This window comes from Flavobacterium alkalisoli (assembly GCF_008000935.1).
GTDB classification, from domain to species: Bacteria; Bacteroidota; Bacteroidia; order Flavobacteriales; family Flavobacteriaceae; genus Flavobacterium; species Flavobacterium alkalisoli.
In genome coordinates this window covers 1,211,103-1,267,923 of the sequence record NZ_CP042831.1, presented here as the reverse complement: position 1 = coordinate 1,267,923, position 56,821 = coordinate 1,211,103, and the positions used below count along the sequence as shown (strand labels likewise).

At 39.4% G+C, this 56,821-nt stretch carries 60 protein-coding genes and 1 tRNA gene (2 of these 61 only partly in view); 28 read left to right on the top strand and 33 right to left on the bottom strand.

Features of this window, described 5'->3' with window-relative positions:
• Both FUA48_RS05540 and FUA48_RS05535 read left to right on the top strand, forming a co-directional pair.
• Positions 1–288, top strand: the 3' end of a protein-coding gene (locus tag FUA48_RS05540) for a DUF4271 domain-containing protein (RefSeq protein ID WP_147582623.1). It extends 378 nt beyond the left edge of the window; only the last 288 of its 666 coding nucleotides appear in the window; its start codon lies off the left edge, out of view; its stop codon occupies positions 286–288.
• Positions 289–308: 20 nt separating this feature from the next.
• Positions 309–1,058 carry a uroporphyrinogen-III synthase gene (locus FUA48_RS05535; RefSeq protein ID WP_147582622.1) on the top strand — a complete coding sequence of 250 codons (750 nt, stop codon included), beginning with the start codon at positions 309–311 and terminating at the stop codon, positions 1,056–1,058.
• A gap of 175 nt (positions 1,059–1,233) precedes the next feature.
• On the opposite strand, the gene pckA is transcribed toward FUA48_RS05535, so the two are convergent.
• Entirely contained in the window at positions 1,234–2,835 is a 1,602-nt protein-coding gene (gene pckA, locus FUA48_RS05530) for a phosphoenolpyruvate carboxykinase (ATP) (protein WP_147582621.1), read from the bottom strand.
• Positions 2,836–2,915: 80 nt separating this feature from the next.
• Positions 2,916–3,302, bottom strand: coding sequence for a DUF423 domain-containing protein (locus FUA48_RS05525; protein WP_147582620.1), 387 nt, complete (start codon positions 3,300–3,302; stop codon positions 2,916–2,918).
• A 114-nt stretch (positions 3,303–3,416) separates the two neighbouring features.
• Here FUA48_RS05525 and FUA48_RS05520 point away from each other — a divergent pair, with 114 nt between their 5' ends.
• Together FUA48_RS05520 and FUA48_RS05515 are read left to right on the top strand one after the other, a co-directional pair.
• Positions 3,417–4,787, top strand: a complete 1,371-nt coding sequence (locus FUA48_RS05520; RefSeq protein WP_147582619.1) for a saccharopine dehydrogenase family protein — start codon at positions 3,417–3,419, stop codon at positions 4,785–4,787.
• A 104-nt stretch (positions 4,788–4,891) separates the two neighbouring features.
• On the top strand, positions 4,892–5,362 hold the full coding sequence (locus FUA48_RS05515) for an Lrp/AsnC family transcriptional regulator (protein ID WP_129750702.1): 471 nt from the start codon (positions 4,892–4,894) through the stop codon (positions 5,360–5,362).
• A 144-nt stretch (positions 5,363–5,506) separates the two neighbouring features.
• Here the strand turns inward: FUA48_RS05515 and FUA48_RS05510 are convergent, their stop codons facing one another.
• Together FUA48_RS05510 and leuS are read right to left on the bottom strand one after the other, a co-directional pair.
• Positions 5,507–6,208, bottom strand: coding sequence for a zinc metallopeptidase (locus tag FUA48_RS05510; RefSeq protein ID WP_147582618.1), 702 nt, complete (start codon positions 6,206–6,208; stop codon positions 5,507–5,509).
• A gap of 524 nt (positions 6,209–6,732) precedes the next feature.
• Complete coding sequence (gene leuS / locus FUA48_RS05505) at positions 6,733–9,630, bottom strand: leucine--tRNA ligase (protein ID WP_147582617.1); 2,898 nt, start codon at positions 9,628–9,630, stop codon at positions 6,733–6,735.
• A gap of 142 nt (positions 9,631–9,772) precedes the next feature.
• On the opposite strand from leuS, the gene FUA48_RS05500 reads away from it, so the two are divergent.
• Genes FUA48_RS05500 through FUA48_RS05475 form a run of 6 tightly spaced genes read left to right on the top strand, consistent with a single transcriptional unit; the run spans position 9,773 to position 14,169 of the window.
• Positions 9,773–10,642: a cell division protein FtsX gene (locus FUA48_RS05500; protein ID WP_147582616.1), complete on the top strand. Its 870-nt coding sequence runs from the start codon at positions 9,773–9,775 to the stop codon at positions 10,640–10,642.
• A 25-nt stretch (positions 10,643–10,667) separates the two neighbouring features.
• Positions 10,668–10,961, top strand: coding sequence for a DUF3098 domain-containing protein (locus FUA48_RS05495; protein ID WP_147582615.1), 294 nt, complete (start codon positions 10,668–10,670; stop codon positions 10,959–10,961).
• A 7-nt stretch (positions 10,962–10,968) separates the two neighbouring features.
• Positions 10,969–11,754, top strand: a complete 786-nt coding sequence (locus FUA48_RS05490) for an undecaprenyl-diphosphate phosphatase (protein ID WP_147582614.1) — start codon at positions 10,969–10,971, stop codon at positions 11,752–11,754.
• Complete coding sequence (gene truB / locus FUA48_RS05485; protein ID WP_147582613.1) at positions 11,754–12,455, top strand: tRNA pseudouridine(55) synthase TruB; 702 nt, start codon at positions 11,754–11,756, stop codon at positions 12,453–12,455. The genes FUA48_RS05490 and truB overlap by 1 nt, the downstream gene beginning before the upstream one ends.
• Before the next feature lie 21 nt (positions 12,456–12,476).
• The gene (locus tag FUA48_RS05480; RefSeq protein WP_147582612.1) at positions 12,477–13,091 is read left to right on the top strand and encodes a YiiX/YebB-like N1pC/P60 family cysteine hydrolase; all 615 of its coding nucleotides are present in this window, start codon (positions 12,477–12,479) and stop codon (positions 13,089–13,091) included.
• Positions 13,092–13,116: 25 nt separating this feature from the next.
• Positions 13,117–14,169: a TlpA disulfide reductase family protein gene (locus FUA48_RS05475; protein WP_168196943.1), complete on the top strand. Its 1,053-nt coding sequence runs from the start codon at positions 13,117–13,119 to the stop codon at positions 14,167–14,169.
• Positions 14,170–14,231: 62 nt separating this feature from the next.
• On the opposite strand, the gene FUA48_RS05470 is transcribed toward FUA48_RS05475, so the two are convergent.
• Positions 14,232–14,840 carry a thioredoxin family protein gene (locus FUA48_RS05470; RefSeq protein ID WP_147582610.1) on the bottom strand — a complete coding sequence of 203 codons (609 nt, stop codon included), beginning with the start codon at positions 14,838–14,840 and terminating at the stop codon, positions 14,232–14,234.
• Between the two features lie 96 nt (positions 14,841–14,936).
• On the opposite strand from FUA48_RS05470, the gene FUA48_RS05465 reads away from it, so the two are divergent.
• The 4 genes from FUA48_RS05465 to FUA48_RS05450 all read left to right on the top strand — a co-directional run bounded on the left by FUA48_RS05465 (position 14,937) and on the right by FUA48_RS05450 (position 19,705).
• The gene (locus FUA48_RS05465; protein WP_147582609.1) at positions 14,937–15,716 is read left to right on the top strand and encodes a patatin-like phospholipase family protein; all 780 of its coding nucleotides are present in this window, start codon (positions 14,937–14,939) and stop codon (positions 15,714–15,716) included.
• A gap of 91 nt (positions 15,717–15,807) precedes the next feature.
• Positions 15,808–16,515 carry a UMP kinase gene (pyrH, locus tag FUA48_RS05460; RefSeq protein WP_129750692.1) on the top strand — a complete coding sequence of 236 codons (708 nt, stop codon included), beginning with the start codon at positions 15,808–15,810 and terminating at the stop codon, positions 16,513–16,515.
• Between the two features lie 24 nt (positions 16,516–16,539).
• Entirely contained in the window at positions 16,540–17,103 is a 564-nt protein-coding gene (gene frr / locus FUA48_RS05455; RefSeq protein WP_129750691.1) for a ribosome recycling factor, read from the top strand.
• 106 nt (positions 17,104–17,209) lie between these two features.
• Entirely contained in the window at positions 17,210–19,705 is a 2,496-nt protein-coding gene (locus FUA48_RS05450; protein WP_147582608.1) for a DUF5686 family protein, read from the top strand.
• On the opposite strand, the gene FUA48_RS05445 is transcribed toward FUA48_RS05450, so the two are convergent.
• Complete coding sequence (locus FUA48_RS05445; RefSeq protein ID WP_147582607.1) at positions 19,702–20,028, bottom strand: DMT family transporter; 327 nt, start codon at positions 20,026–20,028, stop codon at positions 19,702–19,704. The two genes, FUA48_RS05450 and FUA48_RS05445, sit on opposite strands and share 4 nt — an antisense overlap.
• Positions 20,029–20,207: 179 nt before the next feature.
• On the opposite strand from FUA48_RS05445, the gene asnS reads away from it, so the two are divergent.
• From asnS to FUA48_RS05425, 4 genes are all read left to right on the top strand, one after another.
• Complete coding sequence (asnS, locus tag FUA48_RS05440) at positions 20,208–21,641, top strand: asparagine--tRNA ligase (protein ID WP_129750687.1); 1,434 nt, start codon at positions 20,208–20,210, stop codon at positions 21,639–21,641.
• 102 nt (positions 21,642–21,743) lie between these two features.
• Positions 21,744–22,346, top strand: a complete 603-nt coding sequence (locus tag FUA48_RS05435) for a hypothetical protein (RefSeq protein WP_147582606.1) — start codon at positions 21,744–21,746, stop codon at positions 22,344–22,346.
• Between the two features lie 118 nt (positions 22,347–22,464).
• Positions 22,465–23,928: an RNA polymerase factor sigma-54 gene (rpoN, locus tag FUA48_RS05430; RefSeq protein WP_147582605.1), complete on the top strand. Its 1,464-nt coding sequence runs from the start codon at positions 22,465–22,467 to the stop codon at positions 23,926–23,928.
• Between the two features lies 1 nt (position 23,929).
• On the top strand, positions 23,930–24,547 hold the full coding sequence (locus FUA48_RS05425) for a hypothetical protein (protein WP_147582604.1): 618 nt from the start codon (positions 23,930–23,932) through the stop codon (positions 24,545–24,547).
• Between the two features lies 1 nt (position 24,548).
• On the opposite strand, the gene FUA48_RS05420 is transcribed toward FUA48_RS05425, so the two are convergent.
• From FUA48_RS05420 to FUA48_RS05405, 4 genes are all read right to left on the bottom strand, one after another.
• Entirely contained in the window at positions 24,549–25,271 is a 723-nt protein-coding gene (locus FUA48_RS05420) for a porin family protein (protein WP_147582603.1), read from the bottom strand.
• A gap of 44 nt (positions 25,272–25,315) precedes the next feature.
• Entirely contained in the window at positions 25,316–26,386 is a 1,071-nt protein-coding gene (locus FUA48_RS05415) for an AI-2E family transporter (protein ID WP_147582602.1), read from the bottom strand.
• Between the two features lie 71 nt (positions 26,387–26,457).
• A complete protein-coding gene (locus FUA48_RS05410; RefSeq protein WP_147582601.1) occupies positions 26,458–27,174 on the bottom strand; it encodes a hypothetical protein in 717 nt (238 codons plus the stop codon).
• An 83-nt stretch (positions 27,175–27,257) separates the two neighbouring features.
• Positions 27,258–27,848: a hypothetical protein gene (locus FUA48_RS05405; protein WP_147582600.1), complete on the bottom strand. Its 591-nt coding sequence runs from the start codon at positions 27,846–27,848 to the stop codon at positions 27,258–27,260.
• Between the two features lie 114 nt (positions 27,849–27,962).
• Here FUA48_RS05405 and FUA48_RS05400 point away from each other — a divergent pair, with 114 nt between their 5' ends.
• Positions 27,963–31,382: a hypothetical protein gene (locus FUA48_RS05400; protein ID WP_147582599.1), complete on the top strand. Its 3,420-nt coding sequence runs from the start codon at positions 27,963–27,965 to the stop codon at positions 31,380–31,382.
• Here FUA48_RS05400 and FUA48_RS05395 read toward each other — a convergent pair.
• From FUA48_RS05395 to FUA48_RS05360, 8 genes are all read right to left on the bottom strand, one after another.
• The gene (locus FUA48_RS05395; RefSeq protein ID WP_147582598.1) at positions 31,379–31,867 is read right to left on the bottom strand and encodes a hypothetical protein; all 489 of its coding nucleotides are present in this window, start codon (positions 31,865–31,867) and stop codon (positions 31,379–31,381) included. The genes FUA48_RS05400 and FUA48_RS05395 overlap by 4 nt on opposite strands.
• A gap of 81 nt (positions 31,868–31,948) precedes the next feature.
• Positions 31,949–32,497, bottom strand: a complete 549-nt coding sequence (locus FUA48_RS05390; protein WP_147582597.1) for a YceI family protein — start codon at positions 32,495–32,497, stop codon at positions 31,949–31,951.
• Positions 32,498–32,512: 15 nt separating this feature from the next.
• Positions 32,513–32,872, bottom strand: coding sequence for a cytochrome c (locus FUA48_RS05385; protein ID WP_147582596.1), 360 nt, complete (start codon positions 32,870–32,872; stop codon positions 32,513–32,515).
• A 1-nt stretch (position 32,873) separates the two neighbouring features.
• Complete coding sequence (locus FUA48_RS05380; protein WP_205729434.1) at positions 32,874–33,716, bottom strand: DUF5777 family beta-barrel protein; 843 nt, start codon at positions 33,714–33,716, stop codon at positions 32,874–32,876.
• Between the two features lie 5 nt (positions 33,717–33,721).
• On the bottom strand, positions 33,722–34,114 hold the full coding sequence (locus FUA48_RS05375) for an OB-fold protein (RefSeq protein ID WP_147582595.1): 393 nt from the start codon (positions 34,112–34,114) through the stop codon (positions 33,722–33,724).
• 219 nt (positions 34,115–34,333) lie between these two features.
• Complete coding sequence (locus tag FUA48_RS05370) at positions 34,334–35,392, bottom strand: phytase (RefSeq protein ID WP_147582594.1); 1,059 nt, start codon at positions 35,390–35,392, stop codon at positions 34,334–34,336.
• A gap of 2 nt (positions 35,393–35,394) precedes the next feature.
• Entirely contained in the window at positions 35,395–36,369 is a 975-nt protein-coding gene (locus FUA48_RS05365) for a metallophosphoesterase (RefSeq protein ID WP_147582593.1), read from the bottom strand.
• Positions 36,370–36,436: 67 nt separating this feature from the next.
• Entirely contained in the window at positions 36,437–39,244 is a 2,808-nt protein-coding gene (locus FUA48_RS05360; RefSeq protein ID WP_147582592.1) for a TonB-dependent receptor, read from the bottom strand.
• A gap of 231 nt (positions 39,245–39,475) precedes the next feature.
• Between FUA48_RS05360 and FUA48_RS05355 the strand changes: the two genes are divergently transcribed.
• Genes FUA48_RS05355 through FUA48_RS05345 form a run of 3 tightly spaced genes read left to right on the top strand, consistent with a single transcriptional unit; the run spans position 39,476 to position 42,341 of the window.
• On the top strand, positions 39,476–40,198 hold the full coding sequence (locus FUA48_RS05355; protein WP_147582591.1) for an outer membrane beta-barrel protein: 723 nt from the start codon (positions 39,476–39,478) through the stop codon (positions 40,196–40,198).
• Positions 40,199–40,201: 3 nt separating this feature from the next.
• Positions 40,202–41,194 carry a hypothetical protein gene (locus FUA48_RS05350; RefSeq protein ID WP_147582590.1) on the top strand — a complete coding sequence of 331 codons (993 nt, stop codon included), beginning with the start codon at positions 40,202–40,204 and terminating at the stop codon, positions 41,192–41,194.
• A 1-nt stretch (position 41,195) separates the two neighbouring features.
• Positions 41,196–42,341 (top strand): BamA/TamA family outer membrane protein, encoded by a 1,146-nt coding sequence (locus tag FUA48_RS05345; RefSeq protein ID WP_147582589.1) that lies wholly within the window; start codon positions 41,196–41,198, stop codon positions 42,339–42,341.
• A gap of 1 nt (position 42,342) precedes the next feature.
• Here FUA48_RS05345 and alr read toward each other — a convergent pair whose 3' ends face one another.
• From alr to FUA48_RS05330, 3 genes are all read right to left on the bottom strand, one after another.
• Positions 42,343–43,488 (bottom strand): alanine racemase, encoded by a 1,146-nt coding sequence (gene alr, locus FUA48_RS05340; RefSeq protein WP_147582588.1) that lies wholly within the window; start codon positions 43,486–43,488, stop codon positions 42,343–42,345.
• A 2-nt stretch (positions 43,489–43,490) separates the two neighbouring features.
• Positions 43,491–44,609 carry an amidohydrolase gene (locus tag FUA48_RS05335; protein ID WP_240732548.1) on the bottom strand — a complete coding sequence of 373 codons (1,119 nt, stop codon included), beginning with the start codon at positions 44,607–44,609 and terminating at the stop codon, positions 43,491–43,493.
• A gap of 64 nt (positions 44,610–44,673) precedes the next feature.
• Entirely contained in the window at positions 44,674–45,255 is a 582-nt protein-coding gene (locus FUA48_RS05330; RefSeq protein WP_147582586.1) for a hypothetical protein, read from the bottom strand.
• Positions 45,256–45,504: 249 nt separating this feature from the next.
• Here FUA48_RS05330 and FUA48_RS05325 point away from each other — a divergent pair, with 249 nt between their 5' ends.
• The 3 genes from FUA48_RS05325 (at position 45,505) to FUA48_RS05315 (ending at position 46,809) form a co-directional block, all read left to right on the top strand.
• Complete coding sequence (locus FUA48_RS05325) at positions 45,505–45,783, top strand: hypothetical protein (protein ID WP_147582585.1); 279 nt, start codon at positions 45,505–45,507, stop codon at positions 45,781–45,783.
• 193 nt (positions 45,784–45,976) lie between these two features.
• Positions 45,977–46,258, top strand: a complete 282-nt coding sequence (locus FUA48_RS05320; protein ID WP_205729433.1) for a hypothetical protein — start codon at positions 45,977–45,979, stop codon at positions 46,256–46,258.
• 167 nt (positions 46,259–46,425) lie between these two features.
• Positions 46,426–46,809: a YegP family protein gene (locus FUA48_RS05315; protein ID WP_147582584.1), complete on the top strand. Its 384-nt coding sequence runs from the start codon at positions 46,426–46,428 to the stop codon at positions 46,807–46,809.
• A gap of 2 nt (positions 46,810–46,811) precedes the next feature.
• Here FUA48_RS05315 and FUA48_RS05310 read toward each other — a convergent pair whose 3' ends face one another.
• From FUA48_RS05310 to FUA48_RS05295, 4 genes are read right to left on the bottom strand one after another with little or no spacing between them, the layout of a single operon-like run.
• Complete coding sequence (locus FUA48_RS05310) at positions 46,812–47,372, bottom strand: DUF4256 domain-containing protein (protein WP_147582583.1); 561 nt, start codon at positions 47,370–47,372, stop codon at positions 46,812–46,814.
• 4 nt (positions 47,373–47,376) lie between these two features.
• Positions 47,377–47,760 carry a DoxX family protein gene (locus FUA48_RS05305; RefSeq protein ID WP_147582582.1) on the bottom strand — a complete coding sequence of 128 codons (384 nt, stop codon included), beginning with the start codon at positions 47,758–47,760 and terminating at the stop codon, positions 47,377–47,379.
• 2 nt (positions 47,761–47,762) lie between these two features.
• Positions 47,763–48,233 carry an SRPBCC domain-containing protein gene (locus tag FUA48_RS05300; protein ID WP_147582581.1) on the bottom strand — a complete coding sequence of 157 codons (471 nt, stop codon included), beginning with the start codon at positions 48,231–48,233 and terminating at the stop codon, positions 47,763–47,765.
• The gene (locus FUA48_RS05295) at positions 48,233–48,562 is read right to left on the bottom strand and encodes an ArsR/SmtB family transcription factor (protein ID WP_129750658.1); all 330 of its coding nucleotides are present in this window, start codon (positions 48,560–48,562) and stop codon (positions 48,233–48,235) included. Before FUA48_RS05295 ends, FUA48_RS05300 begins: the two co-directional genes overlap by 1 nt.
• A 148-nt stretch (positions 48,563–48,710) precedes the next feature.
• Between FUA48_RS05295 and FUA48_RS05290 the strand changes: the two genes are divergently transcribed.
• Complete coding sequence (locus FUA48_RS05290) at positions 48,711–49,358, top strand: DNA alkylation repair protein (RefSeq protein ID WP_205729432.1); 648 nt, start codon at positions 48,711–48,713, stop codon at positions 49,356–49,358.
• Between the two features lie 7 nt (positions 49,359–49,365).
• On the opposite strand, the gene rlmF is transcribed toward FUA48_RS05290, so the two are convergent.
• The 6 genes from rlmF to FUA48_RS05260 form a co-directional block, all read right to left on the bottom strand.
• Positions 49,366–50,328: a 23S rRNA (adenine(1618)-N(6))-methyltransferase RlmF gene (gene rlmF, locus FUA48_RS05285; RefSeq protein ID WP_147582579.1), complete on the bottom strand. Its 963-nt coding sequence runs from the start codon at positions 50,326–50,328 to the stop codon at positions 49,366–49,368.
• Between the two features lie 93 nt (positions 50,329–50,421).
• A complete protein-coding gene (locus FUA48_RS05280; protein ID WP_147582578.1) occupies positions 50,422–50,937 on the bottom strand; it encodes a hypothetical protein in 516 nt (171 codons plus the stop codon).
• A gap of 20 nt (positions 50,938–50,957) precedes the next feature.
• Positions 50,958–51,365, bottom strand: a complete 408-nt coding sequence (locus tag FUA48_RS05275) for a hypothetical protein (protein WP_147582577.1) — start codon at positions 51,363–51,365, stop codon at positions 50,958–50,960.
• A gap of 85 nt (positions 51,366–51,450) precedes the next feature.
• Positions 51,451–51,777: a hypothetical protein gene (locus FUA48_RS05270; RefSeq protein WP_147582576.1), complete on the bottom strand. Its 327-nt coding sequence runs from the start codon at positions 51,775–51,777 to the stop codon at positions 51,451–51,453.
• A 375-nt stretch (positions 51,778–52,152) separates the two neighbouring features.
• On the bottom strand, positions 52,153–52,662 hold the full coding sequence (locus tag FUA48_RS05265) for a hypothetical protein (RefSeq protein ID WP_147582575.1): 510 nt from the start codon (positions 52,660–52,662) through the stop codon (positions 52,153–52,155).
• Between the two features lie 120 nt (positions 52,663–52,782).
• Positions 52,783–52,856: transfer RNA gene (locus tag FUA48_RS05260), tRNA-Ala, on the bottom strand.
• A gap of 109 nt (positions 52,857–52,965) precedes the next feature.
• Between FUA48_RS05260 and FUA48_RS05255 the strand changes: the two genes are divergently transcribed.
• Positions 52,966–53,736: an enoyl-CoA hydratase/isomerase family protein gene (locus FUA48_RS05255; RefSeq protein WP_147582574.1), complete on the top strand. Its 771-nt coding sequence runs from the start codon at positions 52,966–52,968 to the stop codon at positions 53,734–53,736.
• Here FUA48_RS05255 and FUA48_RS05250 read toward each other — a convergent pair.
• Positions 53,726–54,364: a 2OG-Fe(II) oxygenase gene (locus FUA48_RS05250; protein WP_147582573.1), complete on the bottom strand. Its 639-nt coding sequence runs from the start codon at positions 54,362–54,364 to the stop codon at positions 53,726–53,728. The genes FUA48_RS05255 and FUA48_RS05250 overlap by 11 nt on opposite strands.
• A 111-nt stretch (positions 54,365–54,475) precedes the next feature.
• Here FUA48_RS05250 and FUA48_RS05245 point away from each other — a divergent pair, with 111 nt between their 5' ends.
• Positions 54,476–54,928 (top strand): 6-pyruvoyl trahydropterin synthase family protein, encoded by a 453-nt coding sequence (locus FUA48_RS05245; protein WP_147582572.1) that lies wholly within the window; start codon positions 54,476–54,478, stop codon positions 54,926–54,928.
• A 75-nt stretch (positions 54,929–55,003) separates the two neighbouring features.
• Here the strand turns inward: FUA48_RS05245 and FUA48_RS05240 are convergent, their stop codons facing one another.
• Positions 55,004–56,821 carry the 3' portion of an OmpA family protein gene (locus tag FUA48_RS05240; protein WP_147582571.1) on the bottom strand. 54 nt of this gene lie beyond the right edge of the window, so the window shows 1,818 of its 1,872 coding nt (coding positions 55–1,872); its start codon lies off the right edge, out of view — the gene reads right to left on this strand; the stop codon is at positions 55,004–55,006.

Genomic DNA, 56,821 nt, shown 5'->3' with positions numbered 1-56,821 from the left:
GAAGAATTTAACGAGCAGTTTAACCTTCAAAAGGTTAATTACCGCACATATATTGGGATGCTTTTGCTACCCGTTAACGCCGTACTGTTTTACAACAGTACTCCCCACCCCATTGTAGTATATTCAATTTTAGGCCTTATTATTTCAGGAAGTGTTTATTCATACCTCATTACACTGAAGGCATATCAAAATTTGATAGTGGGCAAATTATTCTATTTTATTTTGTATCTTTGCACTCTTGAAATAGCACCCTATTATTTCATGTATTATTGGTTTACAAAAAGTTAGATATAACAACTATGTCAAATATGAAAGTGAAAACAATTTTGGTTTCGCAACCGGAACCTAAAGTAGAAAATTCACCATACTTCGAAATTCAACACAAACTAAAAGTAAAAGTAGACTTTAGGCCATTTATTCACGTAGAGGGTGTAAGCGCAAAAGATGTTAGGGCGCAAAAAATTGACCTTAACAACTACACAGCCATAATCCTTACCAGCAAAAACTCTGTTGACCACTTTTTTAGAGTAGCCGAAGAAATGCGCTACAAAGTGCCGGAGACTATGAAATATTTTTGCCAGAGTGAAGCTGTTGCTTTTTACCTGCAGAAGTATGTGGTGTACAGAAAAAGAAAAATTTATGTTGGCCAGAAAGATTTTGTCGATCTGTCTCCGTTAATTAAAAAGTATAAGGAAGAGAAATTCCTTTTACCTTCATCAGATCAGCTTAACGACGATGTTCCTCAAACACTGGACAACCTAAAAGTAAACTGGACTCCAGGCACTTTTTACAAAACAGTAATGAGCGACCTTTCCGATCTTAAAGATGTTTATTATGATGTGCTTGCATTTTTTAGCCCAACAGGTATAAAATCTTTATTTAAGAATTTCCCTGACTTCCAGCAAAACAATACACGTATTGCGGTATTTGGAAGCACAACACAAAAAGAAGCCTTAGACAGAGGCTTAAGAGTAGACATTATGGCTCCCGCACCGGGAACACCATCTATGACAATGGCTCTGGAAAAGTATATTATCGAGGCCAACAAAGCCAAATAATAAAATAAAACCAATACCAAACATACTTACAATATCAAAAAGCCGCTTAAAGAAGCGGCTTTTTTAATTGATAAATACTTTTGTCATTTCAACACACAAAACAATAAAATATCTCTCATAAATAAAAAAAGAGCCGTAAAAACGGCTCTTTTTCATTATTCTAAAATTTCCTGATTTATGCCACTGGTGCACCTGCCATGATTTCGTCATTGGCAAACTCTTCAAATTTGGCAAAGTTTTTCCTGAATGATTCAGCAAGCTCATGCGCTTTAGCATCATAAGCATCCTTATCATCCCATGTCGTTCTTGGGTTCAATACCTCATCCGGAACGTTAGGGCATGTTTGCGGTATAGCTAAGCCAAATACTTTATGTGTTTTGTATTCCACGTTATCAAGCTCACCGTTAAGGGCAGCTGTAATCATGGCTCTTGTATATTTTAATTTCATTCTGTGACCTGTACCATAAGCACCGCCTGTCCAGCCTGTGTTTATAAGCCATACATTAACGCCGGCATCCTTCATTTTAGCACTTAGCATCTCTGCATACTTTGTTGGGTGAAGCGGCATGAAAGGCGCTCCAAAACAAGCTGAGAAGTTAGGCTGAGGCTCGTTAACACCAGCTTCCGTACCGGCTACCTTAGCAGTATAACCCGAAATGAAATGGTAAGCTGCCTGACCCGGAGTTAATTTAGAAACCGGAGGCAGTACTCCAAACGCATCGGCAGTAAGGAAGAATATGTTTTTAGGGTTGTGACCTATAGATCCCGGCTGTATATTATCTATATGATAGATTGGGTAGCTTACACGGGTATTAGGCGTAATAGATATGTCTTCAAAATCAACTTCGTTAGTACCTTCCTTAAAGATAACGTTCTCAAGGATTGCGCCTCTTTTGATAGACCTGAAGATATCCGGTTCGTTTTCTTCTGTAAGGTTAATAACCTTAGCATAACAACCGCCTTCAAAGTTAAAGATAGTGTTCTCTTTAGTCCAGCCGTGCTCATCGTCACCAATAAGCTTACGCGCAGGATCTGCAGAAAGAGTTGTTTTACCGGTACCCGAAAGACCAAAGAAGATAGCAGTATCTCCATCGGCACCTACGTTAGCACTACAGTGCATTGGTAAAGTATCTTTAAACACAGGAAGTATAAAGTTAAGTGCAGAGAAAATACCTTTTTTCATTTCTCCCGTATAACCTGTACCGCCTATAAGGGCAATTTTTCTTGTAAAGTCAAGGATAGCAAAGTTATGCTGACGTGTACCGTCTACAGCAGGATCTGCCATAAAGCCCGGTGCACATACCACATGCCACTCTGGCGCAAAGTTTTCCAGTTCCGATTCTTCAGGACGAAGGAACATATTGTAACAGAAAAGGTTTGACATAGGAAGCTCTGTAACCACCCTTACATTCATTCTGTAATTAGGATCGGCACACACATAGCTGTCTCTTACAAAAATCTCTTTTCCGCTAAGGTATTCCGTTACTTTGTTGTAAAGTTTTTCAAACTTATCGCTGTCAAAAGGAAGGTTTACATTACCCCACCAAACTCTATCTTCAGTTATACTGTCCCTTACAATAAAACGGTCCTGTGGCGATCTTCCGGTAAACTCACCGGTGTTAACTGCCAGCGCACCTGTAGAACTTTCGACACCCTGGCCTTTTTCTATCGTAATATCATGTAACTCATCCGGAGTTAACTGATATTTTACATTAGCATTTTTAATTCCCATTTTCTCTAACGAAATCGTTTTCGTAAAAAGGCCAAAATTACTCATAAGTTTTGTTATTAAGTTGCATTGTTTCAGGGGACAAAAGTATAAAATTAAATTTTACAAAATAAAAATTTAGGATAAAATTATTCCTTTTGCTTCATTATCTGTAAAAATAATACTACCCACACGCTAATTAATAACAATCCTCCAACAGGAGTGATAAATCCTATCGTTTTGAAATCGAATGCAAAAAGTGAATTACAGGCCAAAAAATAGATCGATCCGGAGAAGAAAAGCACCCCTAAAACGGTAAGTATCAAAATGGTCTTTTTTGCCTTGTCTGAAATGCGTGTTACAATACCGATAAAAAGAAGAAATAAGGCATGATACATTTGATATTTTACCCCCGTTTCAAATACGGCTATAGAATCGGGCTCTATAAGTTTTTTTAATCCGTGTGCACCAAATGCCCCAAGTATTATACCTGTAGCTCCCAGTATTGCAGCAATAGCTATAGTTTTTTTGTCCATGTGTGTTGTTTATAATGGGTAAAATTAAAAAGTTTAACGCATTTATTTTGCTAAAAAATTTTTATAAATATAACAAATTACTACTTTCGTGTTATAATTAAACTCCTAAACTCAATGAGGCATATATTAATTATTGGCGCAGGACGCTCTGCATCATCATTAATTAAGTACCTTTTAAACAAATCGGAAGCAGAGAACCTGCACCTTACCATTGCAGACCTGTCTTTAGAGCTTGCGCAAAAGAAAGTGGGCGCTCATCCGCGTGCTACAGCAATAGCTTTTGATATTTTTAATGCTGAACAACGACATACTCAGATAAGTAAAGCCAACATAGTAATATCTATGCTGCCGGCACATCTTCACTATGAAGTAGCGAAAGACTGTATAACCCACAAAAAGCACCTTGTAACCGCATCATATATTAGCCCTGCCATGCAGGAGCTGGATGAGCAGGTTAAGGCAAACAATCTTGTTTTCATGAACGAGATTGGGCTTGATCCGGGCATTGACCATATGAGTGCCATGAAGGTACTGGATGAAATTCGTGATAAAGGCGGAAAGGTTATCTTGTTTGAATCATTTTGCGGAGGACTTGTAGCTCCGGAAAGCGATAATAACCTTTGGAATTATAAATTTACATGGAACCCCCGCAATGTGGTTTTAGCAGGACAGGGCGGTACTGCAAAGTTTATTCAGGAAGGTACTTACAAATACATCCCTTACAACAAACTGTTTCGCAGGACAGAGTTTATGGACGTGGAAGGTTACGGCCGTTTTGAAGGGTATGCTAACCGCGATTCATTAAAATACCGCAGCGTTTACGGACTTGATGATGTTAAAACATTATACAGGGGAACCCTGCGCAGGGTAGGCTTCTCTAAAGCCTGGAACATGTTTGTACAGCTTGGAATGACCGACGATTCTTATATCATGGAAAACTCAGAAACCATGAGTTACCGCGATTTTGTGAATGCATTCCTCCCCTATCACCCTACCGATTCGGTTGAACTTAAACTGAGACATAGCCTTAAGCTGGATCAGGATGATATACAATGGGACAAACTGGTGGAGCTTGATATTTTTAATCCTAACAAGATTGTTGGACTTATAAATGCTACTCCTGCCCAAATACTGGAAAAGATTTTAAGTGATAAATGGACGCTTAGCCCGGAAGACAAAGACATGATTGTGATGTACCATAAATTTGGTTACGAACTTAACGGCGAGCGCAAACAGATAGATGCTACCATGGTATGTATAGGTGAAGACCAAACCTATACCGCAATGGCAAAAACAGTAGGTTTACCGGTAGCTATGGCTACACTGCAAATACTTAACGGAAATATTATCACGCCGGGTGTACAACTTCCTCTAAACAAAGAAGTATACCTGCCAATATTAAAAGAACTGGAAGAATTTGGGGTTGTTTTTCACGAAAAGCAAGTTCACTACACCGGCTATAATGCCAATAACGTAGTGAGCTAAAACCTCCATTACTAACTCAACTTTATTCTTAAACCCCTCCAAGCCCCTCGGAGGGGTTTTATTTTTTAATCTATTCACTATATTTGATTTTAAACTGAAAGGTTATGAAGATAAATTCGCTACAGATAGAAATAGATGGGATTGACAAAGAGATTTTACGCTACCTGATGGAAGATGCCCGCAAACCCATTTTACAGATTGCCGCAAAAATAGGCATATCGGGGGCTGCCATACACCAACGCCTTCGTAAACTGGAACAGGCAGGCGTTATATCCGGATCTAAATTTATAGTAAATACAAAGGTCTTGGGTTACAGCACCATGGCTTTTGTGGGTATTTATCTTGAAAAGGCATCCAGTAACTTTGAGGCAGTTAAGGAATTGCGCAAAATACCCGAAGTACTGGAATGCCATTACACCACCGGTAACTGGTCTATTCTTATAAAAATGATTTGCCGCGATAACGAACATCTCATGCAGTTGCTCAACAAAAAGATCCAACCCATAAATGGTGTGTCGCGCACAGAAACCTTTATATCGCTGGAACAGCAAATTGAAAGACAGATACAGCTTTAATTTAGTGTTCAGTACTCAGTTTTCAGTTAGCAGAAACTCTTCACATAACTAAGCTTCTTCAGAATCAAAGTGCACTACAATAAAATAAAAAAACCGCTGGGTTATAAGCCCGGCGGTTTATCAAGATATATATATAGACAGGGATTAATCCCTGGAACCTCCAAATAACTGAAGCGCCCAATACAATAACATTGCCAGCGAACCCAATGCAGCAACTACATATGTACGTGCAGCCCATTTAAGCGAATCCTCAGCCCCTGCATATTCCTGCTGCGAAAGCATATTTTTGCTTTTAAGCCACGCTAAAGCACGGTTACTGGCATCATACTCCACCGGAAGCGTAATAAAACTGAATAATGTAGCTATTGCCATAAGCACCAGACCTAAAACAGCTACATAAAAGCCAATACCCATATTTGCGGCAGCACCCAGCACAATACCAATTATAATAAGTATAGGCGCGAGGTTAGACGACACACTAACAACCGGAACCATTTTAGACCTAAACTGCAGCATACTGTATGCCTGTGCATGCTGTACAGCATGGCCTACCTCGTGTGCAGCCACTGCAGCCGCAGCAGCATTACGTTGGTTATATACGGATTCACTTAGGTTTACGGTTTTATTCGCCGGGTTATAATGGTCGGTCAGGCTACCTGATGTAGACATAACTTTAACATCATAAATACCGTTATCGGCTAACATTTTTTGAGCAATTTCGGCTCCGCTCATGCCGTTACGTAAATGCACTTTAGAGTAGTATGCAAACTTACTCTTTAACTTAGCACTTACTGCATAGCTTGCTAAAGCTATAATACCAATTAATATATAATATCCTAATGCCATCTTTTCTTGTTTTTATTACAATAGCTATATCAAAATCAAAGCCAATCTGTTGAAATATTGGCTTAAACTGTTATTTTGACACTTATTTATAACTTTTTGAGCAGGTAAACTGAAAGAGTGGCATTTTTTCATGTTCAGTCACAGTACCTCACTCCATTACATTACGTATCGAAATGAGCAAGACAACACCTAACAAAGTACATTTGAGTGTAACTTTGCCATTTGGCTCTGTGGCGTAAGAAAATTACAAGTGAGGCGTAACAAAACATTCGCTGTCTGAGCCGAAGGCGAGTTCGAATGTTTTAGCCAAATGAAGTAATTTTTAGCCTAAGGAGCCTGAGGCTTGAATTTTTGATTCTTTTGTTTCAAGACAAAAGAATAGAATAACATGAGATTCTTTACTCCATTACATTACATATCGAAATGACAAACCCCAACCCTCTCAAGAGGAAAATAAAAAAACCGCAGCGTAAACTGCGGTTTTATATATACTTTGCAACTCTGTTACTTTGTAACTTAGAAGCTTACCCAACAATATTAATAATCTTACCCGGTACAACAATTACCTTTTTAGGTTGCTGTCCGTTAAGCTGTTGTACAGTACGCTCATCTGCAAGAATAGCTTTTTCAATATCAGGCACTGCCATATCCATAGGCAGTTCTATTTTAAAGCGCATCTTACCGTTAAACGACACCGGATACTCCTTGCTGCTTTCTACCAGATGCTCAGGGTTAAACACAGGGAACTTCACTTTAGAAATACTTCCCTGATGCCCCAGCCTGTGCCAAAGCTCCTCGGCAATGTGCGGTGCATAAGGCGAAATAAGCACTGCAAGCGGCTCGAGTATGGTACGTTCGTGGCATTTTATAGCCGTAAGCTCGTTAACGGCAATCATAAACGAACTTACCGATGTATTGAACGAGAAGTTCTCTATATCTTCCTGTACTTTTTTGATGGTTCTATGCAGCACTTTGTAAGCCTCCTTACTTGCAGGGTTAGAAGTAACAATTAGCCCATTATCATCAAAATACAGTTTCCATAATTTTTTAAGGAAGCCCGACACCCCTGTAATACCGGCCGTATTCCAAGGCTTGGCCTGCTCCAGCGGACCAAGGAACATTTCATATAGCCTTAAGGTATCTGCACCATATTGTTCACAGATATCATCAGGATTTACAACATTATATTTTGATTTGGACATTTTTTCTACCTCACGACCAACGATATATTTACCGTTATCATTCAATATAAATTCAGCTCCTTTGAAATCCTGACTTAACGGATGATTTTTAAAACCTTCAACATCCAGTTCATCCGAAGCATTTACAAGAGACACATCCACGTGAAGAGCCTGATAAGTAACACCATTAAGACCTTCGGCATCAACATTTTTATTATACTCCTCTTTACTTACAAAAGTTTGCTTACCAGCTTCTCTTTTTAGGAAGGCAAAAGCCGAAGTTCCCAAAATCATACCCTGGTTTATCAACTTTTTAAACGGTTCTTCCTGAACTATAAAACCACGGTCTTTTAAAAACTTGTTCCAAAAACGGCTGTATAATAAATGACCTGTAGCATGCTCACTACCGCCTATGTATAAATCTACATTTTCCCAGTACTGTTGTGCCTGTTTAGACACAAACTCATCGTCGTTATGCGGATCCATATAACGTAACCAGTACCATGAACTACCTGCCCAACCCGGCATGGTATTAAGCTCTAACGGGAATACCGATACATTATCGATATGGTCGTTGCTAACCACTTTATGTTCGGCAACACTCCACGCCCATTCTTTAGAGTTTCCAAGAGGTGGCTGCCCGTCTTCGGTAGGAAGGTATTTCTCCACATCCGGAAGACGTATTGGCAAATGCTTGCCTTCTATCATTTGCGGTAACCCGTTTACATAATAAACCGGGAACGGCTCACCCCAGTAACGCTGGCGCGAGAAAACCGCATCACGAAGGCGGTAATTGGTTTTACCCCTTCCCTGTTCTATATCTTCAAGAGCCTCAATGGCTTTTTTAGTTGCTTTTTTATAGTCAAGTCCGTTAAGGAAATCAGAATCCTTAAGCTTAACGTTATCTTTAGAAGCATATGCCTCTTCAGAAATATCAACTCCGTCAAAAATATTTTTGATAGGGATATTGAAATGCTTCGCAAAATCATAATCACGCTGGTCACCGCTTGGCACTGCCATAACAGCTCCCGTACCATAACCTGCCAGTACATAATCGCCTATCCAGATTGGCACCGGCTCTTTTGTAAACGGATGCTCGGCATAAGCTCCTGTAAACACCCCTGATATGGTTTTTACATCGGCCATACGCTCGCGCTCGCTACGTTTTGACGTAGCTTCTATGTAAGCCTCAACAGCTTCTTTTTGTTCCGGCGTGGTAATTTTAGCCACAAGTTCATGCTCCGGTGCAAGCGTCATAAAGCTCACCCCAAAAATAGTATCGGGACGGGTGGTAAACACCTCAATGCTGTATTCACCTGTATCATCACCCGTTAACAGGTGAAGGAATTTATTATGATTGTCTTTTACTTTAAATGTAACTGATGCACCTACCGATTTACCTATCCAGTTACGCTGGCTTTCCTTTAACGATTCTGTCCAGTCTATAGTTTCAAGGCCCTGTAAAAGTCTTTCTGCATAAGCAGAAATCCTCATACTCCATTGCGTCATTTTTTTACGGATAACCGGATGTCCTCCCCTTTCGGAAACACCGTTTACAATTTCGTCGTTAGCCAGTACCGTACCTAAAGCCGGACACCAGTTAACCTCGGTCTCCGCAAGGTAGGTAAGGCGGTATTTTAACAACATTCTCTGTTGCTCCTCTCCGCTATAACCTTTCCATTGTGCAGCAGTAAACTGCGGAATGTTGTCATCACAAACAGCATTTACTTTAGCATTACCGTTTGCTTCAAACTCGGCAACAAGGGCTTTAATATCTTCTGCCTTTTCGGCATCTTTATTATACCATGAATTAAACAGCTGGATAAATATCCACTGTGTCCATTTGTAATACTCCGGGTTAGAAGTACGTACTTCCCTGTCCCAGTCAAACGAAAAGCCTATTTTATCAAGCTGCTCCCTGTAGCGCGCAATATTGGTTTCGGTAGTAATTGCAGGGTGCTGCCCGGTTTGTATAGCATACTGTTCTGCCGGAAGGCCAAAGCTGTCGTATCCCTGCGGGTGCAGTACATTAAATCCCTGATGGCGCTTGTAGCGCGCATAAATATCAGATGCAATGTATCCCAGCGGGTGACCTACGTGAAGTCCCGCCCCAGATGGGTAAGGAAACATGTCCAGCACATAATATTTAGGTTTATCAGAAACGTCTTCTGCCCTAAAGGTTCCGTTTTCAGCCCAGTATTTTTGCCACCTGGCCTCTATTTCGTTAGGATTGTATTTCATTGTATAAGTCTAAAGTCAAATGTTTGAAAGTCTTAAAGGAACGCAAATTTACGCTTATTGTACGAAAGTCAAAACTTTGCCCGTTATAAACTATGTATAAACAAATACTTTATTTATTTTTACACCTAAAATTAATGTGTGTATGGCATCATCTTTTGATCAGTTTCAAAAAAGAAGACTCATTTCCTCTTATTTCTCGGTTATTCTAATCATTTTCATAGTACTTACATTGCTTGGGGCTTTAGGTCTTTTTGTAATAAATACAGAAAAGATATCGGGCTATGTAAAGGAAAACATACCGCTTACCGTTTACTTTAAAAGGGAAGCAAATGACAGTGTGGTTACCGCTTTTGGCAAACAGCTTAAAGATGCGCCTTATATTAAAGACTACAATTTTGTAACAAAAGAGGATGCCGCCGAAAAGAACAAAGACATTTTAGGTGACTTTGAAACCCTTATAGACAATCCGCTTTTTGATTCTTACGACATACACTTAAAAAGCGCATACGTTCAGTCAGACAGTATTAAGAACATAGATGTTGAGTTCAGGTCTAACCCTATGGTGGCCGATGTTAGCTATGATGCTGTAGTAGTAGAAATGGCGAACGAAAATATAAAGAAAATAAGCTACTGGATACTTATTATTACAGGAGGGCTTACCTTTGTAGCCATGCTGCTTATAAACAGCTCGCTTAGGCTTTCTATCTATTCACACCGTTTTACCATTAAGACCATGCAGATGGTAGGAGCTACAAAATCATTCATAAGAAGGCCATTTATATGGAGAGGTATTAAGCTTGGGCTTATAGGCGCACTGCTTGCCATTGCTGCATTATTATGGCTGGTAAACTATGTAGACGAAAAACTTCCGTTCCTTAACATCTGGAAAGACTGGGTACCTACAGCCATAGTTATGGGAGGAGTACTGGGCTTTGGTATAATAATCGCTGCCATAAGTACGTTCTTTGCTACGCAGCGTTTCCTTAACCTAAGGACAGACGATTTATATTAAACGATTAAACCTGAAACAAACAATTATGGGTAACGAGATAAAAACCAAATTCCTTTTTGAAAAGGAAAATTATAAAATACTACTTATAGGAATTGCAGTTATAACCATTGGCTTTATTTTAATGTCCGGAGGTGGCAGTGATGACCCAACCAAATGGAGCGATGCCATTTTTAATTTCAGAAGGATAAGACTGGCTCCTACTGTGGTGCTTATAGGTTTTGGTATTACTATCTATGCCATACTTAAAGACCCGGAAGCAAAAGCAAAAAAAGGAGAAAGATTCCCTGAAGATTCTGAAATTAAAAACTTCAAGAAATAATTACTGAATGGATTTACTGCAGGCTATTATTATTGCCATTATTGAGGGCTTAACCGAATATTTACCCGTTTCATCTACCGGACACATGATTATCGCTTCTTCCTTTTTCGGGATTGCAGGCGACGACTTTACCAAACTTTTTACCATTGTCATACAGCTGGGTGCCATACTTGCGGTTATCGCACTGTATTTTAAGCGTTTTTTCCAGAGTGTAGACTTTTACCTTAAACTGCTGGTAGCTTTTATGCCTGCCGTAGTATTAGGTCTTCTTTTAAGTGATTTTATAGACTCATTACTTGAAAGCCCGCTAACGGTAGCCATATCTCTGGTTATTGGCGGAGTTATACTTTTAAAGGTAGACGAATGGTTTGGTGATTCGGAAAATACTGAGATAAGCTATGGCACTGCATTAAAAATAGGATTCTTTCAATGTATCGCCATGATACCGGGGGTATCGCGAAGCGGTGCCAGTATTGTAGGCGGTATGTCGCAAAAACTATCGCGCAAGGCAGCGGCAGAGTTTTCTTTCTTCCTGGCTGTACCAACCATGTTTGGCGCAACAGCAAAAAAATCATACGACTATTATAAAGCCGGATTCGAGCTTTCTCAGGATCAGGTAAACATGCTTATTGTAGGTAATGTGGTTGCGTTTGTGGTAGCCATGCTGGCAATAAACACTTTTATCAACTACCTGAGCAGACACGGCTTTAAGATGTTTGGCTACTACAGGATTATTGCCGGACTGGCAGTTATACTGATACATTACTTTATTCACCCGCTTACAATTATTTAATGACGCCGGAAAGTTTTCAGGAAGGAAAAGTATTATTGATAGACAAACCACTGCAATGGAGCTCTTTTCAGGCAGTAAACAAAATCAAGTGGGCACTTAAAAAGCATATGGGGCTTAAAAAGATTAAGGTAGGCCATGCCGGAACCCTTGACCCCTTAGCTACCGGACTCCTTATTGTATGTACCGGAAAATTTACCAAACGTATACCGGAACTACAGGGAATGGAAAAGGAATACACCGGAACCTTTTATCTTGGTGCAACAACACCGTCTTACGACCTTGAAACGGAAGTTGACGCTACCTTTCCTACTGACCATATAACCGAAGAACTTATACAGGAAACCACAAAGCAGTTTATGGGTGAAATAGACCAGAAACCGCCTGTTTTCTCCGCCATAAAAAAAGACGGTAAACGACTTTATGAACATGCCCGTAAAGGCGAGGAAGTAGAAATTGCTTCACGCAAGGTAACCGTTCATGAATTTGAAATAACACGCATAGCACTACCCGAGGTTGATTTCAGGATTGTTTGCAGCAAAGGAACCTACATCCGTTCCATAGCAAATGATTTTGGGCAGGCGATGCAAAGCGGATCGCACCTAACCGCATTAAGACGAACAAAAATCGGAGAATTTTCAGTAGAGGGTGCCCTTACCCCCGATGCTTTTGAAGATGAAATTAAAAGTTTTAGTCAGGAATAAAGCTTTAAGTATCTTAGCAGAATGAAAAAAATAATTTTCTTTTTTCTGTTATCGGCAAACCTCTTTGCACAAAAAACAGAACTTAAAGACGGCGACCTTATTTTTCAGGATATGGACTGCGGCCCTTTATGCGATGCCATAGAAGCAGTAACCGAAGGCTATAACGGCAACGATTTTAGCCATATGGGTATGGTATACCATCGCAACGATAGTATTTACATTATTGAAGCTGCCGGGAGTGCCGTTCGTCTTACTCCGTTGGAAAAGTTTTCAAAAAACACCAGCAAACCCATGTACGTAGGCAGGCTTAAAAAGAAGTTCCGAAAAATCATACCTAAGGCTATAGATTTTTCCATACAACAGCTTGGTATTCCTTATGATGATGCTTATGTGTATGACAATGGTGCTTACTATTGCAGCGAATTGATATATGATGCTTTTAAGCATGCCAACAATAACAAACCTTTTTTTGAGCTGCAACCCATGACCTATAAAGAACCGGGAACAGATAACTTTTTTCCTGCATGGGTAGACTATTACAAAAGCATAGATGCCGAAATTCCCGAAGGTTTACCGGGATGTAATCCGGGTGGGATATCTGTATCACATAAGATTGAGGTTATTTTTGCGTTCTGATAAAGAACCAATCTTACAAATCATAATGAAACACACCTTCAAAACCATTATTGCAGCATTAATTATATTCACAACATCACTAATAAGCTGCGACAAAAAAGAGGACAAAACCGAAAGTAAAAAATTTACCATTACAGGTAACTTTCTAACTCCGTATAACGACACTGTATTTTTTTTTCATGCCGACAAAAAAGACTATGCCATAGTAAAAAACAATACATTTAAACTTGAAGGCACGATTGACAATGTTGAAGAAATGTGCGGTCACTTTTTCTTAAAACCCTTTGGTAGTGAAGTCCGTGTTTATTTAGACAACGGAGACATTAAAATTGACTTTGAATATATTGAAAGTAAAGGACCTAAACCTGTAAAGTTTCTTTTTGCAAAAAAAGTAGAAGGTTCCCGTAACCATAAAATATGGGATAATTATCGCGCTTTTACATTAGAAAATAATGAAAAAGAAAACTATGCAGACCTTGTAGTAAAAAACCTTAAAAAAAATATAGATTCGTTTCCTAACTCTCCCGTACATGGCAGTGTTTTAAGTGTAAATTCACGTGATCTATTGAATGCCACCCAGATTGAAGAAATAAAAAGCATTATTGACACCTCTTTTATGCTTAGTGAAGATCTTAGGGCCACGAACACTACATTAAAATCAAAATTAAGCGTACAAAACGGGACTACTGTAAAAAACTTTGCTCTACAAAGTACCGAAGGCAAAACCGAAAACTTTTACACCCCAAACAACAAATTCACTATTATTGATTTTTGGGCATCATGGTGTAGTGAATGCAGGATAGAGAACAAAGAACTACCTGAACTGGCTAAAAAACATGGAGACAAGCTGGAAATAATAAATATTTCCCTGGATGACAATGCTGAAAAATGGAAAAAGGCTATTGAAAAAGATGGGCTAATATGGAATAACTATATTGCAGGCGACCTAAAAACTGAAATAAAAAAACATTACGGAATAACAGCCATTCCCTATAAAATTTTCCTTGACCCTAAAGGCAAAATTATAGGCATCAACCAAAGCTATAAGCAAATAGATGCCATACTGGAAAAGGAATAATTGATTCTTCTTCTCTTAAGACGACAAAATTAAAAAGTCCGCTCAATGAGCGGACTTTTTAATTACATATTCTCTGCGTTTTGCAGCAGTAATGTTATCTCTTCCATGGTGCTTTCACCTTTATCGTGCAAATACCATTTTTGCAGTTCGGTTTTAGCCTCCTGGTCAATTACACCGTGCTTAGCCTTGTAATCAGTTATAAGCTTAGCGGCATCATGCGGCCTTGGCCCCCAACTGCCTCGTGCTATAAGGGTGTCCTTTTCTATCAGTACCAGTTTAGGTATAGACCTTGCACCATTAGTAAGGTACTCGTTCATTAAATCGTCATTTTCATCACGAAGTACAATACTAAGCTCAAGCTTATCAGTTTCATCCGCCATTTTTTTAATAACAGGAACTATCTGGGCAGCATCGCCACACCACCCTTCACTGATAACCAACAGGATATGTTCTTTTTCAAGACCTGCCAATTTGTCTTTAATTTCCTGAGGAACCTTGATTGTTTTTTCAAGGCGGTTCATTCGCGCTTCGTTAAGCGTACTGTAATGCGTTAAGTCTTCCGACTGTGTAAGTCCTGTAGAAAGTCCGTCCTGCAGGAGCATCGATATATGATTTCTGTACTCTGAATAAGAATAACTGTTATCCAGACTTTTTTCTATTAGTGTACTCATAGTATAAATTTGTGTAAAAGTAAATTAACTTTTATAAAGCAAAAAGGAAGCCATCTAATAAAAAACTGTAATTTAGTCAGGCAAACCAAACACACCATGAAATTTGACGACAGCACCATTGGCATTATTCTTTCGGGCGGAGGCTCAAAAGGAATTGCCCATGCAGGTGTATTAAAATATTTTGACGAAATAGGCATCAAACCGTCACACATTGCAGGTACCAGTTCCGGCGCTATTGTATCATCTCTTTATGCCTTTGGAAAATCGCCTGAAGAAATACTGGAATTTTTCAAATCCATCTATTTTTTTCATTGGAAACACTTTACTTTCCGCAAGGCGGGATTTATAGATTCCGATTCCTTTAAAACTTATTTCCATTCGGTTTTTGGCGATACGCTTATCGGCGAAATAAAATGCCGTATGCATATAACCGCTACCGATTTGGTTTCGGGCAAACTGAAGATATTTGGCCCCGAGACAAAAATTGCCGATGCCGTTATTGCATCATCTGCCTTTCCGGGCATCATCTCACCTTATGAAATTGACGGAAAGATTTACAGCGACGGCGGTATTATTAACCACTTCCCTACCGATATCTTACAGGGAAGATGTGAAACACTAATAGGCATTTATGTTAGTCCTATCCAAAAGATTGGCCCTGAGGATTTAAAATCTATAAAAGCGGTAACCACAAGAGCTTATGATTTGCTTTCGGCAAACAGCAACATGCAGAAATTTACCCTTTGTGACTGGGTAATAAGCCCGGATGAATTAGCCATGTACAGTACTTTTGAAAGCAACAGGCAAAAGATGGATGAGATTTTTAATATCGGGTACGAAGCAGCAAAAAAATCTTACGAAGAACTCATCGTTTAATTACATAGTATATTTAGCAGGCATACAGGCTTAAAAATGTGTTTTCGGCAAAACAATAATTACTATATTTGCACCATTCAATTTAAACCCTATGAAATACAAAAGAATCCTGTTAAAGCTAAGCGGCGAAGCTCTTATGGGCGACAGGCAGTATGGCATTGACCCTAAAAGACTTGCCGAATATGCCAGTGAAATTAAACAAATACATGAAAAAGGTGTAGAAATTGCCATCGTTATAGGCGGCGGAAACATTTTTAGAGGTGTATCAGGCGCGAGCAATGGTATGGACAGGGTTCAGGGAGACTACATGGGAATGCTAGCTACCGTAATTAACGGTATGGCATTACAGGGAGCTCTTGAAGATGCAGGCATGCAAACAAGGCTGCAAACTGCCCTTAAGATTGAAGCTATTGCTGAACCTTACATTAAAAGACGTGCAGTGCGCCACCTTGAAAAAGGAAGGATTGTAATTTTCGGTGCCGGTACAGGTAACCCTTATTTTACCACCGATACAGCTGCAGTACTTAGAGGTGTGGAGGTTCATGCTGATGTAATACTAAAAGGCACACGTGTTGACGGTATTTATACTGCCGACCCAGAGAAAGACGCAAGCGCTACTAAATATGACACCCTTACTTTTGAGGACGTACTTAAAAAAGGCCTTAACGTAATGGACACTACAGCCTTTACCCTTAGCCAGGAAAACGAACTGCCTATTATTGTTTTTGACATGAACAAAGAAGGCAACCTGGTAAAAGTTTGTGAAGGAGAACTTGTAGGTACTACAGTAAGCGTTTAATTTTTAAAACTGAAACGAAAAAGCATTATGGAAGAAATAGATTTTATTTTAGACAGCACTCAGGAATCAATGGCCGGTTCTTTAGCTCACCTTGAAAAAGAATTTCTAAATATACGCGCAGGTAAAGCAAGCCCTGCCATGCTGGGTGGTGTAAAAGTGGACTATTACGGTTCACAAACTCCGCTTTCACAGGTTGCCAATGTTAACACTCCCGATGCAAGAACCATAACTGTTACCCCTTGGGAAAAAAGTATGCTTCAGCCAATTGAAAAGGCAATTATGATTGCTAACCTTGGTTTTAACCCAATGAACAACGGAGACAACATTATCATCAGCGTTCCGCCGTTAACAGAGGAACGAAGGAGAGATCTTGTTAAGCAGGCCAAATCAGAGGCAGAAGACGCTAAAATAGGTGTTAGAAATGCCCGTAAGGATGCTAACAACGAAATTAAGAAACTTGAAAAAGACGGTATGTCGGAAGACGTTTGTAAAAAAGCAGAAGACGATGTACAGGAGCTTACCAATAGCTTTATAAAGAAAATTGACGACCTGCTTGTACACAAAGAAGCAGAAATAATGAAAGTATAAGGCATACTACAATAAATTAAGAGTCCGCTATATATAGCGGGCTTTTTATTTATCACATATCTTTGTAACAAATTTAAGCTTTGCACGTTAAGCACTAAAAGACCACATGAGAGTTGTATACACCCTGCTTCTTCTTATTTGCAGCATAGCTGTCCACGCCCAGTACACCGTTACAGGAGTTGTTAAGGACGGTACTACTAACTCTCCTCTTCCTTTTGCCAGTATTATTACTCAGGACGGCACAATTATAGTGGGTGACCTTGACGGAAAATTTAATGTAGAGACACAAACCCGCCAGCAGGAATTAACCATAAGCTATACCGGCTATGAAAACAAAATCATAAAGCTGCAGGCAGGTAAAAATTTTTACACGGTAAAACTTAAAATAAAGCCGCAGGAGCTTAACGAGGTAGTTATAACCCAAACGGATGCCGGTTCTCAAATTATCCTTCATGCCATAAACCGAAAATCGCTTAACGACCCTCAGCAAAAGCTTAACAGTTTTAGATATAAAACCTACAACAGGCTTATTATAACTGCAAATCCCGATTCCCTATCAGGCAAGATTGATTCGGTTTTTGTTTATGAAAAAGCAGGACGCATACTGGAAAAGATAGACTCAACCGGTTTCAAATTCAAAAAACTGATTGAGAAACAGCACTTATATCAAACCGAAAAGGTTTCGGAATATAACTATACTAAAAACGAAGGATTAAAAGAAAACATACTTGCCACCCGAATGGCAGGGTTTAAAGAACCTATTTATGAGTTTATAGGGCTACAGCTGCAATCTTATTCGGTATATAACAACATAGACCTTTTAGAAACAAAATACATAGGCCCGCTTGACAATAATGCCTTTACAGAATATAAGTATCATGTATTAGATACCGTATCTATAGATAACAGGGAAACCTACATGATTTATTTTACCCCTAAAAGGGCTAAAAAGAAAAAAAGGCTTGACGGTATATTATACATAGACAGGGCTACATTTGGCGTAGCTAAAGCAGTATTTCGTGTAAAGAACGTACTTGACATTAACTCTACACATTATTTTAAATTTGAAAAAGACCTTAACCTTTGGTTCCCCGATAAGAAAACACTCAAGATAGTTAAGGGAAACAATAAGCAGGACATAAACATACTGGGAGAGACCATTAAGTTTGATGCCATAGACGAAACGAGCATACCAAGAGAGAAGGAAGCTTCCGATTTTGTGTATGTATATTCGGAATCGATCAATTCAGAGAAAGAATTCAATATTCCTCTGGTTATTAAAAACCCTGCTATAGCGATCGAAATTAAGGAAGAGGCCATTTCCAGACCCGAAGAGTACTGGAAACAATATCGAACAACCACACTTGACGAAAGAAGTCTGAACACCTATCCTGCCCTTGACAGTTTGGTTGCCGAGGAAAAAATAGAAAAGCTTGTTAAATTAGGCAAAAGGGTAATCACAGGTTATCTGCCACTGGGCTTTTTTGATTTGGATCTTAGGCAAATAGTAAAATACAACAATTACGAAGGCTTTAGGTTAGGATTAGGCGGCATAACCAATAAAAAATTCTCTGAAACTTTCAGGATAGGTGGCTATGGCGTGTATGGTACAAAAGACGGCGAGTTTAAATACAATTTGGGCGCTGCTGTAAGAATAGGTAAATTTTCCGATTCCTGGATAGGCGGTTCTTATACTGAAGATGTTCAGGAGATTGGTAGCACCAATTTTGCCACCGATAAACGTGTATTTAAAATATATGACCCACGCCCTATTAACGTATCTACTTTTTACAAATACTGGCGTTGGCAGGCTTATTTAGAAACCAAAATCATACCTAAAACCGAAAGCAGATGGTCTTTTAACCACACTGCTGTAGACCCGCGTTTTGATTACGTTTTTAACGTTAACGACCGTCTATATTCCAGCTACACCCTCTCAACTTTTGAAGGTACGGTTCAATGGAATCCGTTTAGCGATTTCATGCAGACACCGGAAGGTCGTACAGAGGTAGAAAAACGCTTCCCTAAGTTTACCTTCCAGTACACTCAGGCGATAAAGGGTGCGCTTGACGGAGATTTCAATTTCAGTAAATTCGACTTTAGGGCAGAGTACGAAAAGAAATACATAAACGGACAAAAAACATCTATAGTAGTACAAACCGGTTTGGCGCTTGGCGAAATCCCTATTACGCATTTGTACAGTACTTCACCTAACAACCTTGACAAAGACGGCGTTATTGCCCGTATAACCTTTGCAGGTAAAAACAGTTTTGAAACCATGTACTTTAATGAGTTCTTCTCGAGCCAGTACGGTATGTTCCAGTTTAAGCATGCCTTAAGAAGGCAAAACCTTTTCTGGAAAATAAAGCTTACTCCGGTACTGGTAACAAGAACCGTTTGGGGTAACATGGAGCATCAGGAAAGACAGGTAGGCCAGCCTTACAAAACCCTTGAAAAAGGATATTACGAAAGCGGACTTGAACTTAACGAGATATTCCAGGGACTGGGACTAACCTTCTTTTACAGATATGGTCCTTATCACCTTCCTGATTTTGACAGGAATATTTCCATTAAGCTGTCGTTTGTGCTTAAGCTATTTTAGTGAGACACAAATTTTAATCCCACAATCGAAGCTATAAGGGTTGTAATAAAGAACATCCTCCAAAAATCGGCAGGTTCCTTAAACACCAAAATACCCATGAGCACGGTACCTACCGCCCCTATACCTGTCCATACGGCATATGCAGTACCTATAGGCAATGTTTGCGTAGCCTTATACAGCAAAAACATGCTTATACTAAGGCAAACAAAAAATCCGCCCATCCAGTACGTAGAGGCAACACCCGTGGTTTCCTTAGCCTTACCAAGGCAAGAGGCAAAACCTACTTCAAATAATCCGGCGATAATAAGTAGAATCCAGTTCATGACATTAATGTTTAATGCACGCAAAGGTACTACTTTAAGACAAGGTAAAGTTTTACAAATTACTGAGTTTAATATTTAAACCTTTTTGTTGTTTTTACTACATTTGCAGGCATTTGTATTTTGTAATAGGCAAAATACACCGTTTTTATTAGTTTATACTATTTTAATTTAAAACAAAAATGAAGCATACAAAAGTTAAAGACCTGTTGAACAGCACAAACACGATTGATGAGGTATCAGTAAAAGGATGGGTAAGAACTTTTAGGAATAATCAGTTTATAGCACTGAACGATGGTTCGGTTATACATAATATCCAGTGTGTTGTTGATTTTGAAAACACACCGGAAGAAACCCTTAAACGTATTACCACAGGAGCCGCTGTTGCTTTAAAAGGCAGCCTTGTAGAAAGCCAGGGTAAAGGTCAGACATATGAAATAAAAGTATCGCATATTGAAATTTTAGGAGACAGTGATCCTGAAAAATTCCCCATGCAGCCTAAAAAGCACTCGCTTGAATTCTTAAGAGAAAATGCTCACTTAAGAACACGTACTAACCTTTTTGGCGCTATTATGAGAGTACGTTCGGTACTTTCTTTTGCCATTCACCAGTACTTTCAGGAAAAAGGCTTTGTATATGTAAACACACCTATCATTACCGGTAGTGATGCAGAAGGTGCAGGCGAAATGTTTAAGGTAACAGCATTACCTTTTGACAACACCCCGCGTACAGAAGAAGGGAAAGTGGATTACAAAGAAGATTTCTTCGGTAAAGAAACTAACCTTACAGTATCTGGTCAGCTTGAGGCAGAAACCTATGCTATGTCTTTAGGCCAGGTATATACTTTCGGACCGACTTTCCGTGCCGAAAACTCAAACACATCGCGTCACCTTGCCGAGTTCTGGATGGTAGAGCCTGAGGTTGCTTTTAACGACCTTGATGCTAACATGGACCTTGCTGAAGACTTTATTCAGTATGTTATTAAATATGCTATGGAGCGTTGTGAAGACGACCTTAAATTCCTTGACGAGCGCCTTGCAGCCGAAGAGAAACAGAAGCCGCAAAACGAGCGCAGCGAAATGGGACTTTTAGAAAAACTTCAGTTTGTGCTTGAAAACAACTTTAAGCGCGTAAGCTATACTGAAGCTATCGACATCCTTAAAAACTCTAAGCCTAACAAAAATAAGAAGTTCAACTATATTATTGAAGAATGGGGTGCCGACCTGCAAAGTGAACACGAGCGTTACCTTGTAGAGAAACACTTTAAGTCACCTGTAATCTTATTTGATTACCCTGCTAAAATTAAGGCTTTCTATATGCGTCTTAACGACGACAACAAAACCGTACGTGCCATGGACATCCTGTTCCCGGGCATTGGTGAAATTGTAGGTGGTTCGCAAAGAGAGGAGCGTCTTGATGTACTTCAGCAAAAGATAGCCGATTTAGGCATTGACGAAGAAGAACTATGGTGGTACATGGATACACGCCGTTTTGGCACTGCGGTACACAGCGGTTTCGGACTTGGATTTGAGCGTCTTGTACTGTTTGTAACAGGTATGAGCAACATCCGCGATGTGATTCCTTTCCCAAGGACTCCGCAAAACGCTGAGTTTTAATTTTCAGGAATTAGTATTGAGATATCAGAATATAGAAAAAGCCCTGCAGGATATTGCAGGGCTTTTTTGTTTATTTTAGACAAAATATTAACTGCACACCTTATGAAATTACTCCGCCAAATAACAATTCTTATTATCGGGTTCACACTTGTATACCTTACTTGGCGTTCAAAACATGAGGTATCATTATTTGATGCTATGTTTTGGATACCCCTTTTACTCACAGGAACCATATTAGCCTTGGTTACACTATACAAAGAGATTAAACTATACCGAAAAGAAAAAAAGCTTGTCAACTTCACTTTCACATACTGCTCGCTGAGTTTTATCATAATTATAATAACACTACAAATTAACATTAATTCAAATTTCAGCAAACCTACTTTATTGCGGGCCTCTTACGATGGAGATTTTAATGGCTCATCTATAGATTTTAAAACAGACAGCACTTATATATTTGAAAATTTTGCCATTGGATTTAGCACCTATATATACGGAAATTACAGAATCAACCAAAACAAAATTACGCTAGACACAAATAATCTTGATAACCTAATAGAAACAGATAAACTGGAAATCCAGAAAGTTAAAACTCAAGATAGAGATAGTATTAAAAAAGAAAAATACCTGTTCCCTATTAATGACAAAGGAGAAATAATCGATTATTACCTCAGCTTGAAAGTAGTTGAAGACAATCGTGGTTAACACCTCACCATCAAAAATTATACCTCTTTTTTCCTTAATTATAATTTTTTCTAAAAACATAGCGTTTTAAAAGGGCTTTTTTGTACTTTTATAATTATTAAGACCCTATGTTTTTACTATGCTCAAACAGAATTTACAATTAAAATTATCGCAAAAATTATCTCCGCAGCAAATTCAGCTGATGAAGCTGATACAATTGCCAACGCAGGCATTTGAGCAACGCCTTAAGGAAGAGATGGTTGAAAACCCTGCACTGGAAACAGGCAAGGAAGATGAGTATGAGACCGATGATTTCGCCAATGATGAATATGATGAGTACGATGATTATGACAACGACCACATTGATGCCGACGACATAAACATTGATGAATACCTTAGCGACGACGAAATACCCAACTATAAATTACAGGCAAACAACTACAGTGACGACGACGAAGAGCGCACTATGCCTTTTGCCGCCCCTGTTAGTTTTCACCAAAACCTTAGCGATCAGCTAAACACTTTTATACTTAGCGACAACGAAAGGGAAATTGCCGAATTTCTGGTAGGCAGTATAGACGATACCGGGTACATCCGCAGGAGCATTAGCGACATTGTAGACGATATGGCGTTTACTCAGGGTATTTATACCGACGAAAAGACAGTAGAGAACATACTGCACATTATACACCAGCTGGAACCTGCAGGTGTGGGCGCACGCGACCTACAGGAATGTCTGTTGCTACAGTTAAAACACAAAACCCCTTCAGAATCTATAGATCTTGCAATAGACATACTGGAAAACCAGTTTGATGCCTTTACCAAAAAGCATTATGACAAGCTGCTTCAAAAGTATGACATCAGTCAGGATCAGCTTCGAAAAGGTATAGACGAGATAGAAAAGCTTAATCCTAAACCGGGCGGAGCTTACGACAGCAACTCTAAAATGGTAGAGCATGTAGTACCTGATTTCAGTATTCGTATTGTAGATGGCGAGCTTGAACTTTCACTAAACGGAAGGAATGCTCCCGAGCTGCACGTTTCTAAAGATTATCAGGAAATGTTACAAAGCTATAAGGACTCAAGGGAAAAATCGAACCAGCAAAAAGATGCTGTACAATTTATAAAACAAAAACTGGATTCGGCTAAGTGGTTTATCGATGCTATTAAACAGCGCCAGGAAACATTATTTGTTACCATGAATGCCATTATGCATTATCAGGAAGAATATTTTCTTGATGGCGACGAAGCCAAGCTGAAACCGATGATCCTTAAGGATATTGCCGATATGGTGGGACTTGATATTAGTACCGTATCGCGTGTGGCAAACAGTAAATATGTAGAAACTCCTTATGGCACTAAACTGATTAAGGAATTCTTCTCTGAAGCTATGAAAAACGATCAGGGTGAGGATGTATCCACTATCGAAATTAAAAAGATACTTCAAAACGTTATAGACGAAGAAGACAAAAGAAAACCGTTACCGGACGACAAACTTGCGGAAATATTAAAAGAAAAAGGCTATCCTATAGCCCGAAGGACTATTGCAAAATACAGGGAACAACTTGACATTCCTGTGGCAAGGATGAGAAAGAAAATATAACATGAAGAAGATACTGCCGGCTTTCTCCTATATTTTCCATCCGCTGTTTATATCGGTATATGCCGCACTGTTCTATCTTCTTATCTCCCACCGTTATTTTTACGGTTATGAAATTGTTCTTATATCGGTACAGGTGCTTATCCTTACCGTACTGTTACCGGTTTGCGTGTACTATCTCCTTAATTCGCTGGGACTAATACACTCTAAAATACACCTTGATAAAAAAGAACGTAAAATACCGCTTGCCATACAGGCCATACTGCTTTTTATACTAATAAAACAGGGGTTTGGCAATGTTACCATACAGGAGCTGCATTATTACTTTACGGGCTACCTTATAAGCACCCTTATAGCACTGCTTTGTATTTTGTTAGGCTATAAGGCCAGCCTGCACATGATGGGAGTAACATCACTTACCATATTTGTAATTTCCATATCAGCTTATTATAGCCTCCCTATGAGCGCAATAATAGCGTTTTTCATATTATGTTGCGGGTTTACAGCCTCTTCAAGACTTGTTATGAAAGCACATACTATGGACGAGCTTATACTGGGCTCACTAATAGGTATACTTCCCCAAATAGGGCTATGGTATATGTGGCTACTGCCTTCGCTGTAGTTTAAAGGATATAGAAGATAAGCCCGATATTAAGCGAGCTCAAATTTATTTTTTCGCCTTTAACAGTATAGGCATCTTTATATATTGGTGTAAAGCCATAGTAAGTATAAAAATTCCAGGTATTCCATCCGGCAGAAACATAAGCGCCGCACATTAGTTTGTTAAGATCAGGGTTATTCCTTACACGAACTTCTCCTCCCGAAGCCCCGAAATAAGAATGGTCGCCTATAAGATAGCTTACCTTAAAACCGGTATATACCCTCCAGAATTTATGACTGTATGATGTAGAGTTACGCCATCTTAATTCCAACGGAATCTCAAGATAATGCAATACCTGTTTGCTTTTATCAAACGAACCTTCTTCCACTACTTCATAAACTCTTGCTGTTTCACCTCTCTCCTGTGTTTCGTAGACAAAAAGGTTTTGCTTAATATTATTGTAAGAATACCCCAAACCAATGGCTACTGCATAAGTTCTCGCCTCGTTTATAGGCATATCACGTAAAAAACCAAAGGTAAATCCGCTTGAAAATGCATTTTGCGAATACTGGTCGACCTTGTTTTGTACCAGATTATAGGATATGGATGCATAAAACTGATCTTCCCTGTAAAAAGGATCGGGCGTCAGGCTGTCTGTTTTGGTAACGGCTTCGTTTATGTCGGTATTTTGAGCCACACAGGGCACAGCCATAAACAGCAGCAGTAAAAAACAGGTAATTCGCATAGCATTAAAGGTTTTATACAAAGATGCAAAAGTTTGCTTATAGTTTATTTATCCTTGCCTATATTTTTACTCTTTTGCTTTACCTCGCCATTACCCAATAAAAAACTGTAAGGCTTGAGTGGTTTTACATGCATAAAAATTACATTAATTATACCCAGTACCGGTATGGAAAGTATCATACCTATTACGCCCCAAATCATATTACCTGCCACAACAGCCAAAATAGTTATAAACGGGTCGAGGTTTACATTATCACCCACCACATAAGGTTCAAACAGATAAGACTCGATAAACTGCGCTACGGAAAAAGTAATCACTATACCAATTAATGCGGTTGTATCGCCATCGGCAATATAGCCTAAACCTATAGCTATTAAAAAGCCTATAATATTACCTATGTACGGAATAATGGAAAGCAATGCCGCCAGCACGCTTATGATAATAAAATTACTAACACCAAAGGCCGCCATACCCAACGCATAGATAATAGCTAAAAATATCATGAGTATAAACTTACCATACAGGTAGCCCTGAGTAATCTTAGTTGCCTGTGTGAGCACCTCATCAACATACTTTTTATTTTCCTTCTTAAAGAGCTTTACAAAAAACTGCCTGAATTTTCGCCTGTAGTTAAGCAAAAAGAAAATATAGATAAATGTTAGCAGATAATCACCACTAAACGAATACAGGCCGTTTATAAAGCTCAGCGCCTGCTTTCCCATATTACCCGTTGCTTCACTTTGCTGTTTTTCTATATCCTCAGGACCTAGGGGTGTTTTTTCATAAACATAGGTTTCAAGCTTTTCTATTTCGGGCATTATTTTTTGTTTCGCCTTATCCCAGTCGGCAACAAAACTCTGTATCTGTATGGATATAAGTGCTACAAAACCCACGCTTACAAAAAAAAGCAATAACGTATTTATTAGTGATGATGCCATGCGGGGCACTTTCCACAATTCCAGTTTTCGGGCTATGGGCAGTACCAATAAAGCCAAAATGACAGCGGTTAGTAGCGGTGCAAGGAAAGGCTTGGCCTTAACCAGGCCTGTCGTTAAAAAATAAACACCTAAAATGGCCGCAGTCGCGGTATAGAGTATTTGTTTACCAAATGTCATTCTGTAAAGTTTTTCTTTAAAGATAAAACTTACATCTTTAACATTATCAAAGTTTTAGGAAAATTTAATATTTAGTGATTGTAGTAATCACTGTTCCAAATGGCAGTATTAAAGTTCTTGCCTTTCCAAAAGCAATAGTAAAGTGAAATACCGCAAACGCCTTTAAAAATAAAAAGGAAACAGATAAACCGCATTACCGACACATCGGCTACACCTAATGCACCGTCTGATATCATGAAGGTTAGCATCACACTCACCAGGACAAGGAACAACAGGAAACTACCGAAATCCCTAAAAGGACGAACCAGCAACTTTCGCCAGCCACTTATATCGTTACCCCATTTATGTACAAGATAATAGTATCCGTTACCTATAGGGGTAAACAGTAAAGGATCGTCATAATTATCGAGCTTAAAAAGTTTGGACGGAGCGGCAATCTTAAATCCGCTAAGGGTAGTATTATGCTGTTTTTCCAGTGAACGTATTTTTGAAACAGCTTCCTCGGGAACCTGCCCTTTAAAACGATTACTATTTAAAAAACGTAACCTGTAGTCCACACAAACAGCCTTGATTTGGTCAACATGAAAAATCCTGTCGGATTCCAGATAATCAAAAATAAAGGAATTGCTATCCTGCTCTCCCCCATCATTAAGCCTTTGTTTTATGGCTTGCCTTTGGGTTTCATCACGAATAAGTAATACTTTTACCGATTCTATTAAATCGGCCTCGGTCAAACTTCGCTTTCTTTGGGCAAGCAGTTCGTCTACAAGATTTTTTCGCGACAGCATCACTCATCATTTTAATATTACCCTTAAAATTAATGAATTAGATGTTTACGGCAAGCGTTAATTATCTTAAAAATATTAGACCTCTATTTGTTTCTATCCTGCTGATATTCTCTATCACTTAAACCTCTAATACTATCGACTTTTCTCCAAAGTTCTTCATTTTCAGGATCCGCTTCGGCTTCTTTAATTGCCTGTATAAGCTCAGGATTATTACCGTATTTAATCTTTCCCGCAAGAGAAGGATCTGCAAACAATAAAAGCGACGGAATTCCGATAACAGCAATTCTAATTAGCATGTTCCTGTAAAACAAGTCCTTTTTTGTAAAATATTTTATAAGAACGACTATCAGCATAATAAGTAATCCGGCAATACTACTAAGAAGCATTACAGATGCCCCCGGCCACATCATCCACCCGAACAGTATACCTATTAATGCTATCGAAAAAACAATCCCCGATAATACACTGCCTACTATACGCATTGTACTTAATCCTTTATAGCTCTCATTTTTAAGGGGTATACCATTAAGTAAAGCAAAGCCTAAACATAAATACATCATACTTAAAACAGGCATAATTAAAACTAATAGCATAGCTCCCCCCGGAAGATGTAAAACAGATAATGCAATTCCCGTCAGAATTAATATTCCTAAAATAAGTTCTGCTTTTTTCATAAAAATGTGGTTGTGGTTATAGTTCTCAAACCTACAAAATTTAGCACAAACACCAACTTTTAATTCTTCCCGCTAAATACACTACTTTTGCCTTTTTGGAGTTATACTCTTGTGATGCTGAGATATAGGTTTTTACTGCTGCTTTTGTGTTTTCTTTCCGCGGGTTACGCGCAGGAAACACCTGCGCTTTTTAAAAACCGAAAAATTACCGTTACTAACGATACCATCCGTATCGACAGCGTAAGTATTAACAAGGCATTTTTCAGGTTAAAGGACAAACTGGGCAACGATATAGACACCAGTTATTACCATGTGGACTTTCGTAACAGTACGCTCGTTTTTAAAGAGGGCTTACAGTTGGGAGACACGCTAAGCATGCGTTACCTTAACTACCCTGAGTACCTTACCAAAAAATACAGTATTTATGACGACTCCAGGGTGGTGGATAACAACGCCACAGGCACCGAAAACCTTTATCGTGTAAACCGAAACCCGCTAAACAGTTTTATCCCTTTTGACGGACTGAACACTTCGGGTAGTATCACGCGTGGGATAACCGTAGGTAATAACCAGAATGCGGTTGTAAACTCCAATCTCGACCTACAGATTACAGGAAAACTGTCTGACAAGGTTAGCCTGAGGGCTTCCATTCAGGATAGTAATATCCCGTTACAGGAAGGCGGATATTCGCAAAAGCTCGATGAATTCGACCAGATATTTATAGAACTTTTTAGTAACAACTGGAGCATCCGTGCGGGCGACTTGTTTTTAGAGAACAGGCAGTCCCACTTCCTTAACTTTAACAAGAAGGTACAGGGTATTTCCACTAACTTCTCTTTTGGTGACGAGGATTCCAAAACCACCGTATTTGCAGCCGCCGCACTGGTAAGAGGGCAATATGCAAAAAGTACTTTTACGGGGCAGGAAGGTAATCAGGGTCCGTACAAACTGCGTGGCCCAAATGACGAATTGTATATACTGGTAATTTCGGGGTCAGAGAGGGTTTTTGTAAACGGTATACTTTTAGAGCGTGGCGAAAACAACGATTATATTATCGATTATAATGCGGGGGAAATTATATTTACCTCGCTTTTCCCTATTACTTCGGAAATGCGTATTAATGTGGAGTACCAATACACTGTGCAAAGCTACAGCAGGCTGCTGACCTATGGCGGCGTTACCCATGAAGAAGAAAAATGGAGCATCGGCGGGTTTGTGTATTCTGAAAATGACATTAAGAACCAGCCCCTGCAACAAAACCTTACCGAAGAACAGGTAGCGATACTGCAACAGGCAGGTGACGACCCAAGCCAGATGATGGCTCCGTCGGCTTATGTTGACAGTTATTCTGAAAATAAGATACTGTACCGCAAAACGACTGTAAACGGCATTGAGGTTTTTGAATATTCCAACAATCCCGATGATGAGCTTTACAATGTACGTTTTAGCTATGTAGGTGAAAATTCAGGGAATTATGTACTTGCAAACGCAGCAGCAGTAGGACGCATTTTTGAATATGCTCCTCCCGTAAACGGGATTCCGCAGGGTAACTACGAACCCGTTATACGGCTTGTAGCCCCACAAAAAATACAGATTGCCACCATATTGGGTAAATACAACCCAAGCGAAAAGACCAATATAAATTTTGAGGCGGGTATAAGCAATAACGACCTTAACCTCTTCTCTCCTGCAGACGACGGCAACAATAATGGTCTCGCAGGAAAACTGGACGCAAAACAGCGCCTGTATACCGGAAAATGGGAACTGGATGCTTTTGCCAACTATCAGTTCGTTCAAAAGGATTTCAGGACCATAGAGCGTCTTTTCAACATTGAGTTTAACCGTGACTGGAACCTTAACGGGATAATCACTACCGAAGGTAACCAAAGCTATCTTGTGGCAGGTACTGTTTTCAGGCTGCCGGAAAAGGGGAATTTCAATTATCAGTTGGAACAGTTGGATTATTCGGGGAGTTTTTCGGGCACACGACAGGTAGTAGACAGCCGATTTGTTTTTAATAAGCTATTGATCCAGGACAGGGGAAGCTGGCTAAACAGCGATGGCAATTACTCCTCATCAGAATTTATAAGAAACGAGGCGCTTGCCAAATACCATTTCGGAAAGAATTGGGTGGGTGGTACTGTGCGCCATGAAGACAACCGCGAAAGACTAAAGGAAACAGGACAGCTTTCGATACTGAGTCAGCGATTTGCCGAATATGGGGCTTTTGTAGGCCGAGGAGACAGCACTAAAGTTTATATGGAACTGGGTTACCTGCAAAGGTCTAACGACAGTATTGTAAATAACCTGTTGGAAAAGGTAAATACATCCCGCTCTTATTATTTAAAATCCAGACTACTTAAAACTGATAAAAGCGACCTGACCGTTTTTGTAAACTACAGAAATCTTAAGTTTACCGACCCTGCCATTAAAAACGAACAATCGCTAAACTCCAGGATTTTATATAACGACAGGTATTTTGATCAGCTTATGCAGGTTACCACCGCTTATGAAACCTCATCGGGTACCATACCGCAACAGGACTTTACCTACCTTGAGGTTGAACCGGGACAGGGTGTTTATACATGGAATGATTATAACGGCAACGGCATACAGGAACTTCAGGAGTTTGAGGTTGCCCCTTTCCCCGATCAGGCCAAGTATGTACGGGTATACCTCCCCAACCAGATTTTTATACGCACACACCAAAATAAATTTTCGCAGTCGCTTACCCTTAACCCTAACCAATGGCAAAACGAAAAGGGGATTAAAAAACTGTTGTCTTATTTTTATAATCAGTCCTCATTTTTAATTGACAGGAAGATAGAACGCAATCCCGGCAAGTTTGACCTTAACCCTTTTGATACGAGTGAAGAAGGGCTACTGGGTTTAAATTCCAGCATACGCAACAGCCTTTTTTACAATAGAGGAAAACAGGATCATTCCGTTACCTATACCTATCTTAAAAACAGGGCAAGAACATTGCTTAATGCCGGGTCTCAGGAAAGCAGGAACAGTTCGCACCAGTTACAGTATTCTCATTTGATCAAAAAGACGTGGCTGTTTGGCTTTAACGGACAAACCATAAACGCCGATACCTACAGTGAAAATTACGGAAGCAGGAATTATGAAATACGTGGTTACCTGCTTGCTCCTAAAGTATCATATATTTTTTCTAAGAATGCGAGTTGGGATTTGTTCTATGAATACCGAAACAAAGAGAATCGTATAGGCGACAGGGAACTGTTGGATCAGCAGCGTTTAGGAACATCTTTCACCTATGCATCCGAAAGGCAGTTTACCGTAAACGGGGAATTTTCATTTTATAATAACGCCTTTACAGGAAATGAGCTTTCTCCTGCGGCCTATCAGATGCTTGAAGGATTACAGGCAGGCAAAAACCTTACCTGGCGACTGCTCCTGCAAAAAAACCTTACTCAGTTTCTGGATGTTAATGTAAACTATCAGGGAAGAAAAAGTGAAACCAGCAAAGCCATACATACCGGTAATGTACAGTTAAGGGCTTACTTTTAATTAAAGGCAAGCTTTTCCTTATCGGTAAAAGCACCCGACTGAATTACATACTTCCTCGTAAAGGCTTTAAGATCTTCCGGCTGTTTTTCATAATTGGCAATAAGAAACTCCTTATCCTCATCAATTTCTGACGTATAACCTGTTATCCACGGAACATTGTCCTGAATATTTAAACGGATTAGCCTCGCCTCGTAGTTTTGGGCATCTTTTGCAATAACATCCTCAAGTAAATCAGTCCCTCTGTTAAAATAACGCATTTTCGGAACAATTCCGTTTTCATATTTCGCCATCAGTACCTGTGAAGCAGCTTTATAAGCTAAAAGGGTAGTATTACTGTGGCTGTTTTCAATTTCCTTTAATGAAGCATAAAAATCTGCTGCTTTTGACTGCGATACTGCCGCATTAATATATTGCTGCCTTACGGTAGCCAGTTCATTTTTTGGAGTAATAAAAAGAAGACATAAAAAAAGCCCTAATACTTTCATGAAGATCGTTTTAGGGCATAAAGATATGGCATTTAACCATTAAACAGTTCTTAAATTTAGTTAGTAACAAAAACCAACAGCTTATTTATCAAGCGAAAAGCTATAGGTTACCTGTACCTCATCGGCTACTTTTTTGCTTACCATACTGGGCACCTCAATATCAAAATCGGCAGGTTTAACCGTAAATTCTCCAGTAATAACAATAGTATTTCCTGATTTTGATACCATAGCCGTATCGGTTATTTTTTTGGCCTTGCCGTGCAGGGTAAGTTCTCCGGTAATCTTAAACTGTTTTGGTTTTTCGGTCACATCCGCCAGGCGGAAATTTTCCAGACTCCCTTTAAATACAGCTTTAGGATATTTAGCGGTTTCAGCATAACTCTCGTTAAAGTGCTCTTCCATTAGGGCAACCTTAAAACGAAAGCCTTTCATTAGTGCCAACACAGCCATTTCTCCGTTATCAGCATTGAATATGGCCGATACCGTTTTGTTTTCGGCCGCCACTTCTTCAAAAGAAGGTACAGAGGCCTCAAATTTTATATTTCCTTTTTTAGTGGCAAACTTTTGTGCCTTGCAGACAAATGGCACAAAAGCCGCCATAAAAAACACCAAGAAGCTTTTTTTAATCATAACTTTTATATTTAGTTATTCTAATAATCCATCCTCCTTCCATTGCAGGATAACGTTAATCCGGTTTTGCGACATCCTGCCGGTTTTCGGCATTAAATCCTCCTCTCCCGACTGCAACTGAATGCGTGTAAGCAAATCATGATTGAGTACCGCATCCTTAACCTGATCGTACGTTTGTAAAGGCCTTGATGAGGCATCTCCTCCCGGGTTATGGCAGGAAACACATTTATCATCCACTATACCCTTTACATATCCGGTATAGGTTACAGTGCCGTTTATTATAAACGGATCGCTTATATCCTCATATGTATTAGACTCGCAGGAGCATAAAGCTGCTGCCATTACCGCTATGCTTATGTATATTAGTTTCTTCATTTTAAAATACCCTGTATAAGTTAAACCCAAAAAAGAAATCGCCGTTACCCCAGTCGCCCGCCGCAGTGGTTACATAACCACCTTCGGTCATAGCCTGAGAATTGGTAAACAACAACTGGAACACGTGTCCCCCTGTTTCTATATCCAACCCTACAGAAAGCGGATTTTGGTAATATCCCGGCTTATCAAAATTGTATATATATTCCATGTTCAGGGAAAGCCTTTTCCCTATCTTATACCTGCCTCCCGCACCCAACGACACCTGATTATCATTTTCTATATCCGGGTTGTACAGATTTTTATGAATATACATAGGCACTACCTCCAACGAAAGCTTTTCGGACACTTTTCTGGAAACCAAAAACTGGGTAATATAGGTAAGCCTGTCATTAAACTCTATATTAGGGTAATCATCCTTTTCCAAAAAGGTATTTACATCTACCGTATTGTAGCCTATAACCGTTAATGGAAAATCGTCTCCCTGATTTGCCAGCCTGTACTTTACGGCTGCCTCATATACTTTTAAAAGGGTGTGACGGGAGGCACTAACCGAAACCCAGTCGGTAATACCATAAACCCCTCCAATTTTAGTGGTTGCCATATCCAGTCCAAAAAACTCCGAGATACCATCCTTTACCGTTCCAAATCTGTGTGAAACCACAAAGTAGGCTTCTTTGGCTGCCGGTGTTTTGGTAGACTGCAACGTTACTATCTGTAATCCTTTAAAAGCCGGGGTATCATAACCCTGAGTGGCTGTTGTGTCTATTTCTGCCAAAAGGTCGTCTTGTGCAAATGCCGAAAACCCTCCCATAAGGCAAAGTACTGTTACAAAAAAATTCCTCATCCGTATTATTGATTAATTGTACACTGATCCAGTTTTACTTCGCCAAAAAGCTCATCAAAGCCTATGCATCTCCCCTTTACCTTAATCTGCTCCCCTGTTTGGGCTGATAATGCGGCATCAAAGCTGCATGACACACCACCTGCCAATGCCAGCGTGGTACTGTCTGATTCATTTACATTACCAAGCACCACAATTGTCTTATTAAGGTATTTTGAGTTGGCCTTAACCCTGTCGGTTTCATAATCCTTTACAAGGGTCTCTGCTGTTATGGTATAAGCCGGCTGCTCTGCCTCTATGTTACGGGCATCTTTATATAAAAAGCCGAAATAGAAATAGTAGGCTGCTGCAAAAACCAGCATCAGTATACCGGAAATGATAAGTATTTTTCTCTTTTTCATGTGTTGGGATTTGTAGTAAAAATCTGCTTATGATGTTTAAAATTATCAAACCTCCTGTTGTAAAAAAGAAGAAAAAGGGCATATAGCCCGATTGATTTAGAATTTTGCCCTTATGATTTAGAATTTGTTTTTAAGAAAAACTCACAGGTATAAATAAAAAAAGGCCCTCTCACAATGGGCCTTTTTTAAAAAGAAGATAGTCTCACATTTAATCTTCCTCTATTTTATTTTTTCGTCTATCAGTTTCTGGATCGTGTTCCAGTCGTAGTAATGAAACGTCATACCGTTGCTCATTGCCACAAGCATACCTTTAGGGAATTTACCTCCAAGGTTCAGGCTGGTTGCATCGGCACCATCACACTCTATAGTTGAAGTTGGTATTTCTGCCAGTAATTTATATTCGTTAGGATTACCATTCATTCCTTCACGAGGGTAAACCATAAAAGTATTGGCCTGTTGATTTGATACCAGTATATATCCTGTAGAGTCGGTTGCTTTATAAATAGCCATCCCTTCATGATCTTCCTTAAAATCAGTTTGACCGAAAAAGGCAAGCTCCTCATTACCTCCCTGAGGGTCGGCTTTGTATTTTCTTATACCTTTTCCTTCATCACAGCAGTAAACCACACCAAGTTCGTTATCTACGGCAATGGCTTCTATCTCTTTGTTACCACTGTAGTTACCAAACTTTCTTACCACTTTAGCAGTTACCGTACCGTTATCATTTCCGGCAAGCTCGTACTGCCACAAATAGCTGCCCGATGGCCCGCTTTTTCTACCTACTATGGCATATATTGACGTTAGGCTGTCTTTGGTTTGTGTATACAGTGCAATACCCATTGGGTCGCGCTCTGCCTCTCCCGTAAATACATCAATACCGCCATTGTCAATCGGCTCAAGATCCGGAAGGCTGAAAACCCTAATCTTATTACTTTCCCTTTCGGTAGTAACAGCAACATCGGTCTTTTTACCGCCTACCATTAGTCCGTAAGCTATATCAACATTGTTAGGCCTTTTAAGGGTAATCGATTTTTTTACGATTTTACCGTTAAGGTCATACATGTACAATCCGCCATCTGTATCCTTATCGGTTCCTACAATAAGGCTTTTAGTTGCATCTTCAGGATTTATCCATATAGATGGGTCGTCAGTATCGTGTGGAGTAGCTTCAGTCACTACAGCAGGCTTTATGGCATCTTCCCTTACCGGGGCCAGCTTATCTCCGCAGGAAACAAGTGTTAATCCTAAAGCAGCTGCAAGTATTATGTTTTTTCTCATTTTTATGTCAGTTCTGTTGTGTAAATAATTTCGCCATGGTCGTTAACTAACTGTACCAGCATTTTCTTTCCGGTTACAGAAAAGCACATAAACCCGGCCTCGTTGTTGGCATAAAGAGTACCCTCGCGCTCACCGCTTGGCCTTACTTCACTCCCCGCTCCCGAAAGGAACTGGGTAGTATAGCGGCCTTTTGGTCTTACTACCTGTAAATCGTGCTCGTGCCCGCACAGGTAAGCATCTACCTTATACTTATCAAAAAAAGCGGCAAACTTTTTTTCAAAGGATTTTGTATCGGCGCTGTTCTTTCTCTTCCCTCCGCTATATAACGGATGATGCCCTACAACTATTTTCCATTTGGCATCGGTTTTTTCAAGTGTTTCTGCCAGCCACTTCCTTTGTGCGGTAGTATCCTGGGCAATGATATTTTTATACATATCATTATCCTTATTATAGTAGCTGTCTATAAACGGATTGGTATCCATAACTACCATAAGCAGTTTACTGCCGTCTTTAAGGGTAAACGTTTCCTGATAATACTTATCGGGCATTTGCCAGCGGCGGCTCACTTTTGTATAATCTATCTGGGCTTGTATGTTACCGTTATAATCATGATTACCTAAAGCAACATACCAGTTTTCATACAGCTTTGTATTGGTATAGATATCCTCAAAAGAATTTTGAAGCTGAGGATCCTGTGTGCTTTCTATCCCGTTAGGATAAAAGTTATCGCCTACAGAGATTGTAAAATCTATATCCAGTGTGATGGCAGCAGCACCCATTTGTTCTGCCACGGGCTTTTGATGGTACTGGCCATGACGGCCAAAGTCGCCCAATACCAAAAAGTGAAGTGCATCTTCCTCCTGCTGCAGCTTAGGTATAAACTTTCCCTCATAACCGGATTCGGTTTCTTTAAGATAACCCTGAGCCCCTGCATTAAGAAAGGCCAGCAAAGCTGTAAATAGAATCAGTTTTTTCATGCTATCTAAATTTATAGTGCCGGAAGCACCCTATACTTCCGGCACCTAAATTATTATTTTTTAACTCTTAGAAGTCAAACTTAATACCAAGGTTATATCTGCCCTGGTAGTACTCTAACTGCTTAACCCTGTCCTGAACACCCTGATAGTAACGTAAAGGCTGGTTTGTCAGGTTTTTAGCCTCAGCAAATATGCGTAGGTTTTTAGTAATCTTGTATGACGCGTTTATGTCAAGGAAGAATTGTTTGTCGTAGTAACTGTCGTTAAACTCATCCGATCCAAGTTCGTCAAGATAATCTGAAGCGAAATTTGTTGAAACCCTTGCAGAGAACTTGCTGTTTTCCCAAGAAAGCGATCCGTTAAACATGTGTGGTGCAGTACCAGGAAGGCTAACGTCTTTTCTTTCGTTACCATCTTCGTCTGCAATACCTTTTGCTTTAGAATCAGTATAAGTATAGTTAACATATACACCAAAGTACTTAAGGAAGCCCGGTAAGAAATCAAGCTGTCTCTGGAAAGCTACCTCAAAACCGTATACATCTACATTATCACCGTTTCTTGACTGAACAAATGTCCACTCCTCTCCAACCGGAACAGGATTATCCTGACCAGGAAAATCGTTAGCAAAGTCAGCATTAGAATACTGATTGTTGCTGTAAGTATAGATAAAATCCTGAAGGTTTTTATAGAACACACCTCCTGAAATTAAGCCTACCGACTTAAAGTAGTTTTCTGCCATTAAGTCAAAATTGTAAGCATAAGTAGCTTTAAGGTCAGGGTTACCGGCCATGATTTCAGAATCTGAAGCTACGTTGTTAATGTAAGGGGCAAGGTCATAATAATTAGGCCTTGCTAATGATGTTGTAAATGCAGCCCTGATTACTAAATCGCTTGTAGCGTCATATTTAAAAGTAATACCCGGTAAAACATTAGTGTAAGAGTTTGTAGTTTCAATTTTTCCTTCAAGCTCCTCTTCATCAAGTACCCTGTTACCGGTATAGTCTATATGAGTATTTTCGATACGGGCACCAAGAATAACGGAAAGTTTATCGGTTAAATCCTGATCCCATCTTACATAACCTGCAAAAATATTTTCTTTTGCTTTGTAGTTTACCGCAAGGAATTCAGACGGATCTGATTCGCTTTCGTAAAGGTTTGGATTGTTTAGGTCTAATCCGCCAAGGTAAGCAGCCGAAGCAAATGTACCAGGCACATACTGGCTTCCCGGGTTAAATCCGTCTCCTCCCCAGTAGCTTGTAGCAACATCTGCAAGGGTAATATCCTCAAGAGGCTCATAAGCAAAGAAGTTATTATCCCTAAGCTTATCTTTTAACCTTAAACGTAAACCTGTTCTTAAACGTCCTTTTTGTCCCTCGATAACAGAGAATGGGAAACGGATATTTACTTTAGCTCCAAACTCGCTTTCTTTAGTATAGTCACGGTTTTCTGTAAGCTCACTGAATTCAAATGAAGAAAGGTCTTCTCCTGTAGTAGTTACAAAAGGTTTTCTCATATCAGAAAGATTAACATCAAACGGAAGGTCTTCCTGTTCAAACTCGATGTAACGCTCGTTAGGACGGAACTCTTTTGCAACAGCATAGTTTGCCTGCCAGTCTAAATCCAGTTTAGGACTTAAAAGGTGTTCCCCTCTTAAAGAGTAGTTTTGTACCCTTTGGTCTTCCAGTCTTCTGTTTTTATTACGATTGTTATCTGCACCACCTTTAGTTTCTCTTTTTACCGTACCCATGTAGCTTACAATTTCCTCACCGTTATATTCCGGCTCAATATCATCATAAGTAACCCTGAAACGGTTTTCACGGTCGTCTCTCCAGTTGTAAATACCGCTTGCAAAAATGGTATTGTACTCGTTAAACTTATAGTCTACCGCAAACGATCCACTGCGACGTATACGCTGTACATCATATTTTCTTATCTGTTGTTCCTGTACGTATACATTCCCAAAATCGTCCTCAGTCCATACCGCCTCAATGTTGTCCGATCCAAAATCGTTATCATTGTAAGATCCGCTTACAACAACACCAAGTTTGTTATCAAAATAACGGTTACCATATACAAATGCACCGGTATAAATCCCTTTTTCTCTAATAGGGCTGTAACCACCTGCAAGTGTTGCAGAAATTCTTTCGCCGTTTGGAGTAGCACGGGTAACAAGGTTAACCGATCCACCTATCGCATCGGCATCCATATCCGGAGTAAGTGTTTTATTTACCTGAATGGTAGAAATCATATCCGACGGAATAAGGTCCATCTGTACATTACGGTTATCACCTTCTGCCGAAGGGATCCTGTCTCCGTTAATCGTTACCGAGTTAAGTGACGGGGCTAAACCACGTACTATAATATTACGTGCCTCACCCTGGTCATTCTGCATGGTAATACCCGGTACACGCTTAAGTGCATCTCCAATATTAGAATCAGGAAAACGACCTACCTGATCACTTGAGATTACATTAGTAATATTGCTGTTGTTTTTTTGCTGGTTAAGTGCCCTTGCCTGTCCTCTAAGTGCGTCACCTACCACTATAACCTCATCAAGGGTTTCAGAGCCTGCAACCAAAACAAAGTTAATTACTGTATTTTTACCTTCTTCTACAGTAACCTGTTGCGACTGGGTTTGATAACCCATATAAATAACCTCAACAGTATAAGTACCGGCAGGTACTCCTAAAAACTCAAAATCACCTATCTGGTCGGTAATTGTATAGCGGTTGCCTTCCGTTAACTTAACGGTTGCTCCCGGAAGAGAGAAATTCTCTACCTGATCGGTAATCTTACCGGAAATAACACCGGCCTTTTGAGCATAAGCAGAAACGCTCAGCACAAAAACCGATATAAATAGTAATAATTGTTTCATTGATTTAATTTTTGTGTTTGTTGGGTGCAAAACTAGAAACCGCATGTAAAGTAAGGGTTAGCCTTCTATTATGTCAAAATGACTATAATACTAAGTCAATGTAAACATTGAAAAGAAACTGTTAATTAATCGCTTTCATAATTATTTTATTAACCTATAAGAAAAAATCGTAACTTTAATACAGCCAACTATCTCTTTTTAAGTGCCTTAAAAAGACTACAACTTAACGTTATGCACCTACAAAAGTTATTTCAGCGCTTTTTATTACTCACTTTTCTTACTGTGCTCCCCCAACAAACTTCAGCCCAGGCGGTATTAGCCCTGTTCTTTGGAGATAAGATACAAAGCGATAAGGTTTCGGTAGGTTTATATTTTGCAGGACAGTCTTCCTATATTACCAATACCGATGACAGTAAGAATTCACTTGGGCTAGCCATAGGTGCTTATACCGATATTAAGCTTGGGGAAAGCAACAAGTGGATGATAACAAACTTCATGTCATTTAAGTGCCCTAAGGGAATGAAGGATATCCCCTTAAATTATGAAGTTATTGAAAACGCCGATTATCCTGCCGACTCAAGAATTCAACGCAAGCTTACCTATTTTGAAATCGTTCCGCTATTGCGATATAAGTTTACCCCTTCCTTAAGTGTTGCGGCAGGACCACAGTTTGGCGTAAGGATAAAGTCCAAAGATTTGTACATAGATGAGCGCGAAGACGGATCTACCAGCACAGTAGAATATAAAACCAAAGACTATTTCACCCGATTTGATGCCGGACTGGCAGCCGATCTTCAATATGTATTGGAAAAGGGCGAAGGCATTCACTTTAACCTCCGTTTTTGCTCAGGACTAACCAACATATATAAAAGTAATGTACCGTTTACAGGACATAACCAGTATTTCCATTTTGGGGTAGGTGTACCTATTGGCGGAAGTAAAAAACAAAAATAGCCTATGAAAAAGTTATACTCTTTCTCATTCTTAATTCTTGTTTTGTCACTAGCTCCTGCTAAGGCACAAGATTTAAGGCAAGCCTACAGGGACAGTATTGCAAACTCTCAATGGCCTTACCAATTGCCTGCATGGGGGCAGCGCATTACAAAAAGGGGCATCGACCTGCCTTATCCCGCCGGGATAATGATAAACTATGTAAATGCATCACAAAAAATAAACATTAGTGACCTGCAGGTTGGCATTAACGACTTAGACCCTGTACCTCTCGATTTTGTCAAATTTGGCGAAGTAAACGCAAAAGTGCAAAGCATTAATACCCGAATTGATGTTTGGGCCCTGCCGTTTGTTAATTTGTACGGAATTTTCGGCAAAACGTGGGCAAATACATCTGTAGAGGTAGTATACCCTGTTAATTTTAAAAGTGAGGTAGACTTTAACGGAAGCATAATGGGTGCCGGGCTTACCTTGGGCGGCGGGTACAAACATGTTTTCGGGACTATAGACTATAATCACACCTGGAGCCGGTTTGACGAGATAAAAGGAGCTATACATTCACAAATGGTTACTCCCCGATTTGGATATATTTTTCAGTCTAAAAGGCATCCTGAACGTAATCTTGGCTTGTGGATAGGCACACAGGGACTATTTATAAACCGCACTACCGAAGGATCTATAAACCTGGGGGATCTTAATGTAGGCGTTAACCCTATAGACCTAGACATTGAAGGAACCGACTGGTATCAAAACCTTGGCCCGGCACAAAAACTGGTGGTAAAACAAATAGCCGACAAAGTAAAAGACAAACTTGAAAACATAGACGTATCGGACACTACACTTAAATACTCCCTCAAAAAAGAAGCTGTATCGCACTGGAGCATGTGTTTTGGCGGTCAATACCAGCTTAACCATAACCTACAGTTTAGGTTTGAAACCGGATTTTTGGGCGGACGTTCATCCATATTAGTATCAACCAATTACAGATTTGGATTCTAAAATGAGAAAGGCCTTACTTTACATATTATTTTTTTCCTCTGTAGTAACTCTTGCCCAAGACAAAAAGGAGAAAGTAAAAGTAAGCATGCGCGACTCGCTTGACGGAGCTTTTGACATGAGCGACTACCTGATATATGCTCATGGTTTTATTGCCGTACCTACCATTATTACTGAGCCTGCATTTGGAAGTTTTGGTGGTGCACTTGTACCCGTTTTTATAAATAAAAAAGACCCGTATGTAAATTCGGAAACAGGAAAGATAACACCAGTTCGACCTGAAATAACCGGAGCGCTGGGTATGTATACTGCAAACGACAGTTGGGCAACAATGGCTTTTAGGAGCGGTACCTTTGCCAAACAGGGAATCACCTACAGGGCCATGGCCGGATATGGCAGCCTTAATATCTCGTTGTATGAAACACTTCCCGAAGTGGGTGAACAGGAGTTTAATTTTCATTTCAATACCATACCCGTTTACCTGCAGGCGCTTAAATTGCTTAATAACCCAAAATGGAGTGTGGGCGGTAAATATTTCTTTCTTAAAACAGAATTATCACTACCCGGAGAAAACCTCCCTGAATTTATAAGAAATAAGGAAGTAAACAGCATTACCAGCCAACTGGGTGGTATTGTTCAGTACGATGATCGCGATAATATTTTTACTCCGGATAAGGGAATTCGCGTACAGGGTAGTTTCTCTTGGTCAGACAATATAATTGGCAGTGATTTTGATTCCTGGCGTATAAACTATACAGCTATTGGTTATAGACCCATTACCAAAAAACTGATAGGAGGTTTACGCATTGAAGGAACCAATGTATTTGGGAGCCCGGCTTTTTTCCTGAAACCTGCTGTTGATTTAAGAGGTACGGCAGCGGGCCGCTACCAGGCCGACAATACCTTAGTCACCGAGGGCGAACTGCGATGGGATGCCTACAAACGATGGAGTGTAATGCTTTTTGGAGGTTTGGGCAGCGCCTTTGATGATTATGACCAGATGTTTGACAAACCACTTGCTTACGGCTACGGAACAGGCTTTAGGTACCTTGTTGCCCGCAAGTTTAAACTACGAATGGGTATAGATGTGGCAAAAGGTAATGAACAATGGGCCTACTATATTGTATTTGGCAGTAACTGGCTACGATAAATTATACCACAAATCTTGGTATATCCATCGGCAGCCTGGTTAGCAACTCATAATTTAACTGACTACTCAGTTCCCCAAAAGATGCCACGGTAATTTCCTGATTTCCCTGCTCACCTATAAGGGTAACCTTATCGTTTATTTCTACTTTAGGAATATTGGTAACATCTGCTATTACACAATTCATATTAACCGTACCTACTACCGGAGCCCTCATTTTGTTAATGAGTACATGCCCTGTATTACTAAGGCTTCTGCTAAAACCGTGAGCATACCCCACGGGCACAACAGCCACCTCTATTTCCTGATGAGCAAAATAAGATGAACCATAACCTATAAACTCTCCGGGCGGAACGGTTTTTAAACTCATCACTTTACTCTCCCAGCTTATAATACGGCGCAAAGGAGATTTTACCGTTTTATATTTATTGAGGTATTCTATTAATATTTCAGGGCTTGGCCAAAAGCCATACTGCATAATCCCTATGCGTATCATATCATAATGCATATCCGTTAAACGAACGGCTGCCGCACTACAGCAGGTATGTATCATTTGGGGTTTTATCCCCGCATTTTTAAATTGTTTAATTGCCCTTTTAAAGTTTATCTTCTGCTTTTTAACCCTAAAATAATTGGTTATGCTTTCGGCACCTGCAAAGTGCATACATAAACCTTTAAAAATAAGGGTATCGGTATTAGCCTTAAAAACATCCGCAAGTTGCGTAATCATGGCTGGCTCAAATCCGGTGCGGTACATCCCAGTTTCTATTTCTATATGCACCAATGCTTTTTTACCTACCTGTTTTGCCGCTTTTATGGCAGCAGTAAGCCTTTCCATATTAAAAACATAGAACTCAATATCGTTGGCAATGGCCCATTCTAAATCAGAATCCTCTATAGCCCCCATTATCATAATGGTCGTAGCCGATGATACTGTTTTTTGAACCCTTACAGCCTCCTCGGCATTAAAAACCGAAAAATGGTTAACCCCGCAATCCTCTGCCATGGCAACATATTCTTCTATGCCGTGCCCGTAGGCATTACCTTTAACTACGGCACTTATTTTTGTATCATTAAAATATTCCCTTAAAAAATCCCAATTACTCTGTAGTGCATTTTTGCTAAGTTTAATATGGGTGGATTTCATCATAACTATTGTGCTTTTCTCTGTATTTCAATAAACATTTTAATTGCGGTCTCTGTTATCTCATCGGGATAATCATATTCGGGATGGTGCAATGGCTTGCAGTCCTCTCCCGAGCCTACACCAAACATAGCTCCCGGAAACAAATTGGTAAACACGCCAAAGTCTTCCCCAAAGCGAAAACCCTGTGCCAGTGTCTCCCTTTCCAATTCAAGTTCATCGGCGGCACTATTGATAATATCTACCGCATTATGATCGTTTTGATTGGATTCAAAAGGTTCAATCATCCTAAAGCTTACTTCCAGTCCTTCTTCTTCCGCTATCTTTTGCGCAAAAACTTTGGCTGTACTAATGGCATCATCGAGCCTTTGATTATTATCGGCACGTATGGTTAAATGGACTGATCCCTCCCCTGCCGAAACGCCATAGGCCATCTCTCCCAGTTGGGTATAAACAGGCGTAACCGTTACATAGGCGGGTTTATTTTCTTCATTAAGGTCTAATGCCTTTAGGGTATATTTACTAATGGCTGCTGCGGGATTCCTACCGTTCCACGGTTCGGCGGCATGTGCAGTATATCCTTTAAAATAAGCGGCAAGGCTTACAACACTCGAAGTAAAACTGCCCGTTTTGCAAACTATCTTATGCTTTTTAAAACCCGGCAGGTTGTGCAGCGCAAAAACCATATCAATATCCAGCGATTTAAAAACAGGATCTAAAGCCACATTACGGGCTCCCCACCCGTTTTCTTCGGCTGGCTGAAATAACAGGTATACATTACCTTTTAGAGGTTTTTTAGCTGCAAAAAACTGTGCAACACCATACATTATGGTACTGTGCCCGTCATGTCCGCATTTGTGAGACACTCCGGGTATGATGGATTTATAAATAATATCGGTATTCGTTTCCTGTATAGGCAGGGCATCCATGTCAGCACGAAACAAGATACTCTTACCAGGCTGCTCACCATAAAATGTTACCAAAATACCGGTTTGTGCTACTTTATCTATTTTATCGGGATTGAGTTTTTGCAACAACCCAAAAAGATAAGACTGGGTGTTGTACTCCTGTTGTGAAACTTCAGGATGCTGATGCAGATAATGCCTTACAGCTGTTAAGTTTTCCATAATCATCTGTTTAGGCTAATAATGATACTAAAAAATACCGAGGTAAGGAAGAATCTTACGGACTTTAACGGTATTTAAACGCTTTGCTCTCCCCTTCAATCATTCCGTCATAGCGTATATACCATTTTTCTCGGGTTAGAGTTTCCTGCTGCTGGTTACTGAAAAATTCATGTAAAGTTAACTCAACCTTATCACCATCCATAATTTCATAGTCGGTATACGAATAAAAATCATCATTTAAATTCCTTTCATACTTATGAAAAACATGAAGCATCGCGGTAAAATCAGAATCGTTATTTGATGTAATTAAATAACTATCACTTTCGAAGCCTGAATTTACCTTTATGATAAGAACCTGTGTTTTTTCATTAAGGCTCCAATAATCTTCCAGCATTATCTCTGTATTATTATTTTGAGGAAACATTTCAACACCAACCGCTTCAAGCTTAGCTTCCCAGTACGGATTTACTTTTTTATGGTTAGCAAGTAAAAACCTGAAATAATTTATGTGAGTAGTATCTGAAAAAACAGTTTTAGTTACCTTATCTGTTACAGAATCCCTCTCTTTAGAAGTAGGGTTTTGCTTACAGGAAAGCACTAAACACAGGCAAACTGCGTAAAAAATTGTGGTAGTTTTTTCTTTCATGTTTCTTAGTTGGCAACTGAAATATAGTAAAAAAAATTTCTTACATATTCGAGCGGTTCTTCCTAAGTATATCTACCTGATTTTTAAAAACCGTGGTTTTTACGCTATTCCAATTTACTATACAAACGTAATTTAGCATCAACAATCAATTGATTTGCAACCAAAGGTGGAACAGCTACCACTTTAAAAAACGGGCGATTTTCCGAAAAGCCTTACGAGTAGGAAAACCAACTAATAAATTATAATATTATGTCAAATTCAGTAGAAGCTCCTGCAGTAGTAGGAGGATGGACTGCTTATCACCCACTGACTCCAGCAGACAGACAGGTGTTTGATGAAGCAATGAAAGGTTTTGTTGGGGTTAGTTATAACCCGCAATCAGTATCAACTCAGGTAGTAAACGGTACAAACTACCGTTTTAAATGCCTGGCTTCTATGCCACCTGCAGAAGTGGTTTGGGAAGCTATTGTAGAAATCTATAAGCCACTTAACGGTGCGCCTCACATTACCGGCATTACAAGAATATAACTTTTTTGCTTTTAATTAGTAATAAAGCCGTTTGGTATAAAACCCAAACGGCTTTTGTTATTTACAGGTAGAATTACCTGATTTTTAAAAACCGTTGTTTTTACGCTAAAACAGTCATTTTATCATTAATAAATTAGCCCTTACAACCACACCTTTTTTCCTTAAAGAATCAACCAACCAAAAATACTACATCATGACAGCCCAAAATCAAACAGAAGAGCCTGTAATGGGTATGTGGAGTGCCTATAACAAGCTCACCCCTCAGGACAAAGAGGTTTTTGAAGAAGCCCTGGAAGGCTTTGTGGGAATAAACTACAGGCCACTTACCGTTGCTACCCAGATTGTTGACGGAACCAACTATAATTTTAAATGTATGGCATGCCTGCCTCCTAATGCTGTAATATGGGAAGCGATAATAAAAATATACAAACCCCTAAAAGGGAAACCACAAATAAAAGGCATTACTAAATTATAGCCCCCCTTACCTTTCATCCAACTAAAACCGTTTGCTAATTTACTTTACAGGCGGTTTTTTTATTCTTGATAAAAATTCGTTAACCCTGTTTTATTCAATTTTTGAATTCTTTAGATTTGCTTTTTACACAAGCCAAAATAACTAATCTAAGAAATTACTGTAAGCCTATGGGAATGTTTGTAATAAGCAAACGAACGAACGGAGACTATAAATTTGTTTTCACATCCAGAAAGGGAAAAACGATTTTTACCAGCTTAAGCTGTAAGCAAAAATCGGATTGTGAAAAGATAATTGAAGCCATTGCGGGAGATATTTCCCAGTTTACCTTCAGGAAAAACAGTACCCCTTCGGGCAAGCATTTCTTCAGGCTGTCTAAAGACGGATTTATTTTGGCAACCAGCCGAAAATACTCCACTCCGCTTATGCTGCAAAAAGGTATAGATGAAATAACAAAATATGTGCTTACGGCCGAGATTCTTGATTTTTCTGCCGACGAATCTATTTTCCCACCAGAGGAAGAAGTATTTGCTGATGCTACTGAGAATAATTAATTCTAAACTTTTAAAACTCCCCTAAATCCCCTTGCCGCGTAATAGGATTCTGCACCATTATGGTAAAGGAAAACTGTATCATACCTGCGGTCGCAAAATACTGCCCCGCCCAGTTTTCTTATGTTATCGGGAGTTTTAACCCAACTTGAGGTTTTGGTATCAAACTTACCTAAAGTTTGCAGCTCCCTGTACTCTTCTTCGGTTAATATTTCAATACCCATAGAGGCCGATACATCAATTGCACTACCACTTGGTTTATGCTGTTTTCTTGATTCCAGTGCTTCTTGGTCATAACAAAGGCTCCTGCGTTTTGGACTTTCGGCAGAGCAGTCATAAAAAATATACTCACCTGTTTTTTTGTCAACACCCACCACATCGGGTTCGCCACCAGTCTCTTCCATAGCATCGAGTGACCATAGCTTTTGCGGACTGGCTTCCAGCTTAGCCTGTACCTTATCCCACTCCACCCCTTTATGGCGGTTCATATTCTTTTCAAAACGCGCTTTTAAAACCTGCAGCAGCTCTGCTGCCTGATCTTTAGATAATTCTTTTTTATTGCTCATTTTTTTACGCTTTTATACTATTAGTCTTTCTTAATGCCGGCCTAAAGTACCACGAAACTATTGTTAGCACTATAAGCAGTGTAGGCCCGAACAATTCTCCAGCCGGACTGCCCGATGCAATATGTGAAATTACCGCCCCGGTCATGGCAAAGAAAAATCCGGCATAAGCCCATTCCTTCAACACAGGGTATTTAGGGATAAGCACAGCAATAACCCCTAAAATTTTCCATATACCTAATATGGTTAAAATATAAACAGGGTAACCCAGTTGTGTAATCTTGGCTGTTTCCTGTTCAACCTTTAAAAGCTGTACGATTCCGGTAGAAAGCATCCCTAAAGAAAGCCATCCTGTAGCAATCCAGTAAATAATCCTGTTTCTTTTTTCCATGGTTACTGTTTTAATTTGCTTACTATTTCCTCCAGGCGGTTGTGTGCCATATTTAGCCCCTGTGCAAACGGAAGCTGCAGCATCTGATTACGCATTGCAACCGACCTGTATACTATATGCATAGTGAATTTACTGGTTGTATCGGTAAGTTTTTCAAATTCCAGAAATTCCAATTGAACCTCAAAAGGTGTATTTTCCATTTCAAAAGTGCGCACTATCCTTTTGTTGGGTTCAAATTCATGAAAAGTACCGTTGGCGCTAAATACCACCTGACCTTCAGGGTTAGTAGTTTCAAACCTGTACCCCCCATACTTTTTGGCTTCCAGCTTCACTACGTTTGTAGTCATCCATTGCTCAAAAAGGTCGGGATCTTCATACGCCTTAAAAAGCAACTCTATCGGCAAATCAAAGGTTCTGGTCACCACCAGTTCCTGCCTGCTGTCTTCGGCATGAATTTTTGTTTTTAATTCCATTATTGTTCGTTTTTTGATTGATAATTCTTCATTACGGCCTCCAGCTTATTGAACCTGTCGTCCCACATTTTACGGAACGGCTCAATAAAATCGGCAATCTCCTTCATTTTTTCCGGATTTAAATGGTAGTAAATCTCCCTGCCGTTTTGTTCCTGCTTAAGCAACTGACATTCGGTTAGTATCTGTAAATGTTTAGAAACTGTAGGCCTTGCGGTATCAAAGTTTGAAGCAATAGCACCTGCCGTCATTGCCTGTGTAGCTACCAAAACAAGTATAGATCTTCTTGTCGGGTCGGCTATAGCCTGAAATACATCGCGTCTTAAATTCATCGTGTAGTTATTTGACTACAAATATATGTGTAGTTATTTAGCTACGCAAATTTTTGAAGGTATTTTTAACGTTAACTATATTATACAGCATTAAGATATACTTCATAATTTCATTTATTTTTGTATGTATACTTTCAAAACAAGAAGCATGAAAATCACACAAATAGCTCAGGACATTTACGATAGAGTAACTGATAAAGGGATTAAATTAGGTGATTTGCGAAATATCGCAAAGGAGATAAAAAAAGACCACAATCTTGCCATGGAATTATGGTCTACAGGTAAATTTATGCCACGCCAGCTTGCCATACTAATATTTGATAAAAAGCTTCTTACCCAAGAAGTAATAAACAGCCTTGATAATGACATGCAGACTCATAAAGAAGATGAAAAGTTACAGTTAATGGATTGGCTAATGGCAAACCAATTAATGAAAGACAAAAAAACAATTGCCTTAATAGAATCGTGGGCTGAAAGCTCCTCACCTCTTCAACGACGATCCTATTGGTATTACCAGGCGAGATTGAGGTGGACAGGGCAAATCCCACCTGAAAATACTACAAAATTACTTACTGCCATTGAGGCCAAAATAGAGAAAGAAGTACCTGAGGTACAATGGGCTATGAATTTTACAGCTGGATGGATAGGTGTTTACGATAAGCAATACCGCAAACAATGTGTAGCTTTGGGAGAAAAAACAGGTCTCTATAAAAACGAAATGGTTTCAAAAGGCTGTACTCCAAATTATTTACCAGATTTTATAAAAATTGAAGCCGGAAAAAGGGAAAAGGGATAATTCTTTATTAGATTCTCCACCTACTCTCCCGCCATTCTTTCTGTTCCTTTTCATTTAAAAAAGTCCAGGCTACAATTCGGGTAGATTTATTACCGGTACCCATAGGGATGGTTTTAACCACATTGGCACCTACATGATCTAAGGCTTTATAAATTCCTTTAAGATTACTTTGTTTTGAAACCAGCGTAGTGAACCAATAGCAGTTTTTAGCCATTTTTTGGCTCTCTGTAATCATTGTAGCCACAAAACGGTATTCTCCGCCATCATAAATAAGTTCGTTGCTTATCCCCGCAAAATTAAGCTCAGGAGTTTTATGCTTTTTACCCGAAAGATTCTTTACCTTTCGTTGTGTGCCCTTTTGGGCTTCTTCTGCCGACGAATGAAACGGAGGGTTACACAAGGTAACATCTATCTTTTCCTGTGTACCTATAATTCCTGTAAAAATATTTTTAGGATTGTTTTGAAGCCTGCATTCTATCTTATCCTTAAGAATAGGATTAGTATCTGTAATACTTTTAGCCGATTCAATAGATGCTATCGCAATATCACTCGCTATAAAATTCCAGTTGTATTCTGTAACACCAAGTATAGGATAAATACAACTGGCACCGGTGCCAACATCTAGACAGGTAATTTTATTCCCTAAAGAAATTGTACCGTTATTGCTTTCGGCTAACAGGTCGGCAAGATAATGGATATAGTCGGCACGTCCGGGTATGGGCGGACAAAGGTTTTTATCGGGAAAATCCCAGTGTTGTATTCCGTAATAGTGATTAAGAAGCGCCTTATTTAAAAGCTTAACTGCAACGGGATTGGAGAAGTCGACCGAATCATTACCAAATTTATTGGGTTTTATAAAATCGGCCAGTTGAGGAACAGCAGCCACTAAAGCATTTAGGTCATAAAGCCCCCTGTTTTTGTTACGCGAATGTAATTGTGATTTTTCTTCCCTATCCTTTTTTAAAGACATGCCTTAGTACTTAGTTGTAAACAGCCAAAGATACTTAAAAATGAGGAAAGGGGATTTGAGGAATAATTGAGAGACAGGACTACAACAACAAAATCAATATTGCATCATTGCAATTGTGGTTGTTACTATATAATTATAAACTTCTTTATCAATAGGATTAGGAATTACAACTGCACTTAATTCAGCTTCTCCAAATTTTTGCCCATTTTTATCTAATAACACAAAGTAAGTAGGATTTCCAATTGAAAATTCCACACCATCTTTATAAAATTCAGAGAAAAAATCTATATATCCAGTGTGATAATTATTAGTATTAAAAGCTGTTTCAAGAAGATTATTTGGCTTAAAGATTATCATCTGTTTTACCTGTGGTTTTTTATCCGTAATGGTATCTGCTTCAAAATAATAATGCTCATAAGCATCCTTCTTCTCAACTATTATCAAATAAAGCTTATCATTTATCGTAAAAACAATTTTATTTTCATTTAAATCTTCTTTAAAAAAAGATGTAAGCAATTTATCTATTCTTTCATAATGAACAGATTCCTGTGCACTAAGAACAAAAGGCAACAGTAATAAAAAAATGAAAATAAGTAGTATTTTTTTCATCTCTAATATAACGATTAACTTTATCTGCTGGCTTCAGGCCACTTCTCCTTCCATTCGTCAGGCCATCTGAAATCATTTCTATAACTTTCAGAAATATAAGTATAAATAAAAGCTTCTTTTTTACCTCCGGGCTTTATTATATATAGATAATTATCATTTTTAGGTTTTATGATGGAATCACCAACTTCAATTATACCGTCTAATCCCTGTCTAAATACTTCAGATATATTTACACCATCATCCTTAAAATAAATATCTGTCAAATGACTTTTCCTTTCAGCAATTTGTTGTTTACTAACAACTATCCCACTATAACCTCTTTTAATATTATCAACTGTTTTTTGTGGTGAAGTTGATGTATATAACATAATAGCTATAAAACACCCAAAGGCGGCTATTAACAAAATGATTTTATTTCTTTTAGCCATAAAAACTCATCTATGTTTTTACAATAAAGTGAATACACATTGTATCATACCATTACTAATATAAAAAAACCTCCAGTCGGTTAGATTAATCAGAATCATACAATTCCCATGTTGCATCACTTACAAGATAATATCTGGGACAACTTTGAGCTTGAAAAGTACCCAAATTTCCAATCTCAACCTTATCCTGATCAACCATCAACTTAAAATGTCCCTTTACTTTTACTTTTTTATTCAAAAATACAGTATCCCAGCTTTGCATACCGGCAATCGCATATACTTCGCCATTACCATACAATATAGCTCCGGATTTTTGATTTGATGCAGTTCCAATGACGGAATTAAGAGCACCTGCATCTTCCCCTGACTTACAACTAATAATTAGCAAAAAACAGACTAAAAAATATTTCATAATTAACTTTAATTAGCTCAATCTTGTTTAATTACATCCGTGCGCGAGCTCCTCGCTTATGACATACCATTACTAATATAAATAAAAAACCTCCGATTTTCACCGAAGGTTTTTTAACTTGTGGAGAAGATGGGATAATTATCGAAGTTATTTATAAAGGATTTAGAGAGGTTTTAATTTATTCCTTCAGCATTATAATAGTAAGAACTATGTAATAATCCGTAAATCTCACACGACTTTAATTTATATTAAAAAGTTAATATTACTTCATCTTTTTTTTGAAGCTAATGACTAACTCCATATGAGAGCTAAAATAACAAAGCAATCCGAAGATTACTTTATCTATTTAACTCTGTTGATTTTAAAAACCGAAGATTAATCCGTATTCGGTTTACTCACAAGTTCGAATGTTAATGTTTCTCTAGACCCAATATAATCGAGAAAAATACATTTAAAAACGGCATCGTTTTTATTTAAAATTACATAATCACAATCATTAAAATCTTGAAAATACAAAAAATAATCATTCCAATATCCTATTGGAGTATTTATCAGTTTGCCGTCGTTAATAATATAAAACAATAATGAATCTGAGCCTCTATCACCATATTCAATTTCAGGTAGCGCAATCCCTTCTCTTAAAAAAATAGTAGTTCTATTTGCCCTTGGTCCTCCCACAATTATCATCTTGTCCCATTCCTTACAATTCAATATTTGTGAAAAATCATATATCTTATTTAATTCCAAATGCTTATCACCAAAAACTTCTTCAAAATCAGAAGTAAAGCAACTTTCATCTACATTAACAGCCTTATTAAATTGAATGTATAGATATATTGAAATTATAAACATTCCTGTAGCAGTTATATAAAAAAACTTTTTCATAATTAACTTTAATTAGCTCAATCTTGTTTAATTACATCCGTGCGCGAGCTCCTCGCTTATGACATATCATTACTAATATAAACAAAAAAACCTCCAGTTTTTACTGAAGGTTTTTACCTGTGGAGAAGATGGGAGTCGAACCCACGACCTCTTGCATGCCATGCAAGCGCTCTAGCCAGCTGAGCTACATCCCCGCTTGAGTGCAGCAAATATAATATATTTCGTTTCTAAAAATACAAACTTTTAAGCAATTTGTTTTTATCCTTTACTATTTGCCTTAATTTTACCCAAAAACCAAACAATATGAGTACTACTACAAGACCTAACGGCTCTTTATATACCAAAATAGAAAACAGGATTGCAATGGTTGAGTTTGGCCATCCTGCCAGTAATTCCTTTCCGGGAGAGCTGCTTCAAAGGCTAACAAATGAACTTAATTCCCTTAGCAATAATCCTGAAGTAAATATTATTGTACTGAAAAGTGAAGGCGATGGGGCTTTTTGTGCCGGAGCTTCGTTTGACGAACTTCTTGCCGTTTCTAACCTTGAGGAGGGAGCTGTTTTCTTTGCCGGATTTGCCAATGTTATCAACGCCATGCGCAACTGCAGTAAACTGATAATAGGCCGTATTCACGGAAAAGCTGTAGGTGGTGGTGTAGGCCTTGCTTCTGCATGCGATTATGCACTCGCTACCGAAGGTAGTGCCATTAAGCTCTCAGAATTTACTATTGGTATAGGTCCGTTTGTTATTGCTCCGGCCGTTGAGCGTAAAATGGGAAAGGCTGCCCTTGCTGAAATGACACTGGCTGCACACGAATGGAAAAATGCATACTGGGCACAGGAAAAAGGTCTTTATGCAAAAGTTTTTGAAAGCGTAAAGGAATTGGATAAAGAACTTGACATTTTCACTTCCAAGTTAGCATCTTATAACCCAGAGGCACTTGATGCCATGAAAAAAGTACTTTGGGAAGGCACCGAAAACTGGGATACCCTTCTTACCGAAAGAGCTAAAATATCAGGAAGACTTGTACTTTCCGAATTTACTAAAGAAGCTTTGGAGAGGTTTAAAAAATAGCCTCTCCCCTTGTTTTTAACCAGCCTGTAATACTCAAACGCTCCTGTTTTACAGGCTTTACTTCATGCTCCAGCACACTGCTTTCAAAAATAACCATACGCCCCTGCACAGGGTAAATATTCTCTGCACGCTCAGTACCGTTCTCAGGTATATATATGGCAAGCTCACCGCCATATTCAGGCTGCCAGTCTTCTTCATTAAGATAGCATACTATAGAGAGCCTTCTCCTGCTGTCATTTTGAAATGTATCTAAATGGCGTTTGTAAAAAGTACCTTCCGGATATAATGCATAATGAAACTCCTGCTCTGTTATTCCCATAAAACAGGTTCTGTTAAGATAATCAACAAAGTCATTTAAACGGGAAAAGAATCTTGTTTCTGCGGGATTACAGTTAGCTTCATCCAGCCAAAAGATAAAATCGCCCCTTACGGCTTTCATAACCTGTTCGTTAGTCCAGTTTCCTATGGCCGATTTCTTAAACTGGTCATCATCATATTTGGTAAGCAGACTTTGTCGAAGCTCCAGTACTTCTTCAAGCGGAAAAAAGTTTTCCACCACACTATACTGTTTTTCTAAAAGGTCAGAAATAACCTTTTCATACAACGGATTCAACTGTAACTCATCCATATAGCGCCATAATTAAAAAGGCGAGCAAAGATAATCGGAAAACCAATACGTTGAGAATAAATTAACATGATGCATTTTATTTAGTAAATTTGCACACTTAACACTATTATAATGAGCAAAATCAGGATTACAAAACAGTTCAATTTTGAAACCGGACATGCCCTTTACGGCTATGACGGAAAGTGTAAAAACGTTCACGGACACAGCTATAAGCTTTCAGTTACTGTTATAGGTACACCAATAACCGATACCGGTAATGTTAAGTACGGAATGGTAATTGATTTTGGTGATTTGAAGAAGATTGTTAAGGAAGAAATAGTAGATATTTTTGATCACGCTACTGTATTTAACCAAAATACTCCCCATGTTGAACTGGCCAAAGAACTTCAAAACAGAGGACATCATGTTATTTTAGTAGATTACCAACCTACCAGTGAGAATATGGTAATCGATTTTGCAGATAAGATTAAAAACAGATTACCACAAAACATACAATTGCATTCATTAAAGCTACAGGAAACAGAAACTTCCTTCGCAGAATGGTATCAAAGCGACAACGAATAAACTTAATAATTAAAAAAGCAGCCCAATGGGCTGCTTTTTTGTTTTTTGGCTGGTTAACTTGTTAAGTCTATATTATTATTTCTTCACTATTACAAATTCCGAGCGTCTGTTCTTAGCATGCTCTTCCTCTGTACATTTGTCTTTACAGTCAACAAGCGGCTGGCTCTCACCATAACCCTGTCCTGAGATGCGCTCCTTGGCAATGCCTTTGGAGATGACATACTGAACAGTAGATTTTGCCCTCCTGTTAGAAAGGTTCATGTTGTACTGGTCACTACCACGGTTATCGGTGTGTGCCTTAACCATGATCGTCATTTCCTTGTTATTGTTCATAACCTCTACCAGTTTGTCTAACTCAAAGGCTGCCTCTTTGGTGATGTTACTCTTATCGAACTCAAAGAAGATGTCGTTAAGTTCCACTACAACTTCTTTCACGATTTCCTCGATCGGTTTCAGGTCAGCCATAACGTTCACCTCACCACCATGGGTTTTGGCAATCGGGAAGCTGTTCTGCTCATAACCCGTCATGCTTGCCTGGATGGTATAGGCCCTGTCACAATCAACATTGTAAACTACCTTACCTCCTGCATCTGCAGTCCTGGTCTCAATAACATTGTTCCTCTCATCAAGGATTGATACCCTCGCGCTTGCCAGCGGTTTGCCCGTGTTGGCATCCCTTACCATTACAATAGCCTCAACGCCACAGATTGGCGTTGCGCTGTAAAGCTGGTCAACACCTGTCCTGTTACTGCTGAAGAAACCGATGTTCTTCCGGTCATTGAAACTGAAGGCAAAGTCATCCTGTCCTGAGTTGATTGGTAAGCCAACGTTCATTACTTCTGTTCCTTTCTTCAGGTCCACCACAAACACGTCCAGTGCTCCAAAGCCTTTCCTTCCGTCTGAGGAGAAGTACAGCTTGCCCTCTGAGGTGATGTATGGGAAATTGTCATTGGCTGGGGTGTTGATCTTATCCCCAAGGTTCTGTGGCTCACCATAGGTGTTGTTGCCCTTAACCTCCACCTTCCAGATATCGTTGCCGCCCTGGCCTCCCGGACGGTTCGAAACAAAGTAAAGCGTCTTGCCGTCTGCACTGATGGCAGGGTTACCTGTTGAGTAGGTCTTCTCGTTGAAAGGAAGCGGCTGGATGTTACCCCATTTGCCGTCAGCCTTGGTAGCCTTGTAAAGGTATACCTGGCCCAGTTTAAGGTTGTTGTCCTTATCCCTCTCAAACTGTTTGCTCTCCTTAAAGCTCTCGCTGGAGAAATACATCGTGTTACCGTCTGCGCTTACCGCTGCAGGGCCGTCGTGCCATTTGCTGTTCACATCGGCAATAGGGGTCGGCTCACTAAGGGTACCGTCGGCATTATAGGTAGCCATGTACATATCAAGGAACGGCTGTTCGTTAGCCCCGTAGGTCTTCCTTGCCGTATTTCTTGCGCTGGTGAAGTAGAAGTTGTTGTCATCGGTAAGTACCGCACCAAAGGAGCTGTACTTCTCATCGTTGATGTCCAGCTTCTTCTCATCAAACAATCTTGTCTGGTTCCTTAATTTCGGAAGGTAGTCAGGGTCTTTCATAAAGGCCACAGACCTCTCGTCATTCGGCTTTAACTGGGCAAACTTACGCATCTGCGCATTAGCCTCCTCATACCTGCCTTCGGCCTTAAGCATCTGGGCATAGTGGTAATAGATCTCAGCTTCCTGCTGGCTCTCGGTAGCCTTGGCATACCATTTTACCGCCTCCTTGCTGTTAAAGACATTGTAGTAGCTCTCGGCCAGCTGCCTGTAAACATAAGGGTCGCTCTTGCCTGATAGCTTCATATATTCATTGGCGGCATCAACATATTCCATCCTGGCATACAGCTTGTCCGCCTTCTCGGTTTCCCTGCTCTGTGC

What these genes read in the sequence shown, in the direction of transcription:
- FUA48_RS05535 (WP_147582622.1), top strand. Translation starts at nt 309, where the DNA reads ATGAAAGTGAAAACAATTTTGGTTTCGCAACCGGAACCTAAAGTAGAA.
- pckA (WP_147582621.1), bottom strand. Translation starts at nt 2,835, where the DNA reads ATGAGTAATTTTGGCCTTTTTACGAAAACGATTTCGTTAGAGAAAATG.
- FUA48_RS05525 (WP_147582620.1), bottom strand. Translation starts at nt 3,302, where the DNA reads ATGGACAAAAAAACTATAGCTATTGCTGCAATACTGGGAGCTACAGGT.
- FUA48_RS05520 (WP_147582619.1), top strand. Translation starts at nt 3,417, where the DNA reads ATGAGGCATATATTAATTATTGGCGCAGGACGCTCTGCATCATCATTA.
- FUA48_RS05515 (WP_129750702.1), top strand. Translation starts at nt 4,892, where the DNA reads ATGAAGATAAATTCGCTACAGATAGAAATAGATGGGATTGACAAAGAG.
- FUA48_RS05510 (WP_147582618.1), bottom strand. Translation starts at nt 6,208, where the DNA reads ATGGCATTAGGATATTATATATTAATTGGTATTATAGCTTTAGCAAGC.
- leuS (WP_147582617.1), bottom strand. Translation starts at nt 9,630, where the DNA reads ATGAAATACAATCCTAACGAAATAGAGGCCAGGTGGCAAAAATACTGG.
- FUA48_RS05500 (WP_147582616.1), top strand. Translation starts at nt 9,773, where the DNA reads ATGGCATCATCTTTTGATCAGTTTCAAAAAAGAAGACTCATTTCCTCT.
- FUA48_RS05495 (WP_147582615.1), top strand. Translation starts at nt 10,668, where the DNA reads ATGGGTAACGAGATAAAAACCAAATTCCTTTTTGAAAAGGAAAATTAT.
- FUA48_RS05490 (WP_147582614.1), top strand. Translation starts at nt 10,969, where the DNA reads ATGGATTTACTGCAGGCTATTATTATTGCCATTATTGAGGGCTTAACC.
- truB (WP_147582613.1), top strand. Translation starts at nt 11,754, where the DNA reads ATGACGCCGGAAAGTTTTCAGGAAGGAAAAGTATTATTGATAGACAAA.
- FUA48_RS05480 (WP_147582612.1), top strand. Translation starts at nt 12,477, where the DNA reads ATGAAAAAAATAATTTTCTTTTTTCTGTTATCGGCAAACCTCTTTGCA.
- FUA48_RS05475 (WP_168196943.1), top strand. Translation starts at nt 13,117, where the DNA reads ATGAAACACACCTTCAAAACCATTATTGCAGCATTAATTATATTCACA.
- FUA48_RS05470 (WP_147582610.1), bottom strand. Translation starts at nt 14,840, where the DNA reads ATGAGTACACTAATAGAAAAAAGTCTGGATAACAGTTATTCTTATTCA.
- FUA48_RS05465 (WP_147582609.1), top strand. Translation starts at nt 14,937, where the DNA reads ATGAAATTTGACGACAGCACCATTGGCATTATTCTTTCGGGCGGAGGC.
- pyrH (WP_129750692.1), top strand. Translation starts at nt 15,808, where the DNA reads ATGAAATACAAAAGAATCCTGTTAAAGCTAAGCGGCGAAGCTCTTATG.
- FUA48_RS05450 (WP_147582608.1), top strand. Translation starts at nt 17,210, where the DNA reads ATGAGAGTTGTATACACCCTGCTTCTTCTTATTTGCAGCATAGCTGTC.
- FUA48_RS05445 (WP_147582607.1), bottom strand. Translation starts at nt 20,028, where the DNA reads ATGAACTGGATTCTACTTATTATCGCCGGATTATTTGAAGTAGGTTTT.
- asnS (WP_129750687.1), top strand. Translation starts at nt 20,208, where the DNA reads ATGAAGCATACAAAAGTTAAAGACCTGTTGAACAGCACAAACACGATT.
- FUA48_RS05435 (WP_147582606.1), top strand. Translation starts at nt 21,744, where the DNA reads ATGAAATTACTCCGCCAAATAACAATTCTTATTATCGGGTTCACACTT.
- rpoN (WP_147582605.1), top strand. Translation starts at nt 22,465, where the DNA reads ATGCTCAAACAGAATTTACAATTAAAATTATCGCAAAAATTATCTCCG.
- FUA48_RS05425 (WP_147582604.1), top strand. Translation starts at nt 23,930, where the DNA reads ATGAAGAAGATACTGCCGGCTTTCTCCTATATTTTCCATCCGCTGTTT.
- FUA48_RS05420 (WP_147582603.1), bottom strand. Translation starts at nt 25,271, where the DNA reads ATGCGAATTACCTGTTTTTTACTGCTGCTGTTTATGGCTGTGCCCTGT.
- FUA48_RS05415 (WP_147582602.1), bottom strand. Translation starts at nt 26,386, where the DNA reads ATGACATTTGGTAAACAAATACTCTATACCGCGACTGCGGCCATTTTA.
- FUA48_RS05410 (WP_147582601.1), bottom strand. Translation starts at nt 27,174, where the DNA reads ATGCTGTCGCGAAAAAATCTTGTAGACGAACTGCTTGCCCAAAGAAAG.
- FUA48_RS05405 (WP_147582600.1), bottom strand. Translation starts at nt 27,848, where the DNA reads ATGAAAAAAGCAGAACTTATTTTAGGAATATTAATTCTGACGGGAATT.
- FUA48_RS05400 (WP_147582599.1), top strand. Translation starts at nt 27,963, where the DNA reads ATGCTGAGATATAGGTTTTTACTGCTGCTTTTGTGTTTTCTTTCCGCG.
- FUA48_RS05395 (WP_147582598.1), bottom strand. Translation starts at nt 31,867, where the DNA reads ATGAAAGTATTAGGGCTTTTTTTATGTCTTCTTTTTATTACTCCAAAA.
- FUA48_RS05390 (WP_147582597.1), bottom strand. Translation starts at nt 32,497, where the DNA reads ATGATTAAAAAAAGCTTCTTGGTGTTTTTTATGGCGGCTTTTGTGCCA.
- FUA48_RS05385 (WP_147582596.1), bottom strand. Translation starts at nt 32,872, where the DNA reads ATGAAGAAACTAATATACATAAGCATAGCGGTAATGGCAGCAGCTTTA.
- FUA48_RS05380 (WP_205729434.1), bottom strand. Translation starts at nt 33,716, where the DNA reads ATGAGGAATTTTTTTGTAACAGTACTTTGCCTTATGGGAGGGTTTTCG.
- FUA48_RS05375 (WP_147582595.1), bottom strand. Translation starts at nt 34,114, where the DNA reads ATGAAAAAGAGAAAAATACTTATCATTTCCGGTATACTGATGCTGGTT.
- FUA48_RS05370 (WP_147582594.1), bottom strand. Translation starts at nt 35,392, where the DNA reads ATGAGAAAAAACATAATACTTGCAGCTGCTTTAGGATTAACACTTGTT.
- FUA48_RS05365 (WP_147582593.1), bottom strand. Translation starts at nt 36,369, where the DNA reads ATGAAAAAACTGATTCTATTTACAGCTTTGCTGGCCTTTCTTAATGCA.
- FUA48_RS05360 (WP_147582592.1), bottom strand. Translation starts at nt 39,244, where the DNA reads ATGAAACAATTATTACTATTTATATCGGTTTTTGTGCTGAGCGTTTCT.
- FUA48_RS05355 (WP_147582591.1), top strand. Translation starts at nt 39,476, where the DNA reads ATGCACCTACAAAAGTTATTTCAGCGCTTTTTATTACTCACTTTTCTT.
- FUA48_RS05350 (WP_147582590.1), top strand. Translation starts at nt 40,202, where the DNA reads ATGAAAAAGTTATACTCTTTCTCATTCTTAATTCTTGTTTTGTCACTA.
- FUA48_RS05345 (WP_147582589.1), top strand. Translation starts at nt 41,196, where the DNA reads ATGAGAAAGGCCTTACTTTACATATTATTTTTTTCCTCTGTAGTAACT.
- alr (WP_147582588.1), bottom strand. Translation starts at nt 43,488, where the DNA reads ATGATGAAATCCACCCATATTAAACTTAGCAAAAATGCACTACAGAGT.
- FUA48_RS05335 (WP_240732548.1), bottom strand. Translation starts at nt 44,609, where the DNA reads ATGGAAAACTTAACAGCTGTAAGGCATTATCTGCATCAGCATCCTGAA.
- FUA48_RS05330 (WP_147582586.1), bottom strand. Translation starts at nt 45,255, where the DNA reads ATGAAAGAAAAAACTACCACAATTTTTTACGCAGTTTGCCTGTGTTTA.
- FUA48_RS05325 (WP_147582585.1), top strand. Translation starts at nt 45,505, where the DNA reads ATGTCAAATTCAGTAGAAGCTCCTGCAGTAGTAGGAGGATGGACTGCT.
- FUA48_RS05320 (WP_205729433.1), top strand. Translation starts at nt 45,977, where the DNA reads ATGACAGCCCAAAATCAAACAGAAGAGCCTGTAATGGGTATGTGGAGT.
- FUA48_RS05315 (WP_147582584.1), top strand. Translation starts at nt 46,426, where the DNA reads ATGGGAATGTTTGTAATAAGCAAACGAACGAACGGAGACTATAAATTT.
- FUA48_RS05310 (WP_147582583.1), bottom strand. Translation starts at nt 47,372, where the DNA reads ATGAGCAATAAAAAAGAATTATCTAAAGATCAGGCAGCAGAGCTGCTG.
- FUA48_RS05305 (WP_147582582.1), bottom strand. Translation starts at nt 47,760, where the DNA reads ATGGAAAAAAGAAACAGGATTATTTACTGGATTGCTACAGGATGGCTT.
- FUA48_RS05300 (WP_147582581.1), bottom strand. Translation starts at nt 48,233, where the DNA reads ATGGAATTAAAAACAAAAATTCATGCCGAAGACAGCAGGCAGGAACTG.
- FUA48_RS05295 (WP_129750658.1), bottom strand. Translation starts at nt 48,562, where the DNA reads ATGAATTTAAGACGCGATGTATTTCAGGCTATAGCCGACCCGACAAGA.
- FUA48_RS05290 (WP_205729432.1), top strand. Translation starts at nt 48,711, where the DNA reads ATGAAAATCACACAAATAGCTCAGGACATTTACGATAGAGTAACTGAT.
- rlmF (WP_147582579.1), bottom strand. Translation starts at nt 50,328, where the DNA reads ATGTCTTTAAAAAAGGATAGGGAAGAAAAATCACAATTACATTCGCGT.
- FUA48_RS05280 (WP_147582578.1), bottom strand. Translation starts at nt 50,937, where the DNA reads ATGAAAAAAATACTACTTATTTTCATTTTTTTATTACTGTTGCCTTTT.
- FUA48_RS05275 (WP_147582577.1), bottom strand. Translation starts at nt 51,365, where the DNA reads ATGGCTAAAAGAAATAAAATCATTTTGTTAATAGCCGCCTTTGGGTGT.
- FUA48_RS05270 (WP_147582576.1), bottom strand. Translation starts at nt 51,777, where the DNA reads ATGAAATATTTTTTAGTCTGTTTTTTGCTAATTATTAGTTGTAAGTCA.
- FUA48_RS05265 (WP_147582575.1), bottom strand. Translation starts at nt 52,662, where the DNA reads ATGAAAAAGTTTTTTTATATAACTGCTACAGGAATGTTTATAATTTCA.
- FUA48_RS05255 (WP_147582574.1), top strand. Translation starts at nt 52,966, where the DNA reads ATGAGTACTACTACAAGACCTAACGGCTCTTTATATACCAAAATAGAA.
- FUA48_RS05250 (WP_147582573.1), bottom strand. Translation starts at nt 54,364, where the DNA reads ATGGATGAGTTACAGTTGAATCCGTTGTATGAAAAGGTTATTTCTGAC.
- FUA48_RS05245 (WP_147582572.1), top strand. Translation starts at nt 54,476, where the DNA reads ATGAGCAAAATCAGGATTACAAAACAGTTCAATTTTGAAACCGGACAT.